Raw genomic sequence first — 54,099 nt, forward strand, 5'->3', positions numbered from 1 at the left:
TGGTGCAGGCGCCGATGACGGCCTTCGTCATCATCCTGGAAATGACCGGCAATCACGACAATGTCATCGCGCTGATGCTGGCCTCGATGCTGGGCTACGGCACGGCGCGCATGATCTCGCACGAGCCGCTCTATCATGCGCTGTCGCGCGTCTTCATCGCCGAGGCGATCCGGCGGCGGCGGGCGGAGGCCGCGCCGGGATCAAGCCCGGGCTAAAAGCAAAAAAGGCCGGGCTTTGCGGCCCGGCCGTAGTGTAAAACGAAGCTTTGGCAAATCGAAGCTTTGCCTATTTGCACTTGGCGATCGAGGACAGCGCCGCCGAAATGCCCTTCAGCGAGAAGACATAGGAGGTGGGATTGCCGCGGCCGGACTTCGCCGTCACCTTCATGTCGGTGCCGGTCTTCATGGCGGCGATCAGCACCGGCTCCTCGGCGGCGTTCTCGACCCAGGCCGACTTGCCGCGCGTGAACATCGAGAAGGACTTCTTGTCGATGGTGACGGTGGCCTTGGAGCCTTCCTGGAAGGTGTAGCCGGCGATGAATTGCGGCTCATAGGACACTTGCTGGCCGGGCCGCTGGCTGACGAAGAAGAACATGTCGCCATGGTCGAGCGTCGGCGGCTGCTTGTCGGTCGGCACGGTCAGGACATAGCAGACCTTGCCGCCCGATGCCTGGTAGCTGTAGGTGCCCCAGGCATTGTGTTGGCCGATCTTGGTCGCCGACTGCGCCAGTGCCGGCGCTGCCATGGCTACCAGGGCCAGGCTCGAAACTGTAGCAATCAATCCGCGCATCGTTTTTCCCGTATTCCAAAGGTGCGGCGGCAGGCCGGCTCAGCGTCCTGCCTGTCGCTTCATTTTGATTTAATCTGGGTTACCAAACGGTGAATTTCCTTTGAGAAAAGGACCCACACCCGAGGAAACCGCCGCCATTCCCGCGCCGCCGCCTTGCGAGCGGGTGGCGCGACGTCCCTTTCGGGACTTGGAGGCCACGAAAGCGGCAAGAGTTTGACTTTTTGCTTTGCCGCCAAACGCAGGCTCCAAAGGCATTTGCGCGGGCGCCGGCCTGCTCAGCCCTTGTCGGCGATGGCGTCCTTGGCAGCCTGCCGGTGCGCCGGCGTGATGTGGGCGCTGACAGCGGTGATCGCGGCGGTGAGCACGGCGATGTCGTCGGTGAAGCCAAGCCCGAGGACGAAGTCGGGGATCACGTCCACCGGCAGCACGAAATAGCCGAGCGCGGCGAGCAGAATGCCCTTGGCGCGCAGCGGTGTGTTCTTGTCCATGGCGCAGTAGTAGGCGGCCACGACCTCTTCCATGAAGGGGATCTGCCGCGCGGCCTTCTTCGCCGTGCGCCAGAATTTCTCGCGCACTTCGTTCTCGTCGCCCAGCTTGCCGCCAAAGCCGAAGAAATCAAAACCGGATTGTTGCGCCATCAGTTTCTCCTTGCGAGCGTCCATGCGCATCCCTGCGCATGCCCGCGAGCGAAAATGTGGTGAAACCCGAGCCACGCTGCAAGATGCCGGTGCCGATTTGGCAACCGCTGCGCCGTTCAGCCACCGAAAAAGCGGTTCATCTTCTTCGCCAGATCGATATCGAGCGCGGTCACGCCACCGGCATCATGGGTGTTCAGCGTCACGTCGACGGTCTTGTAGACATTCGACCAGTCGGGATGATGGTCCATCTTCTCGGCGGCAAGTGCTACGCGGGTCATGAAGGCAAAGGCTTCGGAGAAATTCGCGAAGGTGAACGTGCGCTTGATCGAGGCGCCATCGGCGGCCAGCGCCCAGCCGTCGAGACCGGTCAACGCTGCGGCGACTGCTTCCTTGCCCAGTTTCTCTCTCGTCATGTCAGCTTCCCATGCTATTTCGACTGAAGTCGTCACCATAGCGTTGGATCGATGAGCGCGAAGCCCATAAATTCCATTCTTTTCGTCTGCCTCGGCAACATCTGCCGGTCGCCACTGGCTGAGGGGGTTGTTCGCGCCGTGCTGTCAGAGCGCGAATGGGGCGGGGATATGCTGCTCGATTCAGCCGCAACCAGCGGCTGGGAGGTCGGCTCGCCTCCCGATCCACGCTCGATCGCGGTTGCTGTGCGTCACGGCATCGACATTTCCCGGCAGAGGGCGCGCAAGGTCACGCCGGAGGATTTTCATCGCTTCGACCTGATCCTCGGCATGGACCGGTCGAATGTTCGCGACCTGAAAGCGTTGGCGCCGGCAGCCATGCACGACCGGGTGCACCTGTTCCTGGAGTTTGCCAAGGGCAATGCGCGCGACGTGCCGGACCCCTATTATGACGGGGCGGAGGCCTTCGCCTCGGTCTACCGCATGATCCGCGAAGCGTCGGAGGCGCTGGCGACAAGGCTCGAAGCACGGGCGTCCTTGCCCGATAGCGGCCAGGCTTCCTCGACGATGTAGGGGCCGCCGCCGACCGAATCGCGCGACGACATCAACACGAAACGGCCGATGCGGAACGGCAATGTCGAGAAATTGCCACGTGCCGAGAGATACTGGGCGACGTCGAGCGGGGTGGAATTGCGTAAGCGCGCCAGCGTCACATGCGGCATGAACTTGCGCGGATCCGCGGGAATGCCGAGCCGCTGGCAGATGCGGTCGATCTCGCCCTGAAGGGCGGCAAGATCGGGCGAGGCGGAGGCGCCCGCCCACACCGCGTGCGGCTTTTTCTGGCCGAAAGCGCCGACGCCGGACAGGGTCAGCGGGAAGGAGGGGCGGTGGACGCGGTCGAGTGCGTTGGCGATCTCGTCGGCGACATGACCCGGTACATCGCCGATGAAGCGTAGCGTCAGATGATAGTTTTCGACGTCGATCCAACGGGCCCCGGGCAGGCCGCCCCGCAGCAGGGACAGCGAAAGGGCGGCGTCACGCGGTATTTCGAGGGCGGTGAAAAGACGCGGCATGAAGAGCCTCCCTTCCTCGAATCGAATATTAGCCCTAGCGAATCATCGAAAATCAAACGGAGCAAGAGGTTTGTTGGTCACAGGCTTTGTTAAAAGTCTCACCAGCGGAAGCAATTAGTCCGATCTCACGAACCTCCCGGCGCCGCCGCGATCGCCTTTTCGACCGTCGGCAAGATGCGTTCGACCATCTGGTCGACGCCCTGAGGGCTCGGATGCAGGCCGTCCTCGAGTTGCATGCCGGGCTGACCGGCGACGCCGTCGAGAAAGAACGGGTAGAGCGCAACGTCGTATTTCTTGGCAAGGTCGGGAAAGATGGCGTCGAAGGCGTTCTGGTAGTCGGCGCCGAGATTGGGCGCGGCGCGCATGCCGGCCAGCAGCACGGCAATCCTGCGGTCCTTGAGCTTGCCCATCATCTCATCTAGGTTCTTTCTGGCGATGTCGGGCGAGACGCCGCGCAGCATGTCGTTGGCGCCGAGTTCGAGAATGACCAGCTGCGTGCCGTCGGGCACGGACCAGTCGAGCCGAGCCAGGCCGCCGCTCGTCGTGTCGCCGGAGACGCCGGCATTGGCGACCGTCACGTCGCGACCCGCGGCGCGAAGGGCGGCCTGCAGTTTTTCGGTAAAGCCCTGGTCCGGCCCAAGGCCGAAGCCCGCCATCAGGCTGTCACCGAAGCCGACGATCTTGAACGGCTCGGCGAGCGCCGACGAAAAGGTGCCGCAAATGGCGAGGAAAACGATGAAGCCTGCGGCAATCAGGCGTTTGAAAGACATGCGGCAGGCCCCATATGACCAAGGAATTCTTCCGACGGCATCCGGCAAGCAGAGCCTTCATCCCTTGATATAGGACGCTTTCATTTTGACAGAAGCCGTCATTGCGCTGAAAGACGTATCGCTGACACTTGGCGAAGGGGCGTCCTCCGTGCATGTGCTGAAGGGTGTCAGCCTCGATGTTGCTGCCGGCGAGGCGACCGGCATCGTCGGTCCTTCGGGCTCGGGCAAGTCGACATTGCTGATGGTTCTGGCAGGCCTGGAAAGGGTCGATTCGGGTACGGTCCGAATCGCGGGCGAGCTGCTCAATGGCAAAAGCGAGGACCAGATTGCCTCGTTTCGTGGCCGAAACATTGGCATTGTGTTCCAGTCCTTCCATCTCATTCCCAACATGACGGCGCTCGAAAATGTTGCGGTGCCGCTGGAGCTCGCCGGCCATGCCGATCCGTTTTCGGTCGCGGCGCGCGAGCTTGCGGCCGTGGGCCTGAGCGATCGCGTCACCCACTATCCCGGCGAATTGTCGGGCGGCGAGCAGCAACGCGTGGCGATCGCCCGGGCGCTGGCGCCGTCGCCGCGCATTCTCATTGCCGACGAGCCGACCGGCAATCTCGACCAGGCGACGGGGCGGCAGGTCGCCGACCTCTTGTTTGCCAAGGCGGCCGAGCGCGGCATGACGCTGGTGCTGGTCACCCACGATCCGGCATTGGCGGCACGCTGCTCGCGCCAGGTTTCGATGCGGTCAGGCCGGATCGAGGCGCCGGCACCCGTCAAGGTGACGGCTTGATGCCGTTGTCACGGACGCTGAAGCTTGCGGTCCGCTTCTCGCTGCGCGAAATGCGCGGCGGTTTGTCCGGCTTCCTGATCTTCCTTGCCTGCATCGCGCTCGGCGTCGCGGCCATCGGCGGCGTCAACTCGGTGGCGCGTTCGATCACCGCCGGTGTCGCCAATCAGGGCCAGACGCTGCTTGGCGGCGATCTCCGTTTCCAGATCAACCAGCGCGACGCCAGCCAGGCCGAGCGTGGCTTCCTTGACGGGCTGGGGATCGTTTCGCGCACTGCAAGCATGCGTTCGATGGCGCGTCTCGCCGATGGAACCGACCAGGCACTGGTCGAGGCCAAGGCGGTCGACCATGCCTATCCGCTCTATGGCGCGCTTGAAACCGAGCCGGCGCTGTCGAAGCAGGAACTGTTCGGCGAAGAGTTTGGTGTTTTCGGCGCCGCCGCACCCGATCTGCTGTTCGAACGGCTGCATCTGCAGATCGGCGACCGGCTGAAGCTCGGCACCGCGACCTTCGAACTGCGCGCCAGGCTGGTTACCGAACCGGATGCGGTGTCCGACGGTTTCGGCTTTGCGCCGCGGCTGATGATCTCGACCGAAGGGCTGGCGGCCACCGGGCTGATCCAGCCGGGCAGCCTGGTCGAAAACGCCTACAAGATCCGGCTGCCCGCCGATGCCGATGAGGCGCGGCTGAAAGCCATCCAGGATCAGGCGGCCAAGGATTTTCCGCAGGCCGGCTGGTCGATCCGCACGCGCAGCAATGCCGCGCCGGCGCTGTCGTCCAACATCGAACGCTTCTCGCAATTCCTGACGCTGGTCGGGCTGACGGCGCTAGTGGTCGGCGGTGTCGGCGTCGCCAATGCGGTGCGCGCCTATCTCGACGGCAAGCGCGGTGTCATCGCCACCTTCAAGAGCCTGGGCGCTTCGGGCGGCTTCGTCTTTGCCGTCTATCTGGTGCAGATCCTGATCATTGCCGCCTTGGGCATCGTGCTTGGCCTCGTGCTCGGGGCACTGATGCCGTTCGCGGCCGGTGCCGCCCTCCATCAGGTCATTCCGGTGCCGGCCGAGGGCGGCTTCTATCCCGGCGCGCTCGGCATGGCGGCGCTGTTCGGCCTTTTGGTGACGCTGGCCTTCGCGCTGCTGCCGCTCGGCCGCGCCCGCGATGTGCCGGCGACCGCGCTGTTTCGCGAGATGGGGCTCGAAGGCCGCGGCTTTCCGCGCCCTGCCTATGTTGCGGCGGCCGTCGGTATCGCGCTGTTGCTGGCGGCGCTGGCCATCCTGTTTTCCGGCGACCGCCGCATCGCCTCGATCTTCGTCGGCGCCACCGTCTTCGCTTTCCTGGTGCTGCGCCTGGTCGGCGCACTGGTGCAGTGGGCGGCGAGGAAGAGCCCGCGCGTGCGCTTCGTGGCACTGCGGCTTGCCGTCGGCAACATCCACCGGCCCGGCGCCTTGACGCCATCGGTGGTGCTGTCGCTGGGGCTCGGCCTGACGCTGCTGGTGACGCTGGCGCTGATCGACGGCAATCTCAGGCAACAAATATCCGGCAGCCTGCCCGAGCGGGCGCCGAACTTCTTCTTCGTCGACATCCAGAGCAGCGACGTCGCTGCCTTTTCCGTGCTGATCGGCAAGCAGGCGCCACAAGGGACACTGGCCAAGGTGCCGATGCTGCGCGGCCGGGTGATGGCGCTCAACGGCGTCGATGTCGACAAGGTCACGGTGCCGGCGGAAGGCGCCTGGGTGCTGAAAGGCGATCGCGGCCTGACCTATGACGCCAGCCAGCCGGACAACACGACGCTGACCGAGGGCAGCTGGTGGCCGGACAATTATACCGGCGAGCCGCTGGTCTCGTTCTCTGCCGTGGAGGGCAAGGAGATCGGGCTGAAGCTTGGGGATACGATCACCGTCAATGTGCTCGGCCGCAACGTGACGGCGAAGATCGCCAATTTTCGTCAGGTCGAATGGGAGACGATGGGCATCAATTTCGTCATGGTGTTCTCGCCCAACACATTCGCAGGGGCGCCGCATGGCTGGATGGCGACGCTGACCGAAAAGACCTCCTCGACGGCCGACGATGCGCGTATCCTCAATGCGGTCACCCGCGCCTTCCCGGCGGTGACGACGGTCCGGGTCAAGGATGCGCTCGACGTCGTCAACCGGCTGGTCGGGCAGCTCGGCACGGCGATCCGGGCTGCCGCCGGCGTGGCGCTTGTCGCTTCAGTGCTGGTGCTTGCCGGTGCGCTTGCCGCCGGCAACCGGGCGCGCATCCATGACGCGGTGGTGCTGAAGACACTGGGCGCCACACGCAAGACGCTGATTACCGCCTTCTCGCTCGAATACATGCTGATCGGGCTCGCCACCGCGATCTTCGCCCTGGCGGCAGGTGGTGCGGCCGCCTGGTTCGTCGTCGCACGCATCATGACCTTGCCTTCGCATTTCATGCCCGAGGTGGCGGTGGCGACCATTCTGTTTTCGCTTGTCATCACGGTCGGCATCGGTCTCGCCGGCACCTGGCGGGTGCTCGGCCACAAGGCTGCGCCGGTGCTGCGTAACCTCTGACTATTCACCTACCGCAAGTCCGACGCAAAACCGCTGCACGCTTTGGAATTGCTCTGAATTCCGCCCGCCGGGACCGAGATTTGGTTAAATCGGAGTAATGTTGGGCCGCCAAAGGCCGGAAAACCGCATCGTGGATGCCTCACGAAGCATTACACCCGGTTACGGTCTTGTTCTTGACGCGAATTACCATCATATTTCGCTACAGGCATGCTGGAGCCCCGCCAGCGGCGCCTGGGTCCGGTGGACCTGACACCCGACGGGGCAGAAGCAATAGAGGACTCCCATGGCTGAACCCATTCGCAACTATCAGACGCGCGCCGTGCCCGGCGCCGGCGTTGATGCAGGCATCGATCAGGGCCTGCGCGCCTATATGATCAAGGTCTACAATCTGATGGGGCTTGGCCTCCTCATCACCGGTCTTGCCGCCGTCGGCACGATCATGCTGGCCACCACCACCGATCCGGCCTCGGCTGTCGCAACGCTGCCAAGCGGCGAGATGCTGACCTCGTTCGGCTACGCGATCTTCGGCTCGCCGCTGCGCTGGGTGGTGATGCTGGCGCCGCTGGCGGCCGTGCTGTTCCTGTCGTTCCGCGTCCAGTCGATGAGCGTTTCGGCGGCGCAGACGACGTTCTGGGTCTATGCCGGCCTCGTCGGCCTCTCGCTGTCGTCGATCTTCCTGGTCTACACCACGGCCAGCATTTCGCAGACCTTCTTCGCCACCGCCGCGGCCTTCGGCGCGCTGTCGCTCTACGGCTACACGACCAAGCGCGACCTGACCGCCTTCGGCTCGTTCCTGATCATGGGCGTGTTCGGCATCATCATCGCGTCGGTGATCAACATCTTCCTGCACTCGTCGGCGCTTTCCTTCGCCGTCTCGGCGCTTGGCGTGCTGATCTTCTCGGGCCTGACCGCCTATGACACGCAGAAGATCAAGGAGATGTATTTCGAGGGCGACGCTTCGGATGTCGCCGGCCGCAAGGCCATCATGGGCGCGCTGACGCTCTACCTCGACTTCATCAACCTGTTCATGTTCCTGCTGCAGTTCATGGGCGATCGCCGCTAGTTAGCAGCGACTTGGACCATTGAGTTCCAAAGGGCGGCCCAACGGCCGCCCTTTTCTTTTGTGTCGGGTTTTGCTGTTATTGCGGCAGAATAACGGCGTGCATAAATAATGAGCATTATCATCATGCGGCCCGCAACGGCGGCTGACCTCGACCGGATCACGGAAATCTATGGCGACGCGGTCAGCCAGGGCACGGCGAGTTATGAGCTGGAGCCGCCCAGCCGCGCCGAGATGGGCGGGCGATTCGACGTTTTGATGGCTGGCGGCTTTCCCTATCTGGTGGCGGAAAAGGACGGCGCCGCGCTCGGCTATGCCTATGCCGGCGCTTTCCGGCCACGCCCGGCCTACCGCTTCATCGTCGAGGATTCGGTCTATGTGGCGCCCGAGGCCAAGGGCCAGGGGGTCGGGCTGTTGCTCATGCAAAGCCTGATCGAGTCCTGCCGGGCGGCGGGCTTCCGTCAGGTCATCGCGGTGATCGGCGACGGGCGGCCGGACAGCGCCTCGGTGCGGCTCCACGAAAAGCTGGGCTTTCGTCATTCGGGACGCCTCGAAGGCTCCGGCTACAAGCACGGGCGCTGGCTGGACACGGTGTTCATGCAGCTCCCGCTGAACGGCGGGGCGCTCGCTCCACCCGATCCCGATTCGCTGCCGGAGCAAAAATTCCGCCAGCAAAAATAAGCGGTTAGGCCTCGACGAGCTTCAGCTTGCTGTCGAAGATGCCAAGCACGCGGCCGAGCTCCTGGCCGCGCTTGAGGATACGGCCGCCGGCGGCAATAACGGCAAAGGCGCCCTGCTTGCGTGCCAGTTTCGGGTCCTTGACGATCTGGAACAGCGGCACTTCACTGGTGCGGCGGAACACAGAAAACACAGCCCTGTCGGTGAGATGATCGATGGCGTAGTCGCGCCATTCGTTGGCGGCGACCATGCGGCCGTAGAGCCTCAGGATCTGGTCCAGTTCACGCCGGTCGAACCGCACCGGCTGATCGAGGCGCTCAGGTCGCGCCTCGTGCAGCGGGATCAATATTGCGGATGCGTCAACATCCCCCGTCCCGCCGCTGTCGTCAGTCATGCCTCGATCCTTCAAAATGAATCTTTGCCAACCAAAGTTGGCGCGTTCGCAGCTGAATTGCAAGACCCGGCGAAGCAGGGCGGAGGCGCGCTGTTTCTGCAACGTCCAGTCACTTTTATGAAACGCCTTGTTGGAATTGGTGATGCTTCGCCATATTCTCGCCATTTTTTATCCGCGCTCCTGCCCCAATGTCCGACGAGTTTACCCGCGTTGCCTGAGACGGTTCGGTCCGGCACCGGCTCGTAAACCCCAAGCCCCCCGCCCACGGGTCTGCGTCGGATCGAACCAACCTCGGTCTTTCTTCGGAAGGATCGGGTGCGACGATCCCAAAACCTAAATGACCGGCGTCAGAAGCAAGCTGACGTCGGTTTTTTGTTTTTGGGGTGGAGCGCGGGGCAATGCGACGAGGCACAGCACGATCGTCTGTGCAATCTCGCCTCGCCATGAGCGAGCCGCAACCTCGAGATTCTAAGGCTTATGAATGAAGGCGGCGCCGAGAATGGGGCCGGGCAGCCCATCCCTGCCGACCGACTGCAGCAGCACGGCGCAGCCGCCCTTCTTGGAGATCTCGCTCATCGGCAATTCGTAGCGCTGCGCCTTGCCGTGCCACATGCCGGCGGTCTGGATGCCCGAGACCGCGTTCCAGTAGGTCAACTTGCGGCCGGTGTTCTCACCCTGGCCGATCTTGACCGTCTGCGGCGGGTCGAAATAGACGATGACGACATGGGCATCGCTGGGACCGTTTCCGGCATCGCCGGCGTCGATCATCACACGGTCGCTGGTCCGGCTGACCTTGACGGCGACCCGCATGCCCTGGCCGCTCTTGGCCATCCGCGCCAGCGCGCCATCGACATCGATGCGGCTGGCGCCGTTGACATGGACGCGGCCGTTGATGACGGCCTGCGGCGTGTAGACGGAGCGGCTGCCGAAGGCGCGCATATAGTCATTTTGCCGCTCGGTGTTCTCCTTGCGGCTCAGCGTGTCCTGCCAGCCGAGATAATCCCAGTAGTCGACATGATAGGCGAGCGCGACGATGTCTTCCTTGGCGGCCAGTTCGGCGAACAACGCATCGGCCGGCGGACAGGAATTGCAGCCCTGGCTGGTGAACAGCTCGACCACGCCCAGGGGCCTGTCGATCTGAGGTTTGTCGGCCTGCGTCTTGGCGGGCTCGGCGGTTTGGCCGATGCCGGCAGCCGCTGAGAAGGCCAGCGCAAGGGCCGCCAGCCATAATGTTTTTCGCGAGGCCATGGTCATTCCGATTCCCGCCGGTGGCGCCGGCTTTATTGTCGTTGCTGGAATATGTGGCAGAAGCGGAAGTCAACGGGAAGTCACGTTGCGGTGAAATTTTTGCCGTTGCAACCGACCGCAGCGGCGCAATAGGAGAAGGGCTCGCAGTTCAGGGTAGAAACCGATTCGGGCGGCAATCACGATGTGGCAAACTCTTTCGGCGCCGATCGATCTCTATTGCGAGCGAACCGGGCCGGAACTCTGGTCCGAGCCAGTCAATGCCCTGACAAACCTTGCCTTCATCGCCGCCGGCCTGTGGGGCGTGCGCGAGGTGCGAAGGCTGCGCACCGGCACCTTCGCCGAGGTGCTGGCCTGGTGGGTGGTGGCAATCGGCATCGGCTCGACGATCTTCCACACCTTCGCCACCAGGGGCACGGTCTGGGCCGATGTACTGCCGATCGCCGGCTTTACGCTGGCCTATACGCTGTTCAACCTGCGCCGCTTCCTCGGCATACAATGGGGCAAGGCGATCGCCATCTTCATCGCCTTCTACTTGGTTGCCGGGCTGCTGACGCTGGCGGTGCCGGACTGGCTGCGCCAGGCCTCGAATGGCACGACGGGCTACCTGCCGCCGTTCCTGGCGCTCGCCTTCTTCGGCATACTGGTGGCGGCCAGCGGCAATCGCGCCGGCTGGTACAATCTGGCGGGATCGGCAATCTTCGTCGTGTCCATCATCTGCCGGATGGTCGACCCGCTGGTCTGCGCCGGCTTCCCGCTCGGCACGCATTTCCTCTGGCACATCCTCAACGGACTGATGCTCGGCGTGCTGCTGGCCGCAGCGGCGCGCTTCGGAGCGCCGAAAAATATGGGAGTAAGGGAATATGGGAGTAAGGCAGTAGGGGAAATAGGTTAGCCTGTTCTTGCTTGCCCTACTGCCCTACTCCCTTACTGCCCTATTCCCTTATTACTATGCTGCCAGATCGCGCAGCACGTATTGCAGGATGCCGCCGTTCTTGAAGTAGTCGAGCTCGTCCAGCGTATCGATGCGGCAGATGATCGGCACGTTTTTCACCGTGCCGTCGCCATAGGTGACCTTGGCGGTCATCGTCTGGCGCGGCTTGATGGTGCTCAGCCCGTCGATCTCGACCAGCTCGTCACCCTTCAGGTTGAGCGACGCCCAGGATGTGCCGTCCTCGAAGACGAAGGGGATGACACCCATACCGACCAGGTTCGAGCGATGGATGCGCTCGAAGGACTGGGCGATGACGGCGCGCACGCCGAGCAGATTGGTGCCCTTGGCCGCCCAGTCGCGCGACGAGCCGTTGCCGTATTCGACGCCGGCGAAGATCACCAGCGGCACGCCTTCCTTCTTGTATTCCATGGCCGCGTCGTAGATCGATTCCTCTTCCTTCGACGGGTAGTGGATGGTGTAGCCGCCTTCCCTGCCATTCTCGCCCAGCATGTGGTTGCGGATGCGGATGTTGGCGAAGGTGCCGCGCATCATCACCTCATGGTTGCCGCGACGCGTGCCGTACTGGTTGAAGTCGGCGACGCCGACGCCATGGTCGGTGAGATATTTGCCCGCCGGCGAGGCCGCCTTGATCGAACCGGCCGGTGAGATGTGGTCGGTGGTGATCTTGTCGCCGAACAGGCCGAGCACGCGCGCGCCCTTGATGTCGCCGATCTTGCCGAAACCAGCGGTCATGCCGGCGAAATAGGGCGGGTTCTGCACATAGGTCGAGTTGTCGTCCCAGGTGTAGGTCTGGCCTTGCGGCGCCTCGACGTTCTGCCAGTATTCGTCGCCCTTGAAGACGTCGGCATATTTGCGGGCGAACAGCTCGCGGGTGACGTTCTTCTCGATGAACTCCTGGATCTCTGCCGAGCTCGGCCAGATATCCTTGAGGTAGACCGGATTGCCGTTCTTGTCGTCGCCGAGCGGCTCGGTGGTGAGGTCCTTGGTGACGGTTCCAGCCAACGCGTGCGCGACGACCAGCGGCGGCGAGGCGAGATAGTTCGCCTGCACGTCGGGCGAGACGCGGCCTTCGAAGTTGCGGTTGCCGGACAGGACCGCGGCGGCGATCAAGCCTTTTTCATTGATGGTTTTCGAGATCGGCGCCGGCAGCGGGCCGGAATTGCCGATGCAGGTGGTGCAGCCGAAGCCGACCAGGTTGAAGCCGATCTGGTCGAGCTCCTTCTGCAGTCCTGACTTTTCCAGATATTCTGCGACCACCTGGCTGCCCGGCGCCAGCGACGTCTTGACCCATGGCTTCTGCTTCAAACCGAGGCGGTTGGCGTTGCGGGCCAGCAAGCCGGCGCCGATGAGCACGCTCGGGTTCGAGGTGTTGGTACAGGAGGTGATGGCGGCGATGACGACATCGCCATGGCCGAGATCGTGGTCGGTGCCGTCGACGGCGTAGCGCTTGTGGATCTCGGCGGCCTTCTTGTATTCGGTCTCCATCGCCTTGGTGAAACCCTCCGGAATGCCTTCCAGCGCGACGCGGCCTTCGGGCCGCTTGGGGCCGGCCATCGACGGCACGACGGAACCAAGTTCCAACTCGAGCAGGTCGGTGAACACGGGGTCGGCAGAGCCGGTGTCGCGCCACAGGCCTTGCGCCTTCGAATAGGCCTCGACCAATGCGATGCGATCCTCGCTTCGGCCCGACATTGTGAGGTAGCGGATCGTTTCGCTGTCGACCGGAAAGAAGCCGCAGGTGGCGCCGTATTCGGGCGCCATGTTGCCGATGGTGGCGCGGTCGGCCAGCGTCATGTTGGAGAGGCCCGGGCCGAAGAACTCGACGAACTTGCCGACGACGCCCTTCTTGCGCAGCATCTGGGTGACGGTGAGCACGAGGTCGGTGGCGGTGACGCCTTCTTTCAGCTTGCCGGTGAGGCGGAAGCCGATAACCTCAGGCAACAGCATGGAGACAGGCTGGCCAAGCATGGCCGCCTCGGCCTCGATGCCGCCGACGCCCCAGCCGAGCACGCCAAGGCCGTTGATCATCGTGGTGTGCGAATCGGTGCCGACGCAGGTGTCGGGATAGGCGGTGGTTTCGCCGTCCTCGGTGTTGGTCCACACCACCTGGCCGAGATATTCGAGGTTGACCTGGTGGCAGATGCCGGTGCCGGGCGGCACGACACGGAAATTGCGGAACGCCTGCTGGCCCCATTTCAGGAACTTGTAGCGCTCTTCGTTGCGCTCGTATTCGAGCTCGACATTGCGGGCGAAGGCCAGCGGCGTGCCGAATTCATCGACGATGACGGAATGGTCGATGACGAGGTCGACGGGAACCAGCGGGTTGATCTTCTGCGGATCACCGCCGAGCGAGGCCATGGCGTCGCGCATGGCGGCAAGGTCGACAACGGCCGGAACGCCGGTGAAATCCTGCATCAGCACACGGGCCGGGCGATAGGCGATCTCGACGCCGGCGGTGCCCTTGTCGGTCAGCCAGCCGGCGACCGCCTGGATCGATTCCTTGGTGACGGAGCGGCCGTCCTCGTTGCGCAGCAGGTTCTCCAGCAGCACCTTCATCGAATAGGGTAGCTGGGCAATGCCCGTGAGGCCGTTCTTCTCGGCCTCGATGAGATCGAAATAGACATACTCCGTACCGCTTGCGGTCAGCGTGCGGCGGCAATTGAAACTGTCGAGGGATTTTGACACGTGCGATCCTTGTCTGTTCAGCCTGAAAGGGAACGGACGCCGATGGCATGCAATCACGCGCAAAGGTGCGGGTACGGCCATTTCCGCTGTCCGTTCCCAAGCAACCCGAGCCGTTCAAGGCGGCGCGTGCGCTGGTTCGGCGCTAATTCTGTTCCCGCGCCGACCGCTGGCACGGATGCACCGCATATAGAGAATTTTCTGGAATAGTTCTAGACAGTTGCAAAGCAAATTTGTGCGATGCGGCAGCTGCCGCGACACATGGTTTTCAGGGCAGGCGAGGGATGCGGCTGATCGCCGAAAATCTGGGCGGCGAACGCGGCGGCGACACGGTGTTTTCCGGCATCGGCTTTGCCCTGGAGGACGGGCAGGCGCTGGTTGTCACCGGGCCCAATGGTGCCGGCAAATCGACCTTGCTGCGGGTCATCGCCGGGTTGCTGCCGGTGGCCGAAGGCAGTGTGCGGATCGAAGGCGTTGTGAAGATCGAAGACGTTGTGGAGATTGAAGACGGGGGCGAGGCATTTCCGTCGATCGCTGCGGCCTGTCATTACCTTGGTCACCAGAACGCCATGAAGCCTGCGCTCGGCGTGGCGGAAAATCTGCGCTTCTGGCGCGACTTCAACGGCGATGGACATGCCGGCGTCGAAGAGGCGCTGGAAACGGTCGGGCTGGGCGGCATCGGCCACCTGCCCTTCGGCTATCTCTCGACCGGGCAACGGCGGCGCGCGGCGATCGCCAAGCTTCTGGTCAGCCACCGTCCGCTGTGGCTGCTTGATGAGCCGACGGCGGGGCTGGACAAGGCTTCGGAGCGGCGATTTGCGCAGTTGATGGGGAAGCATTGTAGGGAGGGTGGGATCATCGTTGCGGCGACGCATTTGCCGCTGGGATTGGATGAGGCGAAGGAATTGAGGATGGGGCAGTGATGTCGGCGTTCCTTCCTGGGCAAAGGCACCTCAAAGCATGCTAGCCCTCTTCCTGCGCGACATCCGCCTGAACATCCGCGCCGGCGGCGGGGCTTTGACCGGGGTCATCTTCTTCCTCGCCGTCATCGCCACCATCCCGTTCGGCGTCGGGCCGGACCTCAAGCTGCTTGCCCGTATCGGGCCGGCGATCCTGTGGATTGGCGCGCTGCTCTCTTGCCTGCTTGGCCTTGACCGGCTGTTCCAGGCCGATCGCGAGGACGGCTCGCTCGATCTGCTGGTGCTCGGCAACGACCGCCACATGCTGGCCTTGACGGTGCTGACCAAATGCCTGGCGCATTGGGCGGGCAGCGTGCTGCCACTGGTCGTCGCCGCTCCCTTGCTCGGCCTGTTCATGAACATGGAGCCGATCAGCATCGGTGCCACGGCGCTGACGCTGCTGGTCGGCACGCCGGCGATCACCTTTATTGGCGCCGCTGGTGCGGCGGTGGCGGTGGCGTTGCCGCGTGGCGGGCTGCTGATCTCGGTGCTGGTGCTGCCGCTGACCATCCCGGTGCTGATTTTCGGCGTTTCGGCGAGCTATGGCGCGACGGCCAATCCCGATCCGTTTCTGCAGCCCTTCCTCATTCTTGCCGCGCTGACCTTGTTTCTTGCGGTGCTAGGCCCGGTCTCGGCGGCGCTGGCACTTCGTCATGGAACGGATTGAGGTCACATCAAAGGCTGCGGCGCGGCGACCGATTGCGAAGCCGATGGTGCGGGGATAAGGGAAGGCATGTTCGAATTGGGCGACATGACCGGTTTGGAAAGCGGCACCTTGGCGGGGCCTGGCGTATGAGCGCGCACGCCCTCTACGTGACCGCCGCCTATACGATCACCGCCGTGGTGCTGGCCGGGCTGGTCGGCTGGATCCTGCTCGACCAGCGGGCGCGCAAGCGCGAACTCGCTGAACTCGAAGCGTCAGGCGTGCGGCGGCGTTCCGACAAGGGCGCCAAGCCATGAGCATGGAAACGGAAACGCCACCACCCAGTCGCCGCCTATTCGTGCTTTTGCCGCTGTTGATCTTCCTCGGCCTGGCCGGACTGTTCCTGTCGCAGCTGTTGTCGGGGCGCGATGTTTCGGAAGTGCCGTCGGCGCTGATCGGCCTGCCGGCGCCGCAGACGAACCTGCCGGCGCTGGAGGGCATCAACCTGCCCGGGCTCGATACGAAATCCTTCGCCGGCAAGGTCACGCTGGTCAACGTCTTTGCGTCATGGTGCGCGCCGTGCCGCGAAGAGCACCCGGTGCTGCTGGCGCTGGCGCAGGACAAGCGTTTCGTGATGGCGGCGCTGAACTATAAGGACCAACCGGAAAACGCTCGCCGGTTCCTCGGCGATCTCGGCAATCCGTTCCAGGCGATAGGGGTCGACGAAGCCGGGCGCACGGCGATCGACTGGGGCGTCTACGGCGTGCCGGAAACCTTCGTCATCGGCAAGGACGGCAGGATCGCCTACAAGTATGTCGGGCCGCTGACGGCCGAGGCGGCGCGGATGGTGTTGTTGCCGCAGATCGACAGGGCACTGGCGGCGCATTGATATTCAGGTGTTGCCGGCCTGCAAACGGCGGCTTCCTTTGCTTCCGGTGCTCACGTACTCAAAAGTACGCTCCACTCCGGTTCTCGAAACCCACCAATCTCGGCTCGGCCTGACCTGAATCTCAACGCGCCTGGGCGGCGCCGAGCAATAGTCCGAGATCAGCCGTAGATCTGCTTGTGGACCTGGTAGAGCATTTCTGAACGGTCAGCGCGCATGTCGGCCAGATCGCGGCTGGAAAAGCTGTCGATTTCGGCGACGAGGCGGTTGTAGTGCTTGCGCTTGGCAATGCTGGTGCGAGCGCGGGTCATGAGATCGTTGAAGATCATAGCAAGGTTCCTTCTGTGCCGCGTTTCTGGCGGCCGGTTGTTCCTCCCTTGATCGATACGAAGCATGACATAGTAGTGATGCATTGCAAAAAGAAGATGTTGCAATGCACCATTGCACGCAGCGCATAGCCGGTTAATCGATCCTTAGTGGCAGTTCTGATGAGTTGGCGTTGCTTCCCATCTGCCTTGAGAGGTCAAGATGCGGTGAAGCGCTCATCATCGATCTTGCCAGATCGATCGCCGGCTGGCTTGATCGCGCCTGTAGCGTTGCGTCCTTCCGGACGTGCAAAGAACGTTGTAGCACTTTCATTTTGCGCATGATCCTTTCCGAAGATCGGAATCGATTTTTCGGGATCATGCGCCCGACCTAAATGCCGGGAGAAAAAGCATGGCCGCCGAAGATTATTACGAAATTCTTGATCCGCGTTTCGCGCGGCTGTTCAATTCCAACGCGCAAGTGGAAAAGCTGTTCACTGGATGCCAATGGGCGGAAGGGCCGGCCTGGTTCGCCGCCGGCCGCTTCGTGGTCTGGTCCGACATTCCGAACAACCGCATGCTGCGCTACGACGAGACCGACGGTAATGTCAGCGTCTTCCGTCAGCCCTCCGGCAATTCCAACGGCAACACCGTCGACCGGCAAGGCCGGCTGGTGACCTGCGAGCATTCGGGCCGCCGCGTCAGCCGCACCGAGTTCGACGGCTCGGTCACCACCATTGCCACCAAATGGCGCGGCAAGCGGCTGAACTCGCCCAATGATGCGGTGGTCAAGTCGGATGGCTCGATCTGGTTCACCGATCCGAGCTACGGAATCGACACCGACTATGAGGGCGACAAGGCCGAAAGCGAGATCGGCGCCTGCTACGTCTACCGGGTCGACCCCGGCACCGGCGAGGTCGAGGCCGTCATCACCGACATGGTCAGGCCCAACGGCCTTGCCTTCTCGCTCGACGAGAGCAAGCTCTATGTCGCCGACACCGGCCGCACGCATGGCGCGCAGGATCCCGCCCATATACGGGTGTTCAATGTCGGCAAGGACGGCAAGAAGGTGTCGGGCGAAAAGGTCTTCGCCGACTGCACGGCCGGCCTGTTCGACGGCTTCAGGCTCGATGAGGACGGCCGCATCTGGACCAGTGCCGCCGACGGCATCCACTGCTACGATCCGGATGGGACGCTGATCGGCAAGGTCAAGGTGCCGGAAGTGACGGCCAATTGCGTGTTCGGCGGCAACAAGCGGAATTGCCTCTATATAGCCGGCACCACCTCACTCTACATGGTGCGGCTGATGGTCAACGGCGCCAAAACATACTGAGCTGCCGTCAACAAAATCGAAGGGGAGGAAAACATGCCATTCGTCAACATCCGCATCGTCAAGGAAGTGATCGCCGCCGATCCGGCGGGCAAGAAGGCGGACATAGCCAAGAAAGTCACGGCCGCCATTATGGACGCCACCGGCCTCAGCAATGACGATGTCTGGGTGGTCTTCGAGGAGGTCAACGCCCGCGACTGGTATGTCGGCAAGACCGATGTGGAGACACTGAGAAGCAAGAAGTAGCCTCAGCGGCTGGCGATGAAGTCCGCGAAAGCGGATAGCGCATTGTGCATTGCCAGCCGGCTTTCCGGCTCAGCCAGGATGGTCTCCACCTCCGGCGGCTTCTTGCCGAGCAGGGCAATCTCCAGCGTATCTTCGCAAAGCGCAAACGACATCGTCCGCACGATCTCAGCCAGCGCGGCGCGGGCAAACAGCGAACGCGGCGAGGCGTGCACCAGCATCGCAGGTTTCTCGACAGCGGCGTCGCGCGACACCAGCCAGTCGAGGGCGTTCTTCAGCCCGCCCGGCACTCCATGGGCATATTCCGGACAGGAGACGATGACGCCGTCGGCTTGAGTGACTGCGTCGATCAGTTCGGATGCTGTGAGCGGCGTCCGCTCGCCCTCATCGTCGGGATTGAAGATCGGCAGACGACCAAGCCGGTCATAGACTGTGACCCGACAGCCGGGCGGAGCATTCCGCGCCAGGGCCGCGACCAGCGCGGAATTGGTGGAGGCCGCCCGCAGGCTGCCGGAGATGGCGAGGATATTCAGCAAGGGTTGGAACCGGTCAGGACGAATCGTCGTCCCGAAAGCCTACCACATGGTCTGCTTGTAGGCGTCGTCCAGCCAGCGGTCGGTCGCCTCGGCCGAATCGGCCACCGCCAGCTGGTCGTGTAGAATCTGTCCGAGCGTTGGCAGTGTCGCGCGATCATACCAGGTTTCCGGCTTCCACAGATCCGAGCGCATGAAGGCCTTGGCGCAATGCATGTAGGCGGCCTTGACGGAGACCACGACGACGCTTTGCGGTTGCTTGCCGTCAACGGCGAGCTGTTCGCGCAAGGTCGCGTGGACGGTGATGCGCGCGTCGCCGTTGACGCGCAGCGTCTCGTTCATGCCGGGAATGAGGAACAGCAGCCCGACCGACGGGTTGAGGAGGATGTTTTCCAGCGTGTCCAGCCGGTTGTTGCCGGGCCGGTCGGGGATGGCGATGGTCCTGTCGTCGAGAACGGCGGCGAAGCCGGGCCTGTCGCCCTTCGGCGTCACATCGGCATTGCCGGCGCCATCGGACGAGCCAATCAGCACGAAGGGGCTCTTGCCGATGAAGGAGCGGCAATGGCCGTCGAGCGCCTTCAATTCCTTGCGGATCGAGCCATCGGTGGGTCGCGGCGTCTTGTAGATCGTCCTCAGTTCATCGCGCGTGGTGACGAATTCCATGGCCCTCTCCCCAGAGCTTTGTTTGACGCAATTGCCTGAGGGAAAGCGCTATGCGCCTTACCTGGAATTGCGCTATTTGCCCGCCTTCTCTTCCTTCCCGGCCTTGTCCTCGAGCGAATGGCGCAGGATCAGCGGCATCTGGCTGAAGGTGAACAGAAGCGTGATCGGCATGATGCCCCAGACCTTGAAGGTAACCCAGGCGTCGGTGGAGAAATTCCGCCACACCACTTCATTGGCAAGGGCCAGGAACAGGAAGAACAGACCCCAGCGGAAGGTCAATTTCCTCCAGCCCTCGGCGTCGAGGCTGAAGGCCGAATCGAAGACATAGCCGAGCAGCGACTTGCCGAAGTAGAGGCCGCCGAGCAGCACGCCGCCGAACAGCGTGTTGACGATGGTCGGCTTCATCTTGATGAAGATGTCGTCCTGCAGATAGAGCGTCAGCGCGCCGAAGATGAAGACGACGACGCCGGACACCATCGGCATGATCGGCAAGGTGTGCATCAGCAGCCATGAGGCGATCAGCGCGATTGCCGTGGCGGCCATGAACAGGCCGGTGGCGACGAAGATCGGGCCGCCGAATTCGGCCAAGACAGGGAATTTCCCCACCAGCCACTCGCCGCGCGCGTTGGCGAAGAAGAATACCATCAACGGCCCCAGCTCCAGCACCAGCTTGAGCAGCGGATTGACGCCTTCCTTCTTCTGCTTTTGCGGATCGGACGGATCGCGTTCGAGAATGGGTGGGTTCATAGGTTTTCTTTCTTACGCACAATCTGATCCAAAAAGCCTGCAACTTTTTGGGACATGCTTGTCAGGCAACTCCAGCGATCGCCCTGGCGAATTCGCTTGCCGAAAAAGGTTCGAGGTCGTCGACCTGTTCGCCGACGCCGATGAAATAGACCGGCAATTTGTGCTTTGCCGCGATCGCCACCAGAATACCGCCACGCGCCGTGCCGTCCAGCTTGGTCATCACGAGGCCGTTGACGCCGGCGACATTGCGGAAGATCTCGACCTGGTTGAGCGCGTTCTGCCCGGTGGTGGCGTCGACCGTCTGCAACACGGTGTGCGGTGCTTCCGGGTCTAGCTTGCCCAGCACGCGGACGATCTTTTCGAGCTCGGCCATCAGTTCGGTCTTGTTCTGCAGGCGGCCGGCCGTGTCGATGATCAGCACGTCGGAACCGGCTTCCTTGGCCTTTTCGAAGGCGTCATAGGCCAGCCCCGCGGCGTCGGCGCCGAGTTTGGACGCGATGACCGGCGATTTCGTCCGCTCGCCCCATATCTTCAATTGCTCGATCGCGGCGGCGCGGAACGTGTCGCCGGCAGCGAGCATCACCGACAGGCCGCCATCGGTCAGCTTGGCCGCCAGCTTGCCGATGGTGGTGGTCTTGCCGGTGCCGTTGACGCCGACCACCAGGATGACATGCGGCTTGTGCGAGAGATCGAGCTCGAGCGGCATGGCGACGTGGGTCAACACCTTTTCCACCTCGGCCGCCATGATGGCGCGAACCTCGGTGTCCGAGACATCCTTGCCGTAGCGGCTGGAAGCCAGCGCGTCGGTGACGCGCAGGGCGGTCTCCATGCCGAGGTCGGCGCGGATCAGCACGTCCTCCAGGTCCTGCAAGGTCTCTCCGTCCAGCTTGCGCTTGGTGAAGACGCCGGCGATGTTGCCGGTGAGTTCGCGCGACGAGCGGGCAAGCCCGTCCCTCATGCGCTGGAACCACGAGCGCCTCGGCACTGGTTCCGGTGCTTTCTGCGGCTCGGCTTTCTGCTCGACCTTCTTGGTGACGGTCACCTTGCCGGGAGCTGGTTTTACCTCCCCCTCGATGGGGGAGGTCCCGAGCGCAGTTCGGGGGGGGGTGACCAGCGCCGGCGCTGCCACCCCACCCCGCCGCTTCGCGGCGACCCTCCCCATCGAGGGGAGGGTGGGCTGGCGCGGCTTGGATCTCCGGCGCGATCTCGGCGCGCACCGGTTGCTGCTCGATCGGAGCCGGCTGACGAATGGGCGGCGAAATCTCGGCCGGAGGGATTTCGGGTGCCGGCGTTTCGGCCGGAGCCTCGACCGGTGGCGCCGGCACTTCGACAGGCACAGGCTCCGGCTGTAACTGCGGTTGCGGCGGGACGATTTCCGGCCGCTCCGGCGCCGGAATTTCCGGCGGCTCCGGTTCGGGAATCGGCTCGGGCGCCACAGGCGCGGCCGGGATTTCCTCGGGCGCGGGCTCCTCGACGGGCGCTTCCGGTTCAACCGGCATCGGCTCTTCGACCGGGGCAGGCTCGGGCTGGATTTCCGGCTCGGCCGGAATGATCGGTGCCGGCTCGGGCGCCGGTTCCTCGACAGGCGCCGGTTCCCGCGCGGGAATTACCTCCGGCTCGACCGTCGGCGTCGGCGCAGTTTCGACCTCGGGCAGCGGCTCATCGCGCTTCAGGAACTCCGGAACAACCTGTTCGGAGGCCGGCTTCAGCGCATCGAGCGCTTCCCATTTGATCGGCGGCAGCGGGGCGGTCTCGTCGACGCGCTCCTCGACCACTTCTTTCTTACCGAACGAAAATATCTTCTTGAAAAAACCAGCCATGCTTTGCGTTTCTCAGGCGGCGCGGGCGGCAATGGGCGCCGCGATCAGCCTGGTGCCATCATGGCCGGTGATATCGGCCTCGACGATCTCGCCCGGCACACCCGCGCCGAGTGCGGCAAGCGTAAAGCCTTCGGTGCGGCCAAGACCGTTGCGCTCGATCAGGATCGACTGGCGGGTTCCGGAGAGCGACGACAGATGGCGCCGATACGCAGCTTCACCGGCGGCACGCAGCCGGGCGGCGCGCTGCTTGACCAGTTCGCGCCGCACCTGCGGCATGCGCGCGGCGGGCGTGCCTTCGCGGGGGCTGAACGGGAAGACATGGAGATGCGTCAGTCCGCATTCCTCGACGATCTTTTCCGAATTTTCGAACATGTCGTCCGTTTCGGTCGGGAAACCGGCGATGATGTCGGCGCCGAAGACGATGCCGGGGCGCAGCTTGCGCACATCCTCGCAGAAGCGGATCGACTGATCGCGCAGATGCCGGCGCTTCATGCGCTTCAGGATCATGTCGTCGCCGGACTGCAGCGACAGATGCAGATGCGGCATCAGCCGCAGTTCGGTGGCGATGGCGTCGAGCAAATCATCGTCGGCCTCGATCGAATCGATGGACGACAGCCGCAGCCGCTTCACATCGGGCACCTGCTTGAGGATGGTCTTCACAAGCTTGCCGAGCTTCGGGGCGCCCGGAAGGTCGGCGCCAAAACTGGTCATGTCGACGCCGGTCAGCACGATCTCGGCATAGCCATTGCCTGCGAGGCGCTTGACCTGCTCGACCACGGCGCCCATTGGCACCGAACGGGAATTGCCGCGGCCGTAAGGGATGATGCAGAAGGTGCAACGGTGGTCGCAGCCATTCTGAACCTGGACGAAGGCGCGCGCCCTGCCCTCGATGGCGTCGACCATGTGGCCGGCAGTCTCGCGCACTGAAAAGATGTCGTTGACGCGTGCCTTCTCGGTGTCGTTGACACCGAAATCCGGCAGTGCGCGATAGGAATTCGCCTTCAGCTTCTCCTCATTGCCAAGCACGAGGTCGACCTCGTCCATGGCGGTGAAATTCTGCGGTTCGGTATGGGCGGCGCAGCCGGTGACGATGATGCGCGCTTTGGGGTTGTCGCGACGCGCCTTGCGGATCGCCTGCTTGGCCTGACGCACCGCCTCGCCGGTCACGGCGCAGGTGTTGAAGATCACGGCGCCGCCTTCCAGTGCGCCAAGGCCGGCGCTTTCCGCCTCGCGGCGCATCACTTCGGACTCATAGGTGTTCAGCCGGCAGCCGAAGGTGACGACATCGATACCCTGGGAGGCCATCAGGCCGCGCTTTCGGTGTCGCGGGCCCAGGCGCCGGTCGACGGATCGAAGCTGCCGGAAAACTCCCATTCGGCGGCACCGGTGAGGATGACGTGGTCATTTTCAAGCCATTCGACATGGAGCGAGCCGCCGCCTGGAGTCATCAGGCTGACGCTGCGGCCGGTCCGGTTGGTGCGGGCCGCCGCGACCACCGATGCGCATGCGGCCGAGCCGCAGGCCTTGGTCAGGCCGGCGCCGCGCTCCCAGGTGCGGATGACCATGGTGTCGGGCGAGGTGACCTCGGCGAGGGTAATGTTGGCGCGCTCGGGAAACATCGGATGGTTCTCGAGCAACGGCCCGAAGCGGTCGAGCTCATAGGACCAGACGTCGCGGTCGACCCAGAAGATGGCGTGCGGGTTGCCCATCGAGACGACCGAGGGCGAATGCAGAACCGGCGCGTCGATCGGGCCGATCTGCAGCTCGATCATGCGGGTGTCGTGGAATTCCTCGGCCAGCGGAATATCCTGCCAGCCGAAACGCGGTGTGCCCATGTCGACCGAGATCGACCCATCGGCATGTTCGCGCGCGTTGAGGATGCCGGCGACGGTCTCGAAGGTGAAGACCTTCTGGCCGGTTTCGGCGGCCAGCGCCTGGACGACGCAGCGCATGCCGTTGCCGCAAGCCTGCGCCTTGGAGCCGTCGGAATTCAAGATGTCGATGAAAAAGGCGGTGCCTGGCGTCCTGGCGTCGTGGATCGCCATGATCTGGTCGAACCTGGTCGCGGCATCGGCGTTCAGCGCGATTGCCGCGGCCGCCGTCACCCGATCGGCACGGCTACGCATGTCGGCAACGATGATCTCGTTGCCGATGCCGTTCATCTTGGCGAAAGGGGCAGTGCTGGCCATTGCTCCGCGAATTCCGTGTCCGTTTGGCGCTATATGGCGGAAACGAGCAGGAATTACCAGTGCGCAGCAGGGTTACGTCACCGCGAAGATGCCGAGCACCACCAGCAGGAAGATGACCAGAACAATGCCGATGAGGATGCGCGCGCCGGTGGCGGCGGCTCCTGCCAGGGCCGGCATGCCGAGCAGGCTCGCCGCCGCGGCGACGATCAGCAGAATGATGATCCATTTGATCATGAAGAGGCTCCCAGCCAAATTGCGTTGGGGAAGCAACGCGTTTTAGCAATCTGGGTTCCTTGGCGGGCTAGATGGCTGGTACGTCCCAGACCTCGCCGGGCCGCAAGGCGCGAAAGCGCTGCCGCGGGATGCCTTGATCGTCGAGCGCCTCGGTCAATTTCCGGGCCGGCTCGTCGATCGGTTCGTCAGTGAGTTGGAAGGTGCCCCAGTGGCAGCCGGCGGCATAAGCGGCGTTGCACAGTTGCATGCCGTGCACGGCCTCTTCCGGATTCTGATGCTGCGGCTCCATGAACCAGCGCGGCTCATAGGCGCCGATCGGCAGGATGGCGAAACGGAAACCGCCATGCTTTTCAGCCATCAGCCGGTAGTTGATGCCATCGTGAAAGCCGGTGTCGCCGGCGAAATAGACGTTGCCATCCGGCGTCTCGATGACGAAGCCGGCCCACAGCGCCATGCGCCGGTCGCGGGCGCCACGCGCCGACCAGTGGTGCACCGGTTCGACATGGACGGCGACGCGGTCGCCTATCTCGACCCTGTCGCCCCAGTCATGCGCCGACAGCCGCATGCCTGGAACCGCATCGGCAATCAGCGCATCGTTGCCGAGCGGGGTGATCACAAGCGGGTCGTGACTGGCCTTCAGCTGCTTCAGCGTGGCGAGATCGAGATGGTCGTAATGGTTGTGGCTGACCAGGACGAGGTCGATCGCCGGCAGGTCGGCGAAGGCGATGCCTGGCGGGTTGATCCGTTTCGGTCCGGCAAAGGAGAGCGGCGATACACGCGGCGACCAGACCGGATCAGTGAGGATGTTCAGGCCCGCGGTCTGGATCAGCATGGTGGAATGACCGACCATGGTTACTTGCAGCGCTGCGCCTTCGATCCGTGTCGCCGGTTTTACCTGCAGAAAGGGGTTCGGAGGGGGCGTCGGCCATTTCGAGCGCTTGCCGCTCAACTGCCATTTCAGCAGGTCGGCGAAACGACCGGGTGGCTGGCCGTCGGGATTGAAGAACAAGATGCCGTCGAAATGATCGCTGGGTGGGCCGCTGTAATAACGGTTGGCAGCCCTCTTTCTCGCGGCCAATTTTGCAGCTCCAGCAGGTTTCGGTTTCCAAGAGATAGGACCAATGCCGGCCGGCGCAAGCATTTGGCTTGCCGGGCGCTTGGGCTGGGTACGGCGTGACCAGATCCCGAAGGCTGGACCGACAGGCGACCGGTGTCGCCGGGGTTGCGATAAATTTGCAACAAATTTTGCCGCAAACCGTATTTTAACCATATCGGGTTGAAATTTCGCCACCTTCTCCATCTTGGTGGGGGTGAGATTGTACGGACGGCGCCCCCCAGCCGAATCCGACGGAGGTTGGAATGATTTTTTCGAAAAGCGGCCTGGTGGCCGTATCGCTGGCGGCGCTCGTTGCGAGCGGCTGTTCGACCTCACGGTTCTCGTCGATGGACGACCAGCAGCCGGCACCGCTGCAGCCGGCACCGGCCGGCCAGGTGACCGCCAATCAGCTGCCGCCGCCAGCAGCACCGGGCGCCACCGACCCGTCAAAATTCCCGACCGCGCCTGGCAATACGCAGGTTGCGTCCTTGCCGCCGGACGGCTCGGCGCCCGCCGGTGCCGCGGATCTGACCGCGGCCAGCGTCGCCGGTGTCTGGAATGCCAGCGTTTCGGGCCAGAGCTGCAAGGTAGCGACTCCCCAGACCAAGTTCGGCGCCGGCTTCCGCGCCGGGCCGTTGCACTGCCCGGCGCCGATCGACGGCATCAAGTCGTGGAATGTCGCCGGCAAGCAGCTGACGCTCTATGACGAAAACGGCGGCACGCTGGCGCGGCTCTATTCGTCGGGCGGCTCGAAATTCGACGGCCAGACTTCCAACGGCCAGGCGATTTCGCTTACAAGGTAGGCGACCGCCCCTTATTTGTTCCTACGCAATTCCGGACGGAAAACCGCTACACACTTTTCCTGGAATTGCTCGACAACGACGTGACCGATGCATCTGCGTGACGGCCTCCAGACCCATGCGACCGTCAGGCAGCGCTACGACCATCTGGTGGAAACCGGCGCGATCGAACGCGACCCGGCGCAGGAACGGATCGCCGCCGCGCTCGACCGGCTGACCGACGAGATTTCGGCCAAGCGGCTGGCGCACAAGTCCAGCGCGCTTGGCTGGCTGTTCGCCCGCAAGCGCGAGACGCATGAGGCAGTCAAAGGCCTCTACATCCATGGCGGGGTCGGCCGCGGCAAGACCATGCTGATGGACATGTTCTTCGAGTTGCTGTCGGTGCGGCGCAAGCGCCGCGTCCATTTCAACGACTTCATGGCCGATGTGCAGGACCGCATCCAGAAGCACCGGCAGGCGCGCAGGGATGGCACGGTCAAGGAGGACGACCCGATTCCGCCGGTGGCCAAGGCGCTTGCCGAGCAGGCCTGGGTGCTGTGCTTCGACGAGTTCTCGGTCACCGACATTGCCGATGCGATGATCCTGTCGCGGCTGTTTTCGGCGCTGTTTGCCAGCGGCGTGGTGCTGGTCGCCACCTCGAACGTGGCGCCGGAGAATCTCTATGGCGACGGCCTGAACCGACAGCTTTTCCTGCCTTTCATCGGTATCCTGGAGCGGCATGCGCGGGTGCTGTCGCTCGACGCCGACAAGGACTACCGGCTGGAAAAGCTCGTCCGCACGCCGGTCTATGTCACGCCGGCCGATGCAACGGCCGACGAGATGCTCGACGAGGCCTGGCAAACCATGACGCACGGCGTGCCGACGGCCAAGACCTCGCTGACCCTCAAGGGACGGCAGGTGGTGGTGCCGGCTGCCGCCGGCGACGCGGCGCGGTTTTCCTTCGCCGATCTCTGCGAAAAGCCGCTTGGCGCCCGCGATTTCCTGGCAATCGCCGGCCGCTTCTCGACCATCTTCATCGATCACGTCCCGGTGCTCGGCGAAGGCAAGCGCAACGAGGCCAAGCGCTTCATCCTGTTGATCGACACGCTCTACGATCATCATGCGCGGCTGGTGGTCAGCGCCGCAGCCCCGCCGCCGCAGCTTTATCAAGCCAAACGCGGCGTCGAGGTCTTCGAGTTCGAACGCACGGCATCACGCCTGATCGAGATGCAAAGCCGCGACTGGCTGGAGGATTGGGCGGAACGGCGCAAGGCGAGGGCAGCGCCAGAGGCGGAGCAGGCACGGGCCTGAGATAGTTCTTCGGAAGGTCGCGATCCCTGCCCCTCCTCTGTCTCGCCGGCGCCAAAGATCTAAAGCGCATACAGATACATCACGAAATCTTCCGCCGGCCCATGCGGCTCTTTGCGCGACTCATAGAGCGCGCGGGCAGGCACATTGCCCGGCTCGGTGCCGACCCAGGCCTCCTCGCAGCCATGGTCACGGCCAATCGCAAACATCGCGTCGAGCATGTCTCGCGCGATGCCCTGGCGCTGGAAGGCCGGCGAAACGCCGACCTCGTCTATATAGAGCTCGCTGACCTTGTCGGGGTGGCGGTGGATGACGGCGGCGCATTGCCCGACGACCACGCCGCCGGCGAGCGCCACGATCATGAAATGGCCAGGTTCGTGGAGATAGGCTGCCAGCCGATCCGGCATGACCGGCTCGTCGAAGACGTCCTCGGCGACCTGCATCACAAGGGCGTCATCGCCTGGGAATAGCCTTCGGATTTCCATCTTCATTCTGTAAAGTCCCCCCAAGTCGGCTTACAAATTTTGACGTTTACGTAAATCCCAATCTATCTAACCGATTGAAAATGCTAGCTCCGAAATAATCGATTGAATTTATCTTGCACCAAGGCTATTTGGTGCGGCGAAAGTCCGCGGGTTCCTCGCAGCATTCCGGCCTCTTCCTCGACGCCGCCAACCAAGTCGCCAAGGACTTGGGCGCCGTCACTGACAAAGGGAAAACATCCTGACATGGCACGCAACAAGATAGCGCTTATCGGCTCTGGCATGATCGGCGGTACGCTCGCCCACATGATCGGTCTCAAGGACCTCGGCGACGTCGTGCTGTTCGATATTGCCGAGGGTATTCCGCAAGGCAAGGGGCTGGATATCGCGCAGTCGTCGCCGGTCGATGGCTTCGACAGCCGTCTCACCGGCGTCAACGACTATGCCGGCATCGAGGGTGCCGACGTCTGCATCGTCACCGCCGGCGTGCCGCGCAAGCCGGGCATGAGCCGGGACGACCTGCTCGGCATCAATCTCAAAGTCATGGAACAGGTCGGCGCCGGCCTGAAGAAGTATGCGCCGAAGGCCTTCGTGATCTGCATCACCAACCCGCTCGACGCCATGGTCTGGGCGCTGCAGAAGTTCTCGGGCCTGCCCAAGAGCCATGTCGTCGGCATGGCCGGCGTGCTCGACAGTTCGCGCTTCCGCTATTTCCTGGCCGAGGAATTCAAGGTCTCGGTCGAGGACGTCACCGCCTTCGTGCTCGGCGGCCATGGCGATTCCATGGTGCCGATGATCCGCTATTCGACGGTTTCCGGCATCCCGCTGCCCGACCTGATCAAGATGGGCTGGACGTCGAAGGAAAAGCTCGACCAGATCGTCCAGCGCACCCGCGACGGCGGCGCCGAGATCGTCGGCCTGCTCAAGACCGGCTCGGCCTATTACGCGCCGGCCGCCTCGGCGATCTCGATGGCGGAAGCCTATCTCAAGGACAAGAAGCGCGTGCTGCCGTGCGCGGCGTATCTTTCCGGCCAGTATGGCGTCAAGAACACCTATGTCGGCGTGCCCGTGGTGATCGGCGCCGGCGGCGTCGAGCGCATCATCGAGATCGACCTCAACAAGAGCGAGCAGAAGATGTTCGACGCTTCGGTGGCGACGGTGCAGGGCCTGACTGAGGCCTGCGTCAAGATCGCGCCGCAGCTCGCCTCGAAGTAACCCCCAGCAGTCGACCCGGAGACATCGAAGATGAACATCCATGAGTATCAGGGCAAGGCGCTGCTGAAGAGCTTTGGCGCGCCGGTGGCCGAAGGCGTGCCGGTGTTCAAGGCGAGCGAGGCGGAAGCCGCCGCCAAGGCGCTGCCCGGCCCGCTCTATGTGGTGAAGAGCCAGATCCATGCCGGCGGCCGTGGCAAGGGCAAGTTCAAGGAACTCGGCCCTGATGCCAAGGGTGGCGTCAGGCTGGCGAAGTCGGTGGCCGACGTGGTCGCCAACGCCAACGAAATGCTCGGGCATACGCTGGTGACCAAGCAGACCGGGCCGGCCGGCAAGCAGGTCAGCCGCCTCTATATCGAAGACGGCGCCGACATCGAGCGCGAGCTCTATCTGTCGATCTTGGTCGACCGCTCGGTCGGCCGCGTTGCCTTTGTCGTCTCGACCGAAGGCGGCATGGACATCGAGGCGGTCGCGCACGACACGCCGGAAAAGATCATCACCGTCGCCATCGACCCGGAAAAGGGCGTCACAGCGGCCGATCTGAAGGCGCTCAACGGCGCGCTGAAGCTCGACGGCGACGCCGGCCGGGATGGCGATACGCTGTTCCCGATCCTCTACAAGGCCTTTGTCGAGAAGGACATGAGCCTGCTCGAGGTCAACCCGCTGATCGTCATGAAGAATGGCCGGCTGCGCGTGCTCGACGCAAAAGTGTCGTTCGACAACAACGCGCTGTTCCGCCATCCCGACGTGCTCGAACTGCGCGACACCACCGAAGAGGACGAGAAGGAGATCGAGGCGTCGAAATACGACCTCGCCTATGTCGCGCTCGACGGCAATATCGGCTGCATGGTCAACGGCGCCGGCCTCGCCATGGCGACGATGGATATCATCAAGCTCTATGGCGCCGAGCCGGCCAACTTCCTCGATGTCGGTGGCGGCGCGTCGAAGGAGAAGGTGACGGCGGCGTTCAAGATCATCACCAAGGATCCGGCGGTCAAGGGCATCCTGATCAACATCTTCGGCGGTATCATGAAGTGCGACATCATCGCCGAGGGCGTGATTGCCGCGGTCAAGGAAGTCGGCCTGGAAGTGCCGCTGGTGGTGCGCCTGGAAGGCACCAATGCCGAACTCGGCAAGAAAATCATCAACGACAGCGGCCTCAACGTCGTGTCGGCAGATGATCTCGACGACGCGGCCAAGAAGATCGTGGCGGCGGTGAAGGGCTGATCCGGTGCCTCCGCACAAGATAAACCTGGTCGAGGCGGCGGATCAAAAGATCAACAAGGTCTTCGATCCGCATATTGCCGGCGACGTCAACGACAGCCAGGCGAAAGTCGCCAAGTTCGGCGAGGTCTTCGACTGGCACGCGCATGACAATGAGGATGAAGCCTTCCTCGTGCTACGCGGCCGCATTGCCATCGATTTCCGCGACGGTCAGGTCGAGCTCGGCGAGGGCGACTTCATGGTCGTGCCGCGCGGCGTCGAGCACCGGCCGCGTTCGCTCAGCAAGGAACCGGTGGTGCTGATGTTCGAGCCCGCGACGACGCTCAACACCGGCAACGCCAAGAGCGACCTCACCGTCGCCGATCTGAAGCGGCTCTGACCATGAACGCGGCCTCCTTCTCTTCGCTCTCGTCCGACCACCAGCGCCTGCAAGCGCTGGTCGGCACTTGGCGTGGCGAAGAAGATGTGGCGGCCACGCAATGGACCGATGCCGGCACAGCGACGGCCGAAGCAGTTACCGTGGCTGAATTTGGCGGCCTGTTCGTGGTGCAGCGCTATCGCCAGCGCCGCGACGGCACGGTGTCGTTCGGCGCGCACAGCGTGTTCGGCTTCGACCAGCAAAGCAGCGTCGTAACCATGCACCAGTTCGATTCGATGGGCTTTGTGCCGGCCGCACCGGCTACAGGCACGTGGGATGGCAACACGCTGACGCTGCTGCGCTCGTCGCCGCGCGGGTCGGCCCGGGTTACCTACGATTTCGACAGCAATGACAGTTACCGCATGCGACTGCAGTTCCAACCCGCCGGCAGCGATGTCTGGCAAGACATGGTGAGCGGCGTCTACAGCCGTGTCTCACCTTCCTCGATCAACGATTTCTAAGAAAAAGGGCCACCATGTCCATTCTCGTCGACAAGAACACCAAGGTGCTGGTGCAAGGCCTGACCGGCAAGACCGGTACGTTCCACACCGAACAGGCGCTGTCCTATCACGGCACCAAGATGGTCGGCGGCATCCATCCCAAGAAGGGCGGCGAGACCTGGACCGGCTCGAAGGGCGAGAGCCTGCCGATCTTTGCCACCGTCGCCGAGGGCAAGGAAAAGACCGGCGCCAACGCTTCGGTCGTCTATGTGCCGCCGGCGGGCGCCGCCGAAGCGATCCTGGAAGCGATCGAGGCCGAGATCCCGCTGATCATCTGCATCACCGAAGGCATTCCGGTGATGGACATGATCAAGGTCAAGGCGCGGCTCGACCGCTCGACCTCGCGGCTGATCGGCCCGAACTGCCCGGGCGTGCTCACCCCCAACGAATGCAAGATCGGCATCATGCCGGGAAACATCTTCCGCAAGGGCTCGGTCGGCGTTGTTTCGCGCTCGGGAACACTTACCTATGAGGCTGTGTTCCAGACCACCAATGTCGGCCTTGGCCAGACCACCGCCGTCGGCATTGGCGGCGACCCGGTCAAGGGCACCGAATTTATCGACGTGCTCGAGATGTTCCTGGCCGATGACGAGACCAAGTCGATCATCATGATCGGCGAGATCGGCGGTTCGGCCGAGGAAGACGCCGCGCAGTTCCTCAAGGACGAAGCCAAGCGTGGCCGCAAGAAGCCGATGGCCGGCTTCATCGCCGGGCGCACGGCGCCGGCCGGCCGCACCATGGGTCATGCGGGCGCGGTCATCTCCGGCGGCAAGGGCGGCGCAGAGGACAAGATCGCGGCGATGGAATCGGCCGGGATAAGAGTTTCGCCCTCGCCGGCACGGCTGGGCACGACGCTGGTCGAGGCGATCAAGGGTTAAGTGAGTAGCGAGTAGTGAATAGCGAATAGGAAACGGAGTAACGGCGCGACCTGGGGAAAATCCCTACTCGCTATTCGCTACTCACTATTCGCTCTGACAAGGAGACGAAGCCAAGGCTTCGATAGAGACATGGCAAGACAAGATCAGGCCAACGACCAATTTTCGCTCACCTCTTTCCTCTATGGCGGCAACGCCGACTATATCGACGCGCTCTACGCCGCCTATGAGGACGATCCAGCCTCGGTCAATCCCGAATGGCAGGAGTTCTTCGCCGGGCTGAAGGACGACGCCGGCGACGTGCGCAAGAACGCCAAGGGCGCCTCCTGGGCGAAGCCCTCCTGGCCGCTGCAGGCCAATGGCGAACTGGTGTCGGCGCTCGACGGCAACTGGGGCATCGTCGAGAAGCATCTGGAAAAGAAGGTCAAGGATAAGGCGGTCACCAACGGCATCATCCTTTCCGACGCCGACGTGCACCAGGCGACCCGCGATTCGGTGCGCGCCATCATGATGATCCGCGCCTACCGCATGCGCGGCCATCTGCACGCCAATCTCGACCCGCTCGGCATCGCCAAGCCGCTCGAGGACTACAACGAATTGTCGCCAGAGAATTACGGCTTCACCGCCGCCGACTACGACCGGCCGATCTTCCTCGACAATGTGCTCGGGCTCGAATTCGGCACCATCCGGCAGATGCTGGAGATCCTGACGCGCACCTATTGCTCGACGCTGGGCGTCGAGTTCATGCATATTTCGGATCCCGAGGAAAAGGCCTGGATCCAGGCGCGCATCGAGGGCGCCGACAAGGAGATCTCCTTCACCGCCACCGGCAAGAAGGCGATCCTGCAGAAGCTGGTCGAGGCCGAAGGCTTCGAGCAATTCATCGACGTCAAGTACAAGGGCACCAAGCGCTTCGGCCTCGATGGCAGTGAATCGCTGATCCCGGCGCTGGAGCAGATCGTCAAGCGCGGCGGCCAGCTCGGCATGAAGGAGATCGTGCTCGGCATGGCGCATCGCGGCCGGCTGAACGTGCTCTCCCAGGTGATGGCCAAGCCGCACCGCGCCATCTTCCACGAGTTCAAGGGCGGTTCGGCCGCCCCCGACGAGGTCGAGGGCTCGGGCGACGTCAAGTACCATCTCGGCGCCTCGTCGGACCGCCAGTTCGACGGCAACAAGGTGCATCTGTCCTTGACCGCCAATCCCTCGCACCTGGAAATCGTCGATCCGGTGGTGATGGGCAAGGCCCGCGCCAAGCAGGACTATCTGTTCGGCCGCAGCCGCGAGGAAATCGTGCCGCTGGAAGAGCGCGCCAAGGTGCTGCCGCTGCTGCTGCACGGCGATGCCGCCTTCGCTGGCCAGGGCGTGATCGCCGAAATCCTCGGCCTGTCGGGCCTGCGCGGCCACCGCGTCGCCGGCACGCTGCATTTCATCATCAACAACCAGATCGGCTTCACTACCAATCCGCGTTTCTCGCGCTCGTCGCCCTATCCGTCTGATGTGGCCAAGATGATCGAAGCGCCGATCTTCCACGTCAATGGCGACGATCCGGAAGCCGTGGTGCATGCCACCAAGGTGGCGATCGAATTTCGCATGAAGTTCCACAAGCCGGTCGTGGTCGACATGTTCTGCTACCGCCGCTTCGGCCATAATGAGGGCGACGAACCGGCCTTCACCCAGCCGATCATGTACCGCAACATCCGCACCCACAAGACGACGGTGCAGATCTATGGTGACCGGCTGATCGCTGAGGGCCACATCACCCAGGCCGAACTCGACCAGCTGAAGGCCGACTGGCGGGCGCATCTGGAATCCGAGTGGGAAGTCGGCCAGAGCTACAAGCCCAACAAGGCCGACTGGCTGGACGGCGCCTGGTCGGGCCTGCGCACGGCCGACAACCAGGACGAACAGCGGCGCGGCAAGACCGCCGTGCCGGTCAAGACGCTGAAGGAAATCGGCAAGAAGCTGACCGAGGTGCCGAAGGATTTCGAGGCGCACAAGACGATCATCCGCTTCCTCGAGAACCGCCGCCAGGCGATCGAGTCCGGCGAAGGCATCGACTGGTCGACGGCCGAGGCGCTGGCCTTCGGCGCAATCCTGCTCGACGGCAATCCGATCCGCCTGTCGGGCCAGGATTCCGAACGCGGCACGTTCTCGCAGCGGCATTCCGTGCTTTACGACCAGCGCGACGAGACCCGCTACATCCCGCTCAACAATCTCTCGGCGGCGCAGGCCGGCTACGAAGTCATCAACTCGATGCTGTCGGAAGAGGCGGTGCTGGGCTTCGAGTACGGCTACAGCCTGGCCGAGCCGAAGGCGCTGACCTTGTGGGAGGCGCAGTTCGGCGATTTCGCCAACGGCGCCCAGGTGGTGTTCGACCAGTTCATCTCGTCGGGCGAGCGCAAGTGGCTCCGAATGTCGGGGCTCGTCTGCCTCTTGCCGCATGGCTACGAAGGCCAGGGACCGGAGCATTCCTCGGCCCGGCTCGAGCGCTTCCTGCAGCTTTGCGCCGAAGACAACATGCAAGTGGCGAACTGCACGACGCCGGCTAACTATTTCCACATCCTGCGCCGGCAGTTGAAGCGCGACTTCCGCAAGCCGCTGATCCTGATGACGCCGAAGTCGCTGCTGCGCCACAAGCGGGCGGTGTCGACGCTGCCGGAAATCTCGGGAGAAAGCTCGTTCCACCGGCTGTTGTGGGACGATGCCCAGCTGCTTCCCAACCAGGCGATCAAGCTCACCAAGGATTCGAAGATCCGCCGCGTCGTGCTGTGCTCGGGCAAGGTCTATTACGACCTCTACGAAGAGCGCGAGAAGCGCGGCATCAACGACATCTATTTGCTGCGCGTCGAACAGCTCTATCCGTTCCCGGCCAAGGCGCTGATTACGGAACTGTCGCGTTTCCGTAATGCGGAGATGGTGTGGTGCCAGGAAGAGCCAAAGAACATGGGCGCCTGGTCGTTCATCGACCCGTATCTGGAATGGGTGCTGGCGCATATCGATGCCAAGCATCAGCGGGTGCGCTACACCGGCCGCCCGGCGGCCGCCTCACCGGCGACCGGACTGATGTCGAAGCACCTTGCCCAGCTCGCTGCCTTGCTCGAAGACGCGCTCGGTGAATAGAAAAGATTTGGGTGAATAGAACAGATCTGGGCGAATAACTCAGGAAGAAACGGACAGGCACAATGGCTACCGAAATCCGCGTTCCCACGCTCGGCGAATCCGTCACCGAAGCGACCGTCGGCAAATGGTTCAAGAAGGTCGGCGACACGATCGCCGCCGATGAACCGCTGGTCGAGCTCGAGACCGACAAGGTGACGGTGGAGGTGCCTGCCGCCGCCGCCGGCACGCTGGGCGAGATCACCGTGAAGGAAGGCGAAACGGTCGGTGTCGGCGCGCTGCTGGGTTCGATTTCGGCGGGTAGCGATGCCGCCGCACCAGCGACCAAGCCACAGGCGGTGTCGCAGGCCTCGTCGCCGGATGCGGCATCGACCGGCAAGCAGGCCGCGGCCGAAACCGCCAAGATCGCCGGCGACGCCGGCGCGGTCGAGCCGCGCAGCATGCCGCCGGCCCCGGCCGCGGCAAAACTGATCGCCGAGAACAATCTCGCCGTCGACCAGCTCTCCGGCTCGGGCAGGCGCGGCCAGGTGCTGAAGGGCGACGTGCTCGACGCGATCTCGAAGGGCGCGCCGTCACAGCCGGCCGAGACCCCCAGGGCAGCGCCGGCGCCGGTTGCGGTGCGGGCGCCGTCCTCGGGCGACGATGCGTCGCGCGAGGAGCGCGTGCGCATGACCAAATTGCGCCAGACCATCGCGCGACGGCTCAAGGAAGCGCAGTCGACCGCCGCCATGCTGACCACCTTTAACGAGGTCGACATGAGCGCGGTGATGGCGCTCAGGACCAAGTACAAGGACGTGTTCGAGAAGAAGCACGGCGTGAAGCTTGGCTTCATGGGCTTCTTCACCAAGGCCGTCACCCACGCCTTGAAGGAAATCCCCTCGGTCAATGCGGAAATCGACAGCACCGACATCATCTTCAAGAACTATGCCCATATCGGCGTCGCCGTCGGCACCGAAAAGGGCCTGGTTGTGCCGGTCGTGCGCGATGCCGATCAGATGTCGATCGCCGAGATCGAGAAGGAGATCGGCCGCCTGGGCATCGCCGCGCGCGACGGCAAGCTGTCGGTCGCCGACATGCAGGGCGGCACGTTTACGATTTCCAACGGTGGCGTCTACGGGTCGCTGATGTCGACGCCGATCCTCAACGCGCCGCAGTCGGGCATTTTGGGCATGCACAAGATCCAGGACCGGCCTGTGGTGGTCGGTGGCCAGATCGTGATCCGGCCGATGATGTATCTGGCGCTCAGCTACGATCACCGCATCGTCGACGGCAAGGAAGCGGTGACCTTCCTGGTCCGCGTCAAGGAAAGCCTGGAGGATCCGGAACGGCTGGTTCTGGATCTGTGAGCGGGACTGATCCGCAATGAGCGGCTTGCTGGAGCAGCTAGGGTTCAAGCTGGGCCGTGCGCTACGGATTTTGCGGCGCGAGCCGTGGACCTCTATGTCCACGCCGGCGGTGGTGTCGGCCGAATGGGATCCGGCGCAGGCGAGCAGCAATCTCGGCCTCTTCGAGCTGAGCGATGCGCAAATGGCGGAGCGCGAGATAACCGTCACGGTGATCGGCGAGCTGGATTTGCCGACAGGCGAAATTGTCGCCTGCGATCCCCTGACTACCGGAACTGACTGGCCAGCGTTAAGCCGCAAGGTCAGACCAGGGCGCTACCCGGTATCGTTGCTTGAGGCACAAGGCCGTGTTGCTGCAGCAGTCCTGCGCTTCCGGCCCGGCAGGCCGTTTCGCTGGGAGCTGGCAACCTTACCCGATCAGGATGCATCGACCCTGAAGGGCAACGAGGTATTTGGATATCCCGTCGATGCCGGTCTTGGTTCGTTCATGGACAAGATGGCAATGGCGCTGATGTCCGAGCAGCAGGACAAGCTTGAAGCCAAGCAGAATTACTATGACGACGTCCTGGCGGCCGAGTTTGCGCCCAACCAGGATCGGTTCGCGATGCATCACCCCGTTGTCGGCAATCCCCTCAACATTGCGATGTTCTGGAGCGGCTGGGGTGACGGAATCTATCCATCGTTCTGGGGCCTCAGCGCGGCTGGCGAGCCGCTGCTGCTGATGACCGACTTTGAAGTGCTTGAAAACGCCGATGGCCGCGAGAGCCAGTAGGTCGCCGCGATGCAAAGCCCCTTGTCGTCCGCCATCGCATGCCTAGCGGGATCTATGGCAGTCTTGTTCGCCGGCTCGGCCGCAATCGCAGCGTGCCCGATCGAACTCGCCGTCTATGGCGATGCCCAAAGCGGCAGTGAGATCGATTTTAGCCCGACCGGCACCTCGGCGACCGTCACCAACAGCTTCCGGATGATCCTCGACAACAATGTGGTGCTGAACGGCATCGTCATGTGGAACGAGGGCGTGTCGCGGCCGAACGGCGTGCTGATGTACAAATGCCCCGAGGGCGACGTCACCGGCGAGGAGCTCGCCGCCTGTACGGCCTGGCACGGCGTCATCTACACGTCGGACGACAAGGGCAGCATCGGCCTGCTGCCGGCCGAGGGCGTCGAGGCGCCGAAGACGCTGATCCTGCCGGATCTTGGGCAGTCGTTGCGTCAATCCTCGGCCTATGGCGGCAATGGATTTTCGAAAGTGCCGTGGGATGTGTTTGCCTTGAAGGGATGCCAGGAATGACCGATACGCAAAAGGTGCTGCTGGTCACCGGCGGCAGCCGCGGCATCGGCGCCGCGATCTGCCGGCTCGGCTCGAAGACCGGCTACCGCGTCGCGGTCAACTACGCTGCGAATAAGGACGCCGCCGATGCGCTGGTCGCAGAGATCCAGGCCGCCGGCGGCGACGCTCTTGCCGTCAAGGGCGATGTCGGCGTCGAGGCCGATATCGTTGCCATGTTCGGTGCCGTCGACCGCGCCTATGGCCGGCTCGATGCCTTCGTCAACAATGCCGGCATCGTCGACGCCAAGGCTCGCGTCGACGAGATGGATTTTTCGCGGCTGGAGCGCATGATGCGCATCAATGTCGTTGGTTCGTTCCTGTGCGCCCGCGAGGCGGTGAAGCGCATGTCGACGCGCCACGGCGGCAAGGGTGGCGCCATCGTCAACATCTCGTCGGCTGCGGCGGTGCTTGGCGCCGCGGACAACTATGTCGACTATGCCTCCTCCAAGGGCGCCATCGACACGTTCACCATCGGCCTCGCCCGCGAGGTGGCACTGGAAGGCATCCGCGTCAATGCGGTGCGCCCGGGCATCATCGATACGGACATCCATGCCTCCGGCGGCCAGCCGGACCGGGTGGCACTGATCCAGGATACGCTTCCGATGAAAAGAGCCGGAACGGCTGATGAAGTCGCTGGTGCGGTTCTCTATCTTTTATCCGACGCCGCGTCCTATACGACGGGCGCGATCCTGAATGTAAGCGGCGGCCGCTGAGCCCCAATCAAGAAGGACAGTATCATGGCTTATGACGTCGTTATCATCGGATCGGGACCGGGCGGCTATGTCTGCGCCATCAAGGCGGCGCAGCTCGGGCTGAAGACGGCGGTGGTCGAGAAGAACGCGACCTTCGGCGGCACCTGCCTCAACATCGGCTGCATTCCGTCCAAGGCGCTGCTTTATGCCTCCGAGATGTTCGCCGAGGCGGGCCACTCCTTCGACACGCTCGGTGTCGAGATATCAGCGCCGAAATTGAACCTGAAGAAGATGATGGCGCACAAGGACGCGACAGTGGCGTCGAACGTCAACGGCGTCGCCTTCCTGTTCAAGAAGAACAAGATCGACAGCTTCCGCGGCACCGGCAAGGTGATCGCCGCGGGCAAAGTCTCGGTGACCGGCGAGGACGGCAAGGTCGAGGAGATCGAGACCAAGAACATCGTCATCGCCACCGGTTCGGATGTCGCCGGCATTCCCGGCGTCAAGGTCGACATCGACGAGAAGGTGATCGTGTCGTCGACCGGCGCGCTGTCGCTGGAGAAAGTGCCCGGCCATCTGGTGGTGGTCGGCGGCGGTGTCATCGGCCTCGAGCTCGGCTCTGTGTGGGCGCGGCTTGGCGCCAAGGTCACCGTCGTCGAATTCCTTGACACCATCCTGGGTGGCATGGACGGCGAGGTCTCCAAACAGTTCCAGCGAATGCTGTCGAGGCAGGGTTTCGAGTTCAAGCTCGGCGCCAAGGTCACCGGTGTCGCCAAGGCCAAGAAGGGCGCGACCGTCACCTTCGAGCCGGTCAAGGGTGGCGCTGCCGAGACCATCGAGGCCGACGCGGTGCTGATCGCCACCGGGCGGCGCGCCTATTCCGACACTCTCGGGCTCAAGGAAGCCGGCGTCGAGGTCGACGAGCGTGGCCGGGTCACGACCGATGGCCATCTCAGAACCAACGTGCCCGGCATCTACGCCATCGGCGATGTCATCGCCGGGCCGATGCTGGCACACAAGGCCGAGGACGAGGGCGTGGCGGTGGCGGAAACCATCACCGGCCAGGCCGGCCATGTGAACTATGACGTCATTCCGAGCGTCGTCTACACCAGCCCGGAAATCGCCTCGGTCGGCAAGACCGAGGAGGAATTGAAGAAGGCCGGCATCGAGTACAAGGCGGGAAAGTTTCCGTTCAGCGCCAATGGCCGGGCGCGCGCCATGCTGCACACCGACGGTTTCGTCAAGATCCTCGCCGACAAGGCAAGCGACCGCGTGCTCGGCGTCCATATTGTCGGCTTCGGCGCCGGCGAGATGATCCACGAGGCGGCGGTGCTGATGGAATTCGGCGGCTCGTCCGAGGATCTTGCCCGCACCTGCCATGCACACCCGACGATGTCGGAAGCGGTCAAGGAGGCGGCGCTGGCGACCTTCTTCAAGCCGATCCACATATAGAGGCCTTTCATAAACTCTACTCCGGCGGCCATCTGGTGAGGTTTTCTCCGCTTCCGGTGCTCACGGACCCAAACGTCCGCTGCGCTCCGGTTCTCGAAAACCACACCAGCTGACTCACCGGAGCGAGTTTCTGGAAAGGCCTTTAAGGCGGCCCCACACAAAGCAAAACGGCCCGCCTTTTGGCGGGCCGTTCGTATTTGATATCGAGCCTGATCAGTTGGCCGGTGCGGCAGGAGCCGGAGCAGGCGCTGGAGCTGGTGCGGGCGCTGGGGCAGGCGCCGCGGGAGCGGGCGCGGCCGGAGCCGGTTCGGCTGGCTTCATCGGTTCTGGAGGAGCCGGCGCAGGTGCCGGTGTGCTGGCCGCCGGCGCCTCGGCAGGTGCCGGATGCTCACCGCCGCTTCTTCCGAAAACATAATACGCGACAACCGCCAGAATAACGACGACCAGAACAATCAGCCAGGTGCTGCCACCGCCGCTTGGGCGAGGAGCGTTGGTGGACGAATTGAACGGGTCGTTTGGATTCGGTGTGTTCGCCATAAAAGTGTCCTCCGTGGATGAAAAACATCAAACAACAGCCATCAACGCGTTACCGTCGAATGGGTTTCACACTAGTCGAGGAAAACGCCGAAAACGCGACGCCCGGATCCTCCACCACCATGCGGCGACTCAGTTGACAGCGGTGACAGTATAGCCGGCTTTGCGGAAATCCTCGACCAGGCCTTCGGGACCGGGAAGGTGGAGGGCTCCGACCGCCATGAAGGCATTGCCCCTGGCCAGGATCGGCTGGGCATGATCTACCATCACCTTGTTGCGGCTGGTGATCATGGTTTCCTCGAACGCGGCATAGCCTGCGGGGTCGTCCTGCTCATCGGGCATGGCCACACGGAACAGTGGCCAGAACATACCGGTGTCGCCGCGCTGGTAGAGAACGATCATGGTTTCGTTGATGTCGTTGACCTTGTCGCCCAGCTTCAGCGTGTCGACCAGCCCCTTCATGTGAAAGGCCAGTGGCAAAGAGGCCATGGCGCGCAATTGGCTGGCAGCCGTTTCCAGTCCCTCAACCGGCTTGCCGGCGGCCTTGGCACCCTCCGCCAGCTTGACGTCGAGCACCGGGGCGCCGCCGGACTGGCGGGCGAGTTCGCAAGCCGGAAGCGCCATCATGGCCGAGAGCATCCATGGCTTCATCTTGGCGACGGTCGCCGGCGGGATGCCGCGCGCGTCGAGTGCGGCATTCATGGCCGCCGCATCGTCGGGCGACAGCAATGACGACAGCGTCGTGGAGTCGGTGAACATCATCAGGTCCGGCTCCTTGAGCATCGCCGCCATCATCTGCTGCTTGTCGAGCACGTCGGTGGTTTCGATGACGATGGTGGCGGCGGCGTCATAGGCCTTCTGCGCCGCCGGCGGCAGCGCGGTGACGCGCGGGTCGGTCATGTGCATGGTGCCGAACAGGAAGGACGGCTTTTCGCCCGGCTTCTCCAGCTTCCACAGCAGGCCCTTGCCGTTCGGCGTGGCGGCGGCTTCAGTCTCGATCTTCTGATAGGCCGACGGATCGCTCTTCTGCAAGGCGGACAGCATGTCGGCGCCGGTGCAGGTGGGGATCTCGGCATGCGCCCTGCCGGCCCCGAGCAGCAAGACGGCAAGGAATGACAGGAAAAACAGGACATTGAGCGCGACAAGCAGCTTCAGCGACACGGAAGCTGCACGGTCGGCGATGGCGATGACGCGTTTCATGACGCTGTCTTCATGTTTTGACCATGACCTTTTCCGAAAACCGGGTCCCACTTTTCGGGATCATGGTCAGGTCTAGGCGCAAAAAGCGGCAAAACGGTTAATCGGCACTGCAAAATTGTCTTTGACCGGTCCTAGCTACTCGGCGCAGGCGTTTTGAATTCTGGTCCGCGGCATTCTTCGGCTGAGATCGCGGCATGGATCCCAGGGTCTTCGCGACGCCGCTGCGGCTGCTTCGCCCAGGGATGACGAAATGATCATGCCCTTGGGTGAGCAGACTCATAAATTTCGAGCAGCCTGGCAGTGTCGACGCCGGTGTAGATCTGCGTCGTCGACAGGCTGGCGTGGCCTAGGAGCTCCTGGATGGTGCGCAAATCGCCACCGCGGCCGAGCAGATGCGTGGCGAAGGAATGGCGTAGCGCGTGTGGCGTCGCGGTATCGGGCAGGTTGAGCGCCGAGCGCAGCTTGGCCATGTCGCGCTGGACGATGGCCGGATTGAGCGGGCCGCCGCGCGCGCCGCGAAACAAAAGGCCCTTCGGGTCGAGATGATAGGGGCAGAGCCGGCGGTATTCGGCGATCGCCCGCAGCGCCACCGGTAGCACCGGCACCAGCCGCGTCTTGCTGCCCTTGCCGGTGACGCGCAGCACGGTGTCGGTCGCCAAGGCCAGATCGGCAGCAGCGAGGCCGAGCGCCTCGGAAATGCGCAGGCCTGAGCCATAGAGCAGCGTCAGCACGGCTGCGTTGCGGGCGGCGATCCACGGCTCTTCAGCCAGTTGGCCTTCGACGGAAACGACATGCTTGGCATCGCTTGCCGTCAGTGGCTTGGGCAGCGATTTGGGCTGGCGCGGCGCGCGCAAGGCTGCCGCACCGGCCGCGTTGACGAGGCCACGCCGTTCGAGGAACCGCAGCAGCGAGCGGATGCCCGCCAGTCCGCGGCCAAGCGTGCGGGCGCCGGCGCCGGCGTTGCGGCGGGCGGCGAGGAAGCCGCGCAGATCGGCCGGGCGCAGATTGGCGATGTCCGAAATGCCGGGCGAGCCGCCACAATGGCCGGTGAGGAAATGCAGGAACTGCCGCGTGTCGCGCTCGTAGGCCTCGACGGTTTCCGGCGACAGCCGGCGTTCGCGCGCCAGCATCTTCAGCCAGCTTTCACGCGCCGCCTGGAGGTCGGGTTTTGCCGGGATGAGGAATTCCTGCATGGTGTGCTTCCAATCTTGCTTCATGCGTGCCGTTGTCCCCAAACTGGAGCCACCTTTGGGCGACATGCATTTGTCTTCATGCATGTCGTCATCCCAAAACCGGTTCCCACTTTTGGGCGACATGCATCAGCCGCCATTTTCCGGCAGCCGGGTTAGGAAGCGGTGAAGAGTCATGTCATTGAAATGACAATCCGGGAGCGTTAGAGCAAAGCCAAAGGATATCGCGCCATGAGCAAGCCCCAGAACCCCGTCCAGATGGCCGTGATCGGCGCCGCCCACGGCATCAAGGGCGAATTGCGGGTGAAGACCTTCACCGGTGAGCCGTTGGCGCTGGCCGATTATGGGCCGCTCTATGCCAGGGACGGCCGCGCCTTCCAGATCATCGACATCAGGCCCGCCAACACCGTCGTCGTTGTCCGCTTCAAGGGTGTTGCCGACCGCAACGCCGCCGAGGCGCTCGCCGGCACCGAACTGTTCGTCGACCGCTCGATGCTGCCCGACGATGGCGAGGAGGACGAATTCTACCATGCCGACCTGGTCGGTCTGGAGGTCCGGGACGATGCCGGTGCTGTGATCGGCAAGGTCGTCGCCGTGCACAATTTCGGCGGTGGCGACATTCTCGATGTGACATTGGGCGGGCGCAAGGGCGTGCTGATCCCGTTCACGCAGGCCGCGGTGCCTGATGTGTCGATCGCCGAGGGCTTTGTCCGCGTCGACCCGGCGGCGGCAGGGCTGCTCGAGGACGAGGATGGCGATGCGCCGCGCGAGGAAGACTTCGACCCGAAGGGCAGGCCGCGCGGACCGCGGGACGCCGGGGGCAACCGGTGACGTTCAAAGCCTCGGTGCTGACGCTTTATCCCGAGATGTTTCCGGGCGCGCTCGGGCTATCGCTGGCCGGCCGGGCGCTGGAAGGTGGCACATGGTCGCTGGAAGCGATCCAGATCCGCGACTTCGCCACCGACCGCCACCGCACCGTCGACGACACGCCGGCCGGCGGCGGTGCCGGCATGGTGATGCGCGCCGATGTTTTGGCCAGGGCCATCGACCATGCTTCGCCCGAGGGCGACGCGCGGCCGCGGCTGCTGATGAGCCCGCGCGGCAGGCCGCTGACGCAGGCGCGCGTGCGCGAACTCGCCGCCGGGCCGGGCGCTGTGATCCTGTGCGGACGCTTCGAGGGCGTCGACCAGCGGCTGATCGAGGCGCGCGGATTGGAAGAGGTTTCGATCGGCGATTTCATCCTCTCTGGCGGTGAGCCGGCGGCCCTTGTGCTGCTCGACGGTGTGGTGCGGCTGTTGCCCGGCGTCATGGGCAATGCCGTGTCGGGCGAAGAGGAGAGTTTCGAGAATGGCCTGCTCGAACACCCTCATTACACGCGGCCGCAGGAATTCGAGGGGCGCGAGATTCCCGAGGTGCTGATATCAGGCAATCACAAGAAGATCGCCGCCTGGCGGCGGGCGGAGTCCGAGGCGCTGACGAAAGAGCGGCGGCCGGATTTGTTGGAAAACGACCAGGCCGACAATGGCTGAGATTGCCCAGAGTTCAGCGTCGCTAAGATTCTTCGGCGATGATCTCGACCCCGCCGAACTCACAAGACTTTTAGCTGGACAACCGACCTATGCAGTTCGGAAAGGGGATATTCATACGCATCCCCCAAACCAACCACCCCGCATAGCGCTGAACGGACTCTGGAGGCTCTCGTCGGGATGCGACAAAGGCGACCAACTCGATCACCAGATCGCAAGTATCTTGAAGACGCTCACGTCAGACGTCGCGGTTTGGGCCGATCTCGTGCGGCGGTTCAAGGTCGACATGTTCTGCGGCGTCTGGCTCGATCAGGTAAATCAGGGCTTGGGATTGACCCCATCGACGCTGAAGTTACTGGGTGAGCGAGGCATAAAGCTCGACCTCGACATCTACCGCCGACCCAGAGGTCATTCCGATTTTCGAAACCAGATTGATCCGGCTCACCCCTTAGCGAAATAGTAAAACGCCAGGAACAGGCCGACGGCGACGACGAAGCCGCGCACCGCGTTCTGCGGCACGCGCTTGGCGATCCAGACGCCGGCATAGCCGCCCAGCGCGCCGCCCGGGATCATGATGATCGCCTGCAGCCAGGCGACAACGCCGCCCGAGACGAAGACGACGATCGCCACCGCGGCGATGACAATGGCCAGCATGTTCTTCAGCGCGTTCAGCCGGTGATAGTCGCCGGCTTGCGTGAGGCCGAGCGTCGCCAGCATCATGACGCCCATGCCGGCGCCGAAGAAGCCGCCATAGATGGCGGTGATGAACTGCGCCAATGAACCGGTCAGCGTGCCCACCGCGGCTTCGTGCCCCGGCTTCGGCGCCGGTTTCAGCCACGGCCCGGCGGCAAACAGGGCCGTTGCGCCCAGCAGCAGCCATGGCACCAGGACGCGGAACGACGGATTGTCGAGCGCCAGCAAGATCAGCGCGCCAGCCAGCGCGCCGACCGCCGAGATCAGGCAGAGAAGCAATGCGCCACGCCAGAAGTGGCGGATGTCATCCCAGTAGGCGAGCGTCGAGGTGATGTAGCCGGGAAACTGCGTCACCGAGGAGGTGGCGTTGGCGACGATCGGCGGCAGGCCGACCAATGTCATGGCGCCGAAGGTGATGAAAGTGCCGCCACCGGCGACCGCATTGGCGGTGCCTGACAGAAAGCCCGCCAGGAAAAGCAGGATGGCGTCGAAGATAGACATGTAAGGCCGCCGCGAAAAACTGTGCTGCGCCCGGCTTAGGAAGCCTGGCATACGGACGCAACCCGGCACCGGAAGGTTATGATGGTGCCATGCAGGCAAAAAAGACTCGGGGTCAGGCGTGACAAAGCGCTGAAATAGCTGTATGTGCCCGCCCGTACCGGCAAGAAAAACTCTGCCGGACCCGTCAACAATGACGGTGTAGTCGCCCCTGCCCGATGTCTTGGACACCGATGTCTTCGATAAAGGGCATAGCCGAGCGGTCATTGGAACTGCAAGGCGAGTGTCGGACGCTCTGGCTGTCGGAAGAACAAGAAGTGGATTTTTGAGATGGATCTTCTCCGTCAACTCGAGGCCGAGCAGGCCGCCAAGATCGAAGCCAAGCGCAAGCTTCCCGAATTCCAGCCCGGCGACACCGTGCGCGTTCAGGTCCGCGTGACCGAAGGCACCCGCACCCGCGTCCAGGCCTATGAGGGCGTCGTCATCGCCCGCGCCGGTTCCGGCTTCCAGGAAAATTTCACCGTCCGCAAGATCTCCTACGGCGAAGGCGTCGAGCGCGTGTTCCCGGTCTATTCGCCGATGGTCGAAGGCGTTGAGATCGTTCGCCGCGGCAAGGTGCGTCGCGCCAAGCTCTACTATCTGCGCGATCGTCGCGGCAAGTCGGCCCGTATTTCGGAAAACACCGGCGTGCGCGCCCGCAAGCTGAACGATGACGAGCGCGATGCGCTGAACGCCGAGAAGGCCCGTATCGAGGCCGAGAAGGTGGCAGCCGCCGAGGCTCTGGCCGCCGAGACGGCCGCCAAGGAAGCAGCCGAGAAGAAGGCAGCCGCCGAGGCTGAGGCAGCCAAGGCCGCGGAAGCCGCGACCGCCGAATAAGTTTTTCGCCAATCATGTTTGTAAAAAGGCGGCTTCGGCCGCCTTTTTCGTTTTCAGGAATGATGCACTGGCTGGATATCCGCGATTGACTCCCATTATATCGTGTACTAAACAATCGTGCACAATATAAATGGAGACACGAGATGACAGCTTTGTATTCCACCCAGGCCCGCGCCGTCGGCGGCCGCGCCGGCCACGTTCAGAGCAACGATGGCCTGCTCAGCCTCAACCTTGCCATGCCAAAGGAACTTGGTGGCAAGGGCGGCGCCACCAATCCCGAGCAGCTTTTCGCCGCCGGCTATGCCGCCTGCTTCGAAAGCGCCATGCGCTTCATCGCCGGCAAGCAGAAGCTGCCGCTGCAGGATGCCTCGGTGACGGCCAATGTCAGCCTGCATCCGAATGGCCAGGGCGGTTTCCTGCTCGGCGTTTCGCTGGCGGCTGAGACGAAAGGTCTTGATCAGGCGGCGGCGGAAGCGCTTGTATCGGCAGCGCATGAGGTTTGCCCCTATTCCAACGCCATCAAGGGCAACATCGAGGTGGCGCTTTCGGCAACGGCGCTTCCGGCAAAGGCAGCATGACCACCAGAACGACCTCTTCGCACCTGGACATCCCGGCGGATTTCGCCGGGATACCGAAGCTCGATCAGCATCTGTGCTTCGCGCTCTATTCGGCGAGCGGGCTGATGACACGGCTCTACCGGCCGCTGCTCGAGCCGCTCGGCCTGACCTACCCGCAATATCTGACCATGCTGGCGCTGTGGGAACATGCACCGCGCACGGTCGGCGAACTCGGCGACGCGCTGGGGCTCGATTCGGCAACGCTGACGCCACTGCTCAAGCGATTGGAAGCGAACGGCCTGGTCACGCGCCGGCGCGATGCCGCCGACGAACGCCGGGTGCTGGTCGAACCGACGCCTCAGGGCAAAGCACTGCGCGAGGGCGCCAAGGCGGTGTCGGCCGCGATGCGGTGCCATTCGCCGCTTGATAGCGACGAGCTGAAATCCCTGCATCGCTCCCTGACCCGGCTGATTGACGGTTTGCGTGAAGCGAGCGCCGATTGACGGGACACCACGGCGATCGTCCAGGAATCCCCGGATAGAAGGCAATGGAATCCGTTTTCACGTGCGCCGACGCAGTGGACCGTCTTGCATGACGCTTGCGGAAAGCTAAAGTCGGCGCCGGATTTTCCTGCAAGCCCGGCCGATGTCCGGGCGCTTTCACTTCCGGGGAGTGTGTCATGACCAAATCGAAACTGCTGCTGGCCGGCCTGCTTGCCCTCATGCTTACGCCCGTTGCCGCCTTGGCGCAGGCGCTGCCCGATCTCGGCGGCAAGAAGGTGGTGGTGGTGACCGAAAACGCCTATCCGCCGCTGCAGTTCATCGATGCCAAGACGGGAAAACAGATCGGCTGGGAATATGATGCGATGAACGAGATCGCCAAGCGGCTGAACTTCACCGTCGAGTACCAGAACACCTCCTGGGACGCGATGATCCAGGCGGTTTCCGACAACCAGTACAATATCGGCATGACCGGCATCACCATCAAGGACGACCGCAAGCAGAAGGTCGACTTCTCCGACCCCTATATGCGCTCGGAACAGTTCATGCTGGTGCGCGGCGACGAAAGCCGCTTCACCGACGCCAAGACCTTCGGCGCTTTCAAGGACGGGCTGATCGGCGCCCAGGCCGGCACGACGCCCTTCTACACCGCCGTCTACAGCGTGCTCGACGGCAATGAGCAGAATCCGCGCATCAAACTGTTCGAGACTTTTGGTGCGACGGTGCAGGCGTTGAAGTCCGGCGACGTTGATGTCGTCCTGACCGACGGTACCGCGGGCAAGGGCTATGTCGATGCCTCCGACGGTAAGCTGAAGCTGATCGGCGGGCCGCTGGGCACCGAGGATTTCGGGTTTATCTTTCCGAAGGGCTCCGATCTGGTGAAGCCAGTCAACGCGGCTATCGCGGCGCTCAAGGCCGACGGCACGTTCGACACGCTCAACAAGAAATGGTTCCTTGATTACAAGATGGGGCAGTAGTTCGTCTTGGCGCGGGTGTGGGGTGGTTCTAGCGCGCTGAAACTTGCACGAACATCGTTTCTTCCCGCCCCCCTCTGTCCTGCCGGACATCTCCCCCGCAAGGGGGGAGATCAGATGTCGCCCCCGCTTTCGCCAATCGCCAATGTTGAAGCACTGCCTCCGGAGCTGCCAATCTCCCCCCTTGCGGGGGAGATGGCCGGCAGGCCAGAGGGGGGTGCCTTGGTGCAATCCTTCTGATGCAGGCCGCTTCTACCTCAAAATCCGACTTCCCCTGGTGGCTGGTCGTGGCCGTGGCCATCGCGATTGCGGTGGCCGTCTTCGTTGCCACCAGCAACCTCTACGCCCAGGTCTTCGCCACCGTAGCCAAGGGCATAGGCATTACCGTTTTCGTCACCGTGATTGCCTTCGTTTTGGCGTCTGGCATTGGCCTCGGCATCGCGCTGATGGGGCTGTCGGGCTCGCGCTGGCTACGCCAGATCGCCCGCTTCTATGTCGAGATCATCCGCGGCGTGCCGATCCTGGTGCTGTTGTTCTGGATCGCCTTCGTCGGCGCGCCGGCCTTCGTTGCGGGTTGGAATGCCCTGACCGCACCGCTGCAGAATGCTGGCCTTGTGGGCGAATTGCTGGTGCGCGACGTGTCGCTCTTGTGGCGCGCCATCATGGCGCTGACCATCGGCTATTCGGCGTTCATCTCGGAGGTCTTTCGCGCCGGCATCCAGGCCGTCGAGAAGGGCCAGATCGAGGCGGCGAAGGCGCTCGGCCTGACACGCGCTCAACGCTTCCGGCTGATCGTGTTTCCGCAGGCGATCCGAACCATCCTGCCGCCGCTCGGCAATGATTTCGTCGCCCTGGTCAAGGATTCCTCGCTGGTCTCGGTCCTCGGCGTCGCCGACATCACGCAGATGGGCAAGGTCTATGCCGCGGGGTCGTTCCGCTTCTTCGAGACCTATTCGATCGTCGCCTACATCTATCTCATCCTGACCGTCGGCCTGTCGCTGGCCTTGCGGGCGCTGGAACGGCGGTTGCGCCGCCAGCACGAAGAATAGTTTTTGGACCGGGACAGCGCTACGATCCTTGTCGGCATATCTCGAATGAGGAGGTCACATGATCGTCGACAAAGCCAATGCGGCGCTGGATTCCGTCTACACCGCCGACACGCCGGAAGCGCTGGCCGAGGCCTATGCCGCATGGGCCGCGACCTATGACAGCGAGACCGCTTCGCTTGGCTATTTGCTGCCTTTCCTGATCACCGCCTGGGTGGCCCGCCACGTGCCGGCGGGCGAAGGACCGCTGCTCGATGCCGGCTGCGGCACCGGCCTGTCGGGCCCGTCGCTGCAGGCGCTGGGCTACCGCGACATTGCCGGGCTCGACCTCTCCGACGACATGCTGAAAATCGCCGGCAGCCGAAATGCCTACAGCGAGCTGAAACAAGCGATGCTCGGCGGGCCGCTGCCGTGGCCGGATGGCCATTTCCGCGCTTTCTTCTCAACCGGCGTTTTCACCATCAGCCATGCGCCGGCCTTGAGCCTGCATGAGCTGGTGCGCATCACCCGGAAGGGCGGCCACGCCGTCTTCACCGTGCGCGACCAGGTTTTTGCGAGCGGCGGCTTCCAGGCCGTGTTCGACGAACTGGAGCAGGCGAAGACATGGCGGCAGGTCGAGCAAAGCCCATGGTTTCGCTGCTACGCGATCGCCGAGCCCGATGCGCTGGTGAAGACCTTCGTTTTTGAGGTGATGTGAGCGGCGAGGAACCGACGTCCTGCGACGGCAGCTTCCAATTGCCGAAAAGCCAAAACATTGGTATGAGCCACGCCATGGAAGAGCTTTTTGGCGATCCGGCCTATAAGGGGTTCGTGCTGCAGGACAGAAAACGCCTGCCGTCGCGTTTCTCCGCGCGCGTCTCCGGCGCACTGACCAGCCGACTACCCTAGGTCGACCTGTCCAGGTCGTTTCGCCGGACCGGTGATCCGGCATCTGCTCTTTCCCATTCTCATATCGACGGATTTACGCACATGAGCGCACCGCGCACCCTCTACGACAAGATTTTCGACGACCATGTCGTCGACCGCCAGGACGACGGCACCTGCCTGCTCTACATCGACCGCCACCTCGTCCATGAAGTGACCAGCCCGCAGGCCTTCGAAGGCTTGCGCCTGAGCGGCCGCAAGGTCCGGCATCCGGAAAAGACGCTGGCCGTGGTCGACCACAATGTCTCGACCTCGCCCGAGCGCAAGTTCGGTATCAAGAACGAGGAAAGCCGCGTCCAGGTCGAGGCGCTGGCCAAGAACGCCAAGGATTTCGGCGTCGAATATTATTCGGAAAACGATATCCGCCAGGGCATCGTCCACATCATCGGCCCGGAGCAGGGCTTTACGCTGCCCGGCATGACCATCGTCTGCGGTGACAGCCACACCTCGACCCACGGCGCTTTCGGCGCGTTGGCGCATGGCATCGGTACGTCTGAGGTCGAGCACGTGCTGGCGACGCAGACGCTGATCCAGCGCAAGGCCAAGAACATGCTGGTGCGTGTCGACGGCCGGTTGCCCGATGGCGTCACCGCCAAGGATATCATCCTCGCCATCATCGGCGAGATCGGCACCGCCGGCGGCACCGGCTATGTCATCGAGTATGCCGGCGAGGCGATCCGTGCGCTGTCGATGGAAGGCCGCATGACGATCTGCAACATGTCGATCGAGGGCGGCGCGCGCGCCGGCCTGATCGCGGCGGACGAGACGACCTTCGCCTATGTCAAGGACAAGCCGCGCGCACCGAAGGGCGCGGCGTGGGATGCGGCAATGGAATACTGGAAGACGCTGCAGTCCGACGAAGGCGCGCATTTCGACAAGGTGATCGTGCTCGACGCGGCCAAGCTGCCGCCGATCGTTTCCTGGGGCTCCTCGCCCGAGGATGTCGTGTCGGTGCAAGGCATCGTGCCGAACCCGGACGATATCTCGGATGAAAACAAGCGCACCTCCAAGCAGCGTGCGCTCGACTATATGGGGCTGACGCCGGGCACCAGGATCACCGACATCACGCTTGATCGCGTCTTCATCGGTTCCTGCACCAATGGCCGCATCGAGGACCTGCGCGCCGTCGCCAAGGTGGTCGAAGGCAAGACGGTCAGCCCGCATGTCGATGCGATGATCGTGCCGGGCTCCGGCCTGGTCAAGGAACAGGCGGAAGCCGAAGGCCTCGACAAGATCTTCGTCGCCGCCGGCTTCGACTGGCGCGAGCCGGGCTGCTCGATGTGCCTTGCCATGAACGACGACCGGCTGAAGCCGCATGAACGCTGCGCCTCGACCTCGAACCGCAATTTCGAAGGCCGGCAAGGCTTCAAGGGCCGCACCCACCTGGTGTCACCGGCGATGGCGGCGGCGGCGGCGATCGCCGGCCACTTCGTCGATATCCGCGAGTGGACATAACGCTGGAGCCTTCGACTTCCAATGCATGCCAGACCCCGGATCGCCTTGCGGCTCCGGGGTCTTTTTCATCCGCTCCGTTGCATATTCAGCTTTCGCTTAACTGCTTGTTTGGGCTTGCACCCTAAGGTCTTCCCTGACGTAAGCGAGGGGAAGTCACAGTCCTTTGGACACCGGTCTGTTCATAGCGCTGCTCAATCCGACGATCGCGCTGGCACTCGGCGCGGCCTTCCTCGTGCTATGGTCCTATCAACGCCACCGCCCATATCTCGCCGTTTTGGCGATCAGCTACGGTCTCTCGGCGGTCGGCTTCCTGCTGCAGTATTTCACCTTGCCCTTCGGCATGCAGCTGACCAAGCTGACGTCGAACATCTGCTTCACCGTTGCCGGTTGCTGCCTGTCCAGCGCCATCATCCACCGCTATGGCCGCAAGGTGCCCTATGTCGGGATCGGCGTACTGGCCGGCGGTGGCCTGGCGTCGTTTTGCTGGCTCCTGTTCGTCGCGCCGGATCTCACCTGGCGCATCCTGGCGATGAATTTCGCTTTCGGCGGGATCAGTCTTCTGGTCGCCGCCGAACTGCGCCCGGTGCGCCGCAATGGCCCGACCGAAAACATCCTGTTCGTGCTGTCGCTGCTGTCGGGCCTGAACTTCTTCGTGCGAACCCTTGTCGTCGTCATCGCGCACGGACCCTTCACCAGCTATGACGGCTTCTATGCCTCGTCCTACTGGACGACGGCGCTGCTGTCGCATGCACTGCTGTCGCTGCTGATTGCGCTCTGCCTGTTCTCCGCCGCGGCACTTGACGTGATGAAGGCGCTGAAGACCGAGACCTACACCGACCCGCTTTCGGGTCTTCTCAATCGCCGCGGCTTCGAGGAGCAGGGCATGCAGCTGTTGCGGCACTGCGCCACGGCGCGCTTCCCCGTCGCGCTGGTGCTGGCCGACCTCGATCATTTCAAGGCGCTCAACGACGTACACGGGCATGCGGCGGGCGATCGGGTGATCGCCGACTTCGCCAGCAAGCTTCGATTGGCCGCCGGGACGCGCGGCGTTGCCGGGCGTATCGGCGGCGAAGAGTTTGCCGTGCTGCTGCCGTTGAGTGATCTCGCCGCCGCGCGGCTGTTCGCCGAGGCCGTGCGCACGGTCTATTCGGCCGGCCAGGTCGACGGGCTTCCTGCCGGCACCAAGGTGACAGCCAGCTTCGGCGTGGCTGCCCGCAACGGCGACGAGGCGCTGGAGCCGCTGATGCGCCGTGCCGACGATGCGCTCTACAAGGCCAAGAAGAATGGCCGCGACAGCGTGCGCCTGTCCTATGAGCGCCCGGAAACGGTGTTCGTGCCGGAGCCGCTCAAGGTGGGCTGATCGCGCCCCGCCGGGCCAGCGTTAACGTCTTCTTCGCCGCTCGATGCTTAGCTGTCGGCGCGGGTTCGGGAAGACTATGAGCGGCGCCAATTTCATCCTGTTGATCAATGTGTCGGTCGCCGGCCTGTTGGCGGCGTCCTTCATCGCGGTCGCGTTGCATGAGGCCGGCCGCGCCGCGCCGCGCTGGCTGGCGTTCGGCTATCTGCTGGGCATGGTGTATTTCGCCATCGAATTCAGCATCCCCGCCTTCGACAACGCGCGGCCGGTGGTCGTTGCCGCCTTCGCGGTGTTCCTGGGCGCCACCATCGCCTTCAATGGCGGCCTGGCGCACAAATACGGCGTGGCTCCGCCGTGGAAGCAGA

Annotated in this window: 58 protein-coding genes and 2 pseudogenes (2 of these 60 cut by a window edge); 39 read left to right on the forward strand and 21 right to left on the reverse strand. The window is 63.5% G+C overall.

Annotated elements, in window-relative coordinates; translation table 11 throughout:
* A pseudogene (locus CGZ66_RS10690) lies at positions 1 to 215 on the forward strand (chloride channel protein) (it extends 969 nt beyond the left edge of the window).
* A gap of 70 nt (positions 216 to 285) precedes the next feature.
* Here the strand turns inward: CGZ66_RS10690 and CGZ66_RS10695 are convergent.
* The 3 genes from CGZ66_RS10695 to CGZ66_RS10705 form a co-directional block, all read right to left on the reverse strand.
* Entirely contained in the window at positions 286 to 789 is a 504-nt protein-coding gene (locus CGZ66_RS10695; protein WP_095083982.1) for an invasion associated locus B family protein, read from the reverse strand.
* Positions 790 to 1,064: 275 nt separating this feature from the next.
* Entirely contained in the window at positions 1,065 to 1,427 is a 363-nt protein-coding gene (locus CGZ66_RS10700; protein WP_095084391.1) for a YkvA family protein, read from the reverse strand.
* Positions 1,428 to 1,543: 116 nt separating this feature from the next.
* Positions 1,544 to 1,840, reverse strand: a complete 297-nt coding sequence (locus CGZ66_RS10705; protein WP_095084392.1) for a 4a-hydroxytetrahydrobiopterin dehydratase — start codon at positions 1,838 to 1,840, stop codon at positions 1,544 to 1,546.
* Positions 1,841 to 1,891: 51 nt separating this feature from the next.
* On the opposite strand from CGZ66_RS10705, the gene CGZ66_RS10710 reads away from it, so the two are divergent.
* A complete protein-coding gene (locus tag CGZ66_RS10710; protein WP_095083983.1) occupies positions 1,892 to 2,410 on the forward strand; it encodes a low molecular weight protein-tyrosine-phosphatase in 519 nt (172 codons plus the stop codon).
* Here CGZ66_RS10710 and thpR read toward each other — a convergent pair.
* Together thpR and CGZ66_RS10720 are read right to left on the reverse strand one after the other, a co-directional pair.
* Positions 2,314 to 2,910, reverse strand: coding sequence for an RNA 2',3'-cyclic phosphodiesterase (thpR, locus tag CGZ66_RS10715; RefSeq protein WP_095083984.1), 597 nt, complete (start codon positions 2,908 to 2,910; stop codon positions 2,314 to 2,316). The genes CGZ66_RS10710 and thpR overlap by 97 nt on opposite strands.
* A 125-nt stretch (positions 2,911 to 3,035) precedes the next feature.
* The gene (locus CGZ66_RS10720; protein WP_095083985.1) at positions 3,036 to 3,680 is read right to left on the reverse strand and encodes an arylesterase; all 645 of its coding nucleotides are present in this window, start codon (positions 3,678 to 3,680) and stop codon (positions 3,036 to 3,038) included.
* An 85-nt stretch (positions 3,681 to 3,765) separates the two neighbouring features.
* Between CGZ66_RS10720 and CGZ66_RS10725 the strand changes: the two genes are divergently transcribed.
* The 4 genes from CGZ66_RS10725 (at position 3,766) to CGZ66_RS10740 (ending at position 8,751) form a co-directional block, all read left to right on the forward strand.
* The gene (locus CGZ66_RS10725) at positions 3,766 to 4,461 is read left to right on the forward strand and encodes an ABC transporter ATP-binding protein (RefSeq protein ID WP_095083986.1); all 696 of its coding nucleotides are present in this window, start codon (positions 3,766 to 3,768) and stop codon (positions 4,459 to 4,461) included.
* Complete coding sequence (locus tag CGZ66_RS10730; RefSeq protein ID WP_095083987.1) at positions 4,461 to 7,010, forward strand: ABC transporter permease; 2,550 nt, start codon at positions 4,461 to 4,463, stop codon at positions 7,008 to 7,010. Before CGZ66_RS10725 ends, CGZ66_RS10730 begins: the two co-directional genes overlap by 1 nt.
* 283 nt (positions 7,011 to 7,293) lie before the next feature.
* Positions 7,294 to 8,073, forward strand: coding sequence for a Bax inhibitor-1/YccA family protein (locus CGZ66_RS10735; RefSeq protein WP_095083988.1), 780 nt, complete (start codon positions 7,294 to 7,296; stop codon positions 8,071 to 8,073).
* A 108-nt stretch (positions 8,074 to 8,181) separates the two neighbouring features.
* Complete coding sequence (locus tag CGZ66_RS10740) at positions 8,182 to 8,751, forward strand: GNAT family N-acetyltransferase (RefSeq protein WP_095083989.1); 570 nt, start codon at positions 8,182 to 8,184, stop codon at positions 8,749 to 8,751.
* A 4-nt stretch (positions 8,752 to 8,755) separates the two neighbouring features.
* On the opposite strand, the gene CGZ66_RS10745 is transcribed toward CGZ66_RS10740, so the two are convergent.
* A complete protein-coding gene (locus CGZ66_RS10745; RefSeq protein WP_095084393.1) occupies positions 8,756 to 9,142 on the reverse strand; it encodes a DUF2794 domain-containing protein in 387 nt (128 codons plus the stop codon).
* Between the two features lie 468 nt (positions 9,143 to 9,610).
* Positions 9,611 to 10,396 carry a DUF1223 domain-containing protein gene (locus CGZ66_RS10750; RefSeq protein ID WP_095083990.1) on the reverse strand — a complete coding sequence of 262 codons (786 nt, stop codon included), beginning with the start codon at positions 10,394 to 10,396 and terminating at the stop codon, positions 9,611 to 9,613.
* A 175-nt stretch (positions 10,397 to 10,571) separates the two neighbouring features.
* On the opposite strand from CGZ66_RS10750, the gene CGZ66_RS10755 reads away from it, so the two are divergent.
* Complete coding sequence (locus CGZ66_RS10755; protein WP_095083991.1) at positions 10,572 to 11,282, forward strand: ceramidase domain-containing protein; 711 nt, start codon at positions 10,572 to 10,574, stop codon at positions 11,280 to 11,282.
* Between the two features lie 54 nt (positions 11,283 to 11,336).
* Here the strand turns inward: CGZ66_RS10755 and acnA are convergent, their stop codons facing one another.
* Positions 11,337 to 14,027, reverse strand: coding sequence for an aconitate hydratase AcnA (gene acnA / locus CGZ66_RS10760; protein ID WP_095083992.1), 2,691 nt, complete (start codon positions 14,025 to 14,027; stop codon positions 11,337 to 11,339).
* A gap of 281 nt (positions 14,028 to 14,308) precedes the next feature.
* Between acnA and ccmA the strand changes: the two genes are divergently transcribed.
* The 4 genes from ccmA to CGZ66_RS10780 all read left to right on the forward strand — a co-directional run bounded on the left by ccmA (position 14,309) and on the right by CGZ66_RS10780 (position 16,515).
* Positions 14,309 to 14,947: a heme ABC exporter ATP-binding protein CcmA gene (ccmA, locus tag CGZ66_RS10765; RefSeq protein WP_095083993.1), complete on the forward strand. Its 639-nt coding sequence runs from the start codon at positions 14,309 to 14,311 to the stop codon at positions 14,945 to 14,947.
* A gap of 37 nt (positions 14,948 to 14,984) precedes the next feature.
* Complete coding sequence (gene ccmB, locus CGZ66_RS10770; protein ID WP_095083994.1) at positions 14,985 to 15,650, forward strand: heme exporter protein CcmB; 666 nt, start codon at positions 14,985 to 14,987, stop codon at positions 15,648 to 15,650.
* 125 nt (positions 15,651 to 15,775) lie between these two features.
* Complete coding sequence (gene ccmD, locus CGZ66_RS10775; protein WP_095083995.1) at positions 15,776 to 15,943, forward strand: heme exporter protein CcmD; 168 nt, start codon at positions 15,776 to 15,778, stop codon at positions 15,941 to 15,943.
* The gene (locus tag CGZ66_RS10780; RefSeq protein ID WP_095083996.1) at positions 15,940 to 16,515 is read left to right on the forward strand and encodes a DsbE family thiol:disulfide interchange protein; all 576 of its coding nucleotides are present in this window, start codon (positions 15,940 to 15,942) and stop codon (positions 16,513 to 16,515) included. Before ccmD ends, CGZ66_RS10780 begins: the two co-directional genes overlap by 4 nt.
* A gap of 158 nt (positions 16,516 to 16,673) precedes the next feature.
* Here the strand turns inward: CGZ66_RS10780 and CGZ66_RS10785 are convergent, their stop codons facing one another.
* Positions 16,674 to 16,841: a hypothetical protein gene (locus CGZ66_RS10785; protein ID WP_095083997.1), complete on the reverse strand. Its 168-nt coding sequence runs from the start codon at positions 16,839 to 16,841 to the stop codon at positions 16,674 to 16,676.
* Between the two features lie 388 nt (positions 16,842 to 17,229).
* Here CGZ66_RS10785 and CGZ66_RS10790 point away from each other — a divergent pair, with 388 nt between their 5' ends.
* Both CGZ66_RS10790 and CGZ66_RS10795 read left to right on the forward strand, forming a co-directional pair.
* Positions 17,230 to 18,150: an SMP-30/gluconolactonase/LRE family protein gene (locus tag CGZ66_RS10790; RefSeq protein ID WP_095083998.1), complete on the forward strand. Its 921-nt coding sequence runs from the start codon at positions 17,230 to 17,232 to the stop codon at positions 18,148 to 18,150.
* Between the two features lie 33 nt (positions 18,151 to 18,183).
* A complete protein-coding gene (locus tag CGZ66_RS10795; protein ID WP_095083999.1) occupies positions 18,184 to 18,393 on the forward strand; it encodes a tautomerase family protein in 210 nt (69 codons plus the stop codon).
* 2 nt (positions 18,394 to 18,395) lie between these two features.
* Here CGZ66_RS10795 and CGZ66_RS10800 read toward each other — a convergent pair whose 3' ends face one another.
* From CGZ66_RS10800 to CGZ66_RS10840, 8 genes and pseudogenes are all read right to left on the reverse strand, one after another.
* Entirely contained in the window at positions 18,396 to 18,926 is a 531-nt protein-coding gene (locus CGZ66_RS10800; protein WP_095084000.1) for an NADPH-dependent FMN reductase, read from the reverse strand.
* Positions 18,927 to 18,965: 39 nt separating this feature from the next.
* Positions 18,966 to 19,586 carry a pyridoxamine 5'-phosphate oxidase family protein gene (locus CGZ66_RS10805; protein ID WP_095084001.1) on the reverse strand — a complete coding sequence of 207 codons (621 nt, stop codon included), beginning with the start codon at positions 19,584 to 19,586 and terminating at the stop codon, positions 18,966 to 18,968.
* A 72-nt stretch (positions 19,587 to 19,658) separates the two neighbouring features.
* Positions 19,659 to 20,333: a septation protein A gene (locus CGZ66_RS10810; RefSeq protein ID WP_095084002.1), complete on the reverse strand. Its 675-nt coding sequence runs from the start codon at positions 20,331 to 20,333 to the stop codon at positions 19,659 to 19,661.
* Positions 20,334 to 20,394: 61 nt separating this feature from the next.
* Positions 20,395 to 22,153, reverse strand: a pseudogene (ftsY, locus tag CGZ66_RS41525) (signal recognition particle-docking protein FtsY).
* A gap of 12 nt (positions 22,154 to 22,165) precedes the next feature.
* The gene (mtaB, locus tag CGZ66_RS10825) at positions 22,166 to 23,458 is read right to left on the reverse strand and encodes a tRNA (N(6)-L-threonylcarbamoyladenosine(37)-C(2))-methylthiotransferase MtaB (protein ID WP_095084005.1); all 1,293 of its coding nucleotides are present in this window, start codon (positions 23,456 to 23,458) and stop codon (positions 22,166 to 22,168) included.
* Positions 23,458 to 24,342 (reverse strand): diaminopimelate epimerase, encoded by an 885-nt coding sequence (dapF, locus tag CGZ66_RS10830; RefSeq protein WP_095084006.1) that lies wholly within the window; start codon positions 24,340 to 24,342, stop codon positions 23,458 to 23,460. Before dapF ends, mtaB begins: the two co-directional genes overlap by 1 nt.
* A 72-nt stretch (positions 24,343 to 24,414) precedes the next feature.
* Complete coding sequence (locus CGZ66_RS10835) at positions 24,415 to 24,576, reverse strand: DUF1328 family protein (RefSeq protein ID WP_010912345.1); 162 nt, start codon at positions 24,574 to 24,576, stop codon at positions 24,415 to 24,417.
* Positions 24,577 to 24,643: 67 nt separating this feature from the next.
* Positions 24,644 to 25,654: an MBL fold metallo-hydrolase gene (locus CGZ66_RS10840; protein ID WP_095084007.1), complete on the reverse strand. Its 1,011-nt coding sequence runs from the start codon at positions 25,652 to 25,654 to the stop codon at positions 24,644 to 24,646.
* Positions 25,655 to 25,935: 281 nt separating this feature from the next.
* Between CGZ66_RS10840 and CGZ66_RS10845 the strand changes: the two genes are divergently transcribed.
* Entirely contained in the window at positions 25,936 to 26,475 is a 540-nt protein-coding gene (locus CGZ66_RS10845) for a protease inhibitor Inh/omp19 family protein (RefSeq protein ID WP_095084008.1), read from the forward strand.
* Positions 26,476 to 26,562: 87 nt separating this feature from the next.
* Positions 26,563 to 27,762 carry a cell division protein ZapE gene (gene zapE / locus CGZ66_RS10850; RefSeq protein WP_095084009.1) on the forward strand — a complete coding sequence of 400 codons (1,200 nt, stop codon included), beginning with the start codon at positions 26,563 to 26,565 and terminating at the stop codon, positions 27,760 to 27,762.
* Between the two features lie 59 nt (positions 27,763 to 27,821).
* Here zapE and CGZ66_RS10855 read toward each other — a convergent pair whose 3' ends face one another.
* The gene (locus tag CGZ66_RS10855; protein ID WP_095084010.1) at positions 27,822 to 28,250 is read right to left on the reverse strand and encodes a GNAT family N-acetyltransferase; all 429 of its coding nucleotides are present in this window, start codon (positions 28,248 to 28,250) and stop codon (positions 27,822 to 27,824) included.
* 237 nt (positions 28,251 to 28,487) lie between these two features.
* On the opposite strand from CGZ66_RS10855, the gene mdh reads away from it, so the two are divergent.
* From mdh to lpdA, 11 genes are all read left to right on the forward strand, one after another.
* A complete protein-coding gene (gene mdh / locus CGZ66_RS10860; protein WP_095084011.1) occupies positions 28,488 to 29,456 on the forward strand; it encodes a malate dehydrogenase in 969 nt (322 codons plus the stop codon).
* A gap of 30 nt (positions 29,457 to 29,486) precedes the next feature.
* The gene (gene sucC / locus CGZ66_RS10865) at positions 29,487 to 30,680 is read left to right on the forward strand and encodes an ADP-forming succinate--CoA ligase subunit beta (protein WP_095084012.1); all 1,194 of its coding nucleotides are present in this window, start codon (positions 29,487 to 29,489) and stop codon (positions 30,678 to 30,680) included.
* A gap of 4 nt (positions 30,681 to 30,684) precedes the next feature.
* The gene (locus CGZ66_RS10870) at positions 30,685 to 31,056 is read left to right on the forward strand and encodes a cupin domain-containing protein (protein WP_095084013.1); all 372 of its coding nucleotides are present in this window, start codon (positions 30,685 to 30,687) and stop codon (positions 31,054 to 31,056) included.
* Positions 31,057 to 31,058: 2 nt separating this feature from the next.
* Positions 31,059 to 31,556 carry a DUF1579 family protein gene (locus CGZ66_RS10875; RefSeq protein WP_095084014.1) on the forward strand — a complete coding sequence of 166 codons (498 nt, stop codon included), beginning with the start codon at positions 31,059 to 31,061 and terminating at the stop codon, positions 31,554 to 31,556.
* Positions 31,557 to 31,570: 14 nt separating this feature from the next.
* Positions 31,571 to 32,473, forward strand: a complete 903-nt coding sequence (sucD, locus tag CGZ66_RS10880) for a succinate--CoA ligase subunit alpha (protein ID WP_095084015.1) — start codon at positions 31,571 to 31,573, stop codon at positions 32,471 to 32,473.
* 129 nt (positions 32,474 to 32,602) lie between these two features.
* Complete coding sequence (locus CGZ66_RS10885) at positions 32,603 to 35,590, forward strand: 2-oxoglutarate dehydrogenase E1 component (protein WP_095084016.1); 2,988 nt, start codon at positions 32,603 to 32,605, stop codon at positions 35,588 to 35,590.
* Between the two features lie 62 nt (positions 35,591 to 35,652).
* Positions 35,653 to 36,933 carry a 2-oxoglutarate dehydrogenase complex dihydrolipoyllysine-residue succinyltransferase gene (odhB, locus tag CGZ66_RS10890; RefSeq protein WP_095084017.1) on the forward strand — a complete coding sequence of 427 codons (1,281 nt, stop codon included), beginning with the start codon at positions 35,653 to 35,655 and terminating at the stop codon, positions 36,931 to 36,933.
* Positions 36,934 to 36,949: 16 nt separating this feature from the next.
* Positions 36,950 to 37,702 carry a DUF4241 domain-containing protein gene (locus CGZ66_RS10895; RefSeq protein ID WP_095084018.1) on the forward strand — a complete coding sequence of 251 codons (753 nt, stop codon included), beginning with the start codon at positions 36,950 to 36,952 and terminating at the stop codon, positions 37,700 to 37,702.
* A gap of 54 nt (positions 37,703 to 37,756) precedes the next feature.
* Positions 37,757 to 38,221, forward strand: a complete 465-nt coding sequence (locus CGZ66_RS10900) for a hypothetical protein (RefSeq protein WP_245331059.1) — start codon at positions 37,757 to 37,759, stop codon at positions 38,219 to 38,221.
* Complete coding sequence (locus tag CGZ66_RS10905) at positions 38,218 to 38,973, forward strand: SDR family oxidoreductase (RefSeq protein WP_095084020.1); 756 nt, start codon at positions 38,218 to 38,220, stop codon at positions 38,971 to 38,973. Before CGZ66_RS10900 ends, CGZ66_RS10905 begins: the two co-directional genes overlap by 4 nt.
* A gap of 24 nt (positions 38,974 to 38,997) precedes the next feature.
* Complete coding sequence (lpdA, locus tag CGZ66_RS10910; protein WP_095084021.1) at positions 38,998 to 40,404, forward strand: dihydrolipoyl dehydrogenase; 1,407 nt, start codon at positions 38,998 to 39,000, stop codon at positions 40,402 to 40,404.
* 666 nt (positions 40,405 to 41,070) lie between these two features.
* On the opposite strand, the gene CGZ66_RS10920 is transcribed toward lpdA, so the two are convergent.
* Together CGZ66_RS10920 and CGZ66_RS10925 are read right to left on the reverse strand one after the other, a co-directional pair.
* Positions 41,071 to 42,138: a TraB/GumN family protein gene (locus tag CGZ66_RS10920; RefSeq protein WP_095084023.1), complete on the reverse strand. Its 1,068-nt coding sequence runs from the start codon at positions 42,136 to 42,138 to the stop codon at positions 41,071 to 41,073.
* Positions 42,139 to 42,392: 254 nt separating this feature from the next.
* Positions 42,393 to 43,331, reverse strand: a complete 939-nt coding sequence (locus CGZ66_RS10925; RefSeq protein ID WP_095084394.1) for a tyrosine recombinase XerC — start codon at positions 43,329 to 43,331, stop codon at positions 42,393 to 42,395.
* Positions 43,332 to 43,559: 228 nt separating this feature from the next.
* Between CGZ66_RS10925 and rimM the strand changes: the two genes are divergently transcribed.
* The 3 genes from rimM to CGZ66_RS10940 are packed head-to-tail and all read left to right on the forward strand — an operon-like array spanning position 43,560 to position 45,314.
* Positions 43,560 to 44,159 carry a ribosome maturation factor RimM gene (gene rimM, locus CGZ66_RS10930; protein WP_095084024.1) on the forward strand — a complete coding sequence of 200 codons (600 nt, stop codon included), beginning with the start codon at positions 43,560 to 43,562 and terminating at the stop codon, positions 44,157 to 44,159.
* Positions 44,156 to 44,857, forward strand: a complete 702-nt coding sequence (gene trmD, locus CGZ66_RS10935) for a tRNA (guanosine(37)-N1)-methyltransferase TrmD (protein WP_095084025.1) — start codon at positions 44,156 to 44,158, stop codon at positions 44,855 to 44,857. The genes rimM and trmD overlap by 4 nt, the downstream gene beginning before the upstream one ends.
* Positions 44,850 to 45,314: a DUF4279 domain-containing protein gene (locus tag CGZ66_RS10940; protein ID WP_095084026.1), complete on the forward strand. Its 465-nt coding sequence runs from the start codon at positions 44,850 to 44,852 to the stop codon at positions 45,312 to 45,314. Before trmD ends, CGZ66_RS10940 begins: the two co-directional genes overlap by 8 nt.
* Here the strand turns inward: CGZ66_RS10940 and CGZ66_RS10945 are convergent.
* Positions 45,296 to 46,048 (reverse strand): sulfite exporter TauE/SafE family protein, encoded by a 753-nt coding sequence (locus CGZ66_RS10945; protein ID WP_095084027.1) that lies wholly within the window; start codon positions 46,046 to 46,048, stop codon positions 45,296 to 45,298. The genes CGZ66_RS10940 and CGZ66_RS10945 overlap by 19 nt on opposite strands.
* Before the next feature lie 327 nt (positions 46,049 to 46,375).
* On the opposite strand from CGZ66_RS10945, the gene rplS reads away from it, so the two are divergent.
* The 10 genes from rplS to CGZ66_RS11000 all read left to right on the forward strand — a co-directional run.
* Positions 46,376 to 46,921 carry a 50S ribosomal protein L19 gene (gene rplS, locus CGZ66_RS10950; RefSeq protein ID WP_095084028.1) on the forward strand — a complete coding sequence of 182 codons (546 nt, stop codon included), beginning with the start codon at positions 46,376 to 46,378 and terminating at the stop codon, positions 46,919 to 46,921.
* A 143-nt stretch (positions 46,922 to 47,064) separates the two neighbouring features.
* Positions 47,065 to 47,499, forward strand: a complete 435-nt coding sequence (locus CGZ66_RS10955; RefSeq protein WP_095084029.1) for an organic hydroperoxide resistance protein — start codon at positions 47,065 to 47,067, stop codon at positions 47,497 to 47,499.
* Positions 47,496 to 47,981 (forward strand): MarR family winged helix-turn-helix transcriptional regulator, encoded by a 486-nt coding sequence (locus CGZ66_RS10960; RefSeq protein WP_095084030.1) that lies wholly within the window; start codon positions 47,496 to 47,498, stop codon positions 47,979 to 47,981. Before CGZ66_RS10955 ends, CGZ66_RS10960 begins: the two co-directional genes overlap by 4 nt.
* A 176-nt stretch (positions 47,982 to 48,157) precedes the next feature.
* Positions 48,158 to 48,955, forward strand: coding sequence for a transporter substrate-binding domain-containing protein (locus tag CGZ66_RS10965; RefSeq protein WP_095084031.1), 798 nt, complete (start codon positions 48,158 to 48,160; stop codon positions 48,953 to 48,955).
* 236 nt (positions 48,956 to 49,191) lie between these two features.
* Positions 49,192 to 50,001, forward strand: a complete 810-nt coding sequence (locus CGZ66_RS10975) for an amino acid ABC transporter permease (protein ID WP_095084032.1) — start codon at positions 49,192 to 49,194, stop codon at positions 49,999 to 50,001.
* Positions 50,002 to 50,059: 58 nt separating this feature from the next.
* Positions 50,060 to 50,695, forward strand: a complete 636-nt coding sequence (locus CGZ66_RS10980) for a class I SAM-dependent DNA methyltransferase (RefSeq protein WP_095084033.1) — start codon at positions 50,060 to 50,062, stop codon at positions 50,693 to 50,695.
* The gene (locus tag CGZ66_RS39845; RefSeq protein WP_167391997.1) at positions 50,692 to 50,886 is read left to right on the forward strand and encodes a hypothetical protein; all 195 of its coding nucleotides are present in this window, start codon (positions 50,692 to 50,694) and stop codon (positions 50,884 to 50,886) included. The genes CGZ66_RS10980 and CGZ66_RS39845 overlap by 4 nt, the downstream gene beginning before the upstream one ends.
* Positions 50,887 to 50,967: 81 nt before the next feature.
* On the forward strand, positions 50,968 to 52,377 hold the full coding sequence (gene leuC, locus CGZ66_RS10990) for a 3-isopropylmalate dehydratase large subunit (RefSeq protein ID WP_095084034.1): 1,410 nt from the start codon (positions 50,968 to 50,970) through the stop codon (positions 52,375 to 52,377).
* Between the two features lie 163 nt (positions 52,378 to 52,540).
* Positions 52,541 to 53,737, forward strand: coding sequence for a GGDEF domain-containing protein (locus CGZ66_RS10995; protein WP_095084035.1), 1,197 nt, complete (start codon positions 52,541 to 52,543; stop codon positions 53,735 to 53,737).
* Between the two features lie 76 nt (positions 53,738 to 53,813).
* Positions 53,814 to 54,099 carry the start of a GGDEF domain-containing protein gene (locus CGZ66_RS11000; RefSeq protein ID WP_095084036.1) on the forward strand. 911 nt of this gene lie beyond the right edge of the window, so only the first 286 of its 1,197 coding nucleotides appear in the window; its start codon is at positions 53,814 to 53,816; its stop codon lies off the right edge, out of view.

This window comes from Mesorhizobium sophorae (genome assembly GCF_002270415.1).
GTDB classification, from domain to species: Bacteria; Pseudomonadota; Alphaproteobacteria; order Rhizobiales; family Rhizobiaceae; genus Mesorhizobium; species Mesorhizobium sophorae.

What these genes read in the sequence shown, in the direction of transcription:
- CGZ66_RS10755 (WP_095083991.1), top strand. Translation starts at nt 10,572, where the DNA reads ATGTGGCAAACTCTTTCGGCGCCGATCGATCTCTATTGCGAGCGAACC.
- mtaB (WP_095084005.1), bottom strand. Translation starts at nt 23,458, where the DNA reads ATGGCCTCCCAGGGTATCGATGTCGTCACCTTCGGCTGCCGGCTGAAC.
- CGZ66_RS10720 (WP_095083985.1), bottom strand. Translation starts at nt 3,680, where the DNA reads ATGTCTTTCAAACGCCTGATTGCCGCAGGCTTCATCGTTTTCCTCGCC.
- thpR (WP_095083984.1), bottom strand. Translation starts at nt 2,910, where the DNA reads ATGCCGCGTCTTTTCACCGCCCTCGAAATACCGCGTGACGCCGCCCTT.
- CGZ66_RS10975 (WP_095084032.1), top strand. Translation starts at nt 49,192, where the DNA reads ATGCAGGCCGCTTCTACCTCAAAATCCGACTTCCCCTGGTGGCTGGTC.
- mdh (WP_095084011.1), top strand. Translation starts at nt 28,488, where the DNA reads ATGGCACGCAACAAGATAGCGCTTATCGGCTCTGGCATGATCGGCGGT.
- CGZ66_RS10795 (WP_095083999.1), top strand. Translation starts at nt 18,184, where the DNA reads ATGCCATTCGTCAACATCCGCATCGTCAAGGAAGTGATCGCCGCCGAT.
- odhB (WP_095084017.1), top strand. Translation starts at nt 35,653, where the DNA reads ATGGCTACCGAAATCCGCGTTCCCACGCTCGGCGAATCCGTCACCGAA.
- CGZ66_RS10745 (WP_095084393.1), bottom strand. Translation starts at nt 9,142, where the DNA reads ATGACTGACGACAGCGGCGGGACGGGGGATGTTGACGCATCCGCAATA.
- CGZ66_RS10835 (WP_010912345.1), bottom strand. Translation starts at nt 24,576, where the DNA reads ATGATCAAATGGATCATCATTCTGCTGATCGTCGCCGCGGCGGCGAGC.
- CGZ66_RS10965 (WP_095084031.1), top strand. Translation starts at nt 48,158, where the DNA reads ATGACCAAATCGAAACTGCTGCTGGCCGGCCTGCTTGCCCTCATGCTT.
- rimM (WP_095084024.1), top strand. Translation starts at nt 43,560, where the DNA reads ATGAGCAAGCCCCAGAACCCCGTCCAGATGGCCGTGATCGGCGCCGCC.
- CGZ66_RS10855 (WP_095084010.1), bottom strand. Translation starts at nt 28,250, where the DNA reads ATGAAGATGGAAATCCGAAGGCTATTCCCAGGCGATGACGCCCTTGTG.
- dapF (WP_095084006.1), bottom strand. Translation starts at nt 24,342, where the DNA reads ATGGCCAGCACTGCCCCTTTCGCCAAGATGAACGGCATCGGCAACGAG.
- zapE (WP_095084009.1), top strand. Translation starts at nt 26,563, where the DNA reads ATGCATCTGCGTGACGGCCTCCAGACCCATGCGACCGTCAGGCAGCGC.
- CGZ66_RS10895 (WP_095084018.1), top strand. Translation starts at nt 36,950, where the DNA reads ATGAGCGGCTTGCTGGAGCAGCTAGGGTTCAAGCTGGGCCGTGCGCTA.
- leuC (WP_095084034.1), top strand. Translation starts at nt 50,968, where the DNA reads ATGAGCGCACCGCGCACCCTCTACGACAAGATTTTCGACGACCATGTC.
- CGZ66_RS10925 (WP_095084394.1), bottom strand. Translation starts at nt 43,331, where the DNA reads ATGCAGGAATTCCTCATCCCGGCAAAACCCGACCTCCAGGCGGCGCGT.
- CGZ66_RS10960 (WP_095084030.1), top strand. Translation starts at nt 47,496, where the DNA reads ATGACCACCAGAACGACCTCTTCGCACCTGGACATCCCGGCGGATTTC.
- CGZ66_RS10730 (WP_095083987.1), top strand. Translation starts at nt 4,461, where the DNA reads ATGCCGTTGTCACGGACGCTGAAGCTTGCGGTCCGCTTCTCGCTGCGC.
- CGZ66_RS10710 (WP_095083983.1), top strand. Translation starts at nt 1,892, where the DNA reads ATGAGCGCGAAGCCCATAAATTCCATTCTTTTCGTCTGCCTCGGCAAC.
- CGZ66_RS10735 (WP_095083988.1), top strand. Translation starts at nt 7,294, where the DNA reads ATGGCTGAACCCATTCGCAACTATCAGACGCGCGCCGTGCCCGGCGCC.
- CGZ66_RS10875 (WP_095084014.1), top strand. Translation starts at nt 31,059, where the DNA reads ATGAACGCGGCCTCCTTCTCTTCGCTCTCGTCCGACCACCAGCGCCTG.
- CGZ66_RS10700 (WP_095084391.1), bottom strand. Translation starts at nt 1,427, where the DNA reads ATGGCGCAACAATCCGGTTTTGATTTCTTCGGCTTTGGCGGCAAGCTG.
- CGZ66_RS10805 (WP_095084001.1), bottom strand. Translation starts at nt 19,586, where the DNA reads ATGGAATTCGTCACCACGCGCGATGAACTGAGGACGATCTACAAGACG.
- CGZ66_RS10885 (WP_095084016.1), top strand. Translation starts at nt 32,603, where the DNA reads ATGGCAAGACAAGATCAGGCCAACGACCAATTTTCGCTCACCTCTTTC.
- CGZ66_RS10695 (WP_095083982.1), bottom strand. Translation starts at nt 789, where the DNA reads ATGCGCGGATTGATTGCTACAGTTTCGAGCCTGGCCCTGGTAGCCATG.
- ccmD (WP_095083995.1), top strand. Translation starts at nt 15,776, where the DNA reads ATGAGCGCGCACGCCCTCTACGTGACCGCCGCCTATACGATCACCGCC.
- CGZ66_RS10920 (WP_095084023.1), bottom strand. Translation starts at nt 42,138, where the DNA reads ATGAAACGCGTCATCGCCATCGCCGACCGTGCAGCTTCCGTGTCGCTG.
- CGZ66_RS10940 (WP_095084026.1), top strand. Translation starts at nt 44,850, where the DNA reads ATGGCTGAGATTGCCCAGAGTTCAGCGTCGCTAAGATTCTTCGGCGAT.
- CGZ66_RS10790 (WP_095083998.1), top strand. Translation starts at nt 17,230, where the DNA reads ATGGCCGCCGAAGATTATTACGAAATTCTTGATCCGCGTTTCGCGCGG.
- CGZ66_RS10810 (WP_095084002.1), bottom strand. Translation starts at nt 20,333, where the DNA reads ATGAACCCACCCATTCTCGAACGCGATCCGTCCGATCCGCAAAAGCAG.
- sucC (WP_095084012.1), top strand. Translation starts at nt 29,487, where the DNA reads ATGAACATCCATGAGTATCAGGGCAAGGCGCTGCTGAAGAGCTTTGGC.
- sucD (WP_095084015.1), top strand. Translation starts at nt 31,571, where the DNA reads ATGTCCATTCTCGTCGACAAGAACACCAAGGTGCTGGTGCAAGGCCTG.
- CGZ66_RS10705 (WP_095084392.1), bottom strand. Translation starts at nt 1,840, where the DNA reads ATGACGAGAGAGAAACTGGGCAAGGAAGCAGTCGCCGCAGCGTTGACC.
- CGZ66_RS10945 (WP_095084027.1), bottom strand. Translation starts at nt 46,048, where the DNA reads ATGTCTATCTTCGACGCCATCCTGCTTTTCCTGGCGGGCTTTCTGTCA.
- CGZ66_RS10905 (WP_095084020.1), top strand. Translation starts at nt 38,218, where the DNA reads ATGACCGATACGCAAAAGGTGCTGCTGGTCACCGGCGGCAGCCGCGGC.
- CGZ66_RS10980 (WP_095084033.1), top strand. Translation starts at nt 50,060, where the DNA reads ATGATCGTCGACAAAGCCAATGCGGCGCTGGATTCCGTCTACACCGCC.
- CGZ66_RS10900 (WP_245331059.1), top strand. Translation starts at nt 37,757, where the DNA reads ATGGCAGTCTTGTTCGCCGGCTCGGCCGCAATCGCAGCGTGCCCGATC.
- rplS (WP_095084028.1), top strand. Translation starts at nt 46,376, where the DNA reads ATGGATCTTCTCCGTCAACTCGAGGCCGAGCAGGCCGCCAAGATCGAA.
- CGZ66_RS10780 (WP_095083996.1), top strand. Translation starts at nt 15,940, where the DNA reads ATGAGCATGGAAACGGAAACGCCACCACCCAGTCGCCGCCTATTCGTG.
- CGZ66_RS10845 (WP_095084008.1), top strand. Translation starts at nt 25,936, where the DNA reads ATGATTTTTTCGAAAAGCGGCCTGGTGGCCGTATCGCTGGCGGCGCTC.
- ccmB (WP_095083994.1), top strand. Translation starts at nt 14,985, where the DNA reads ATGCTAGCCCTCTTCCTGCGCGACATCCGCCTGAACATCCGCGCCGGC.
- CGZ66_RS10785 (WP_095083997.1), bottom strand. Translation starts at nt 16,841, where the DNA reads ATGATCTTCAACGATCTCATGACCCGCGCTCGCACCAGCATTGCCAAG.
- CGZ66_RS10750 (WP_095083990.1), bottom strand. Translation starts at nt 10,396, where the DNA reads ATGACCATGGCCTCGCGAAAAACATTATGGCTGGCGGCCCTTGCGCTG.
- lpdA (WP_095084021.1), top strand. Translation starts at nt 38,998, where the DNA reads ATGGCTTATGACGTCGTTATCATCGGATCGGGACCGGGCGGCTATGTC.
- CGZ66_RS10955 (WP_095084029.1), top strand. Translation starts at nt 47,065, where the DNA reads ATGACAGCTTTGTATTCCACCCAGGCCCGCGCCGTCGGCGGCCGCGCC.
- CGZ66_RS10740 (WP_095083989.1), top strand. Translation starts at nt 8,182, where the DNA reads ATGAGCATTATCATCATGCGGCCCGCAACGGCGGCTGACCTCGACCGG.
- ccmA (WP_095083993.1), top strand. Translation starts at nt 14,309, where the DNA reads ATGCGGCTGATCGCCGAAAATCTGGGCGGCGAACGCGGCGGCGACACG.